Source organism: Scatolibacter rhodanostii, from assembly GCF_900197595.1.
Lineage (GTDB): Bacteria > Bacillota > Clostridia > Oscillospirales > Acutalibacteraceae > Scatolibacter > Scatolibacter rhodanostii.
In genome coordinates this window covers 57672-115342 of the sequence record NZ_FZLO01000007.1, presented here as the reverse complement: position 1 = coordinate 115342, position 57671 = coordinate 57672, and the positions used below count along the sequence as shown (strand labels likewise).

General features: G+C 41.1%; 52 protein-coding genes (2 of these 52 cut by a window edge). 17 read left to right on the top strand and 35 right to left on the bottom strand.

What is annotated here, in order from left to right; all coding sequences use genetic code 11:
* Window positions 1-251: the 5' portion of a pyrophosphatase-like OB fold-containing protein gene (locus tag CS931_RS12220; RefSeq protein WP_306341546.1), read on the bottom strand. 100 nt of this gene lie to the left of the window's left edge; the window shows 251 of its 351 coding nt (coding positions 1-251); it begins with the start codon at window positions 249-251; its stop codon lies off the left edge, out of view.
* A 268-nt stretch (window positions 252-519) separates the two neighbouring features.
* Here CS931_RS12220 and CS931_RS12215 point away from each other — a divergent pair, with 268 nt between their 5' ends.
* The 6 genes from CS931_RS12215 (at window position 520) to nth (ending at window position 7007) form a co-directional block, all read left to right on the top strand.
* Entirely contained in the window at window positions 520-894 is a 375-nt protein-coding gene (locus CS931_RS12215; RefSeq protein ID WP_099206168.1) for a GntR family transcriptional regulator, read from the top strand.
* Complete coding sequence (locus CS931_RS12210) at window positions 891-1790, top strand: ABC transporter ATP-binding protein (RefSeq protein ID WP_099206167.1); 900 nt, start codon at window positions 891-893, stop codon at window positions 1788-1790. The genes CS931_RS12215 and CS931_RS12210 overlap by 4 nt, the downstream gene beginning before the upstream one ends.
* A 14-nt stretch (window positions 1791-1804) precedes the next feature.
* Window positions 1805-3985 (top strand): hypothetical protein, encoded by a 2181-nt coding sequence (locus CS931_RS12205; protein WP_099206166.1) that lies wholly within the window; start codon window positions 1805-1807, stop codon window positions 3983-3985.
* Window positions 3986-4186: 201 nt separating this feature from the next.
* Window positions 4187-5803 (top strand): putative polysaccharide biosynthesis protein, encoded by a 1617-nt coding sequence (locus tag CS931_RS12200; RefSeq protein WP_159459833.1) that lies wholly within the window; start codon window positions 4187-4189, stop codon window positions 5801-5803.
* Complete coding sequence (locus CS931_RS12195) at window positions 5796-6305, top strand: SLOG family protein (RefSeq protein WP_159459832.1); 510 nt, start codon at window positions 5796-5798, stop codon at window positions 6303-6305. Before CS931_RS12200 ends, CS931_RS12195 begins: the two co-directional genes overlap by 8 nt.
* 48 nt (window positions 6306-6353) lie before the next feature.
* Window positions 6354-7007: an endonuclease III gene (gene nth, locus CS931_RS12190; RefSeq protein ID WP_099206163.1), complete on the top strand. Its 654-nt coding sequence runs from the start codon at window positions 6354-6356 to the stop codon at window positions 7005-7007.
* Window positions 7008-7060: 53 nt separating this feature from the next.
* On the opposite strand, the gene CS931_RS12185 is transcribed toward nth, so the two are convergent.
* On the bottom strand, window positions 7061-8320 hold the full coding sequence (locus CS931_RS12185; RefSeq protein WP_099206162.1) for a glycosyltransferase family 39 protein: 1260 nt from the start codon (window positions 8318-8320) through the stop codon (window positions 7061-7063).
* Between the two features lie 18 nt (window positions 8321-8338).
* Entirely contained in the window at window positions 8339-8965 is a 627-nt protein-coding gene (locus tag CS931_RS12180; protein WP_099206161.1) for a ribonuclease H1 domain-containing protein, read from the bottom strand.
* Between the two features lie 189 nt (window positions 8966-9154).
* Here CS931_RS12180 and CS931_RS12175 point away from each other — a divergent pair, with 189 nt between their 5' ends.
* From CS931_RS12175 to CS931_RS12160, 4 genes are read left to right on the top strand one after another with little or no spacing between them, the layout of a single operon-like run.
* Window positions 9155-10597 carry an efflux RND transporter periplasmic adaptor subunit gene (locus tag CS931_RS12175; RefSeq protein WP_099206160.1) on the top strand — a complete coding sequence of 481 codons (1443 nt, stop codon included), beginning with the start codon at window positions 9155-9157 and terminating at the stop codon, window positions 10595-10597.
* On the top strand, window positions 10597-11421 hold the full coding sequence (locus tag CS931_RS12170; protein WP_099206159.1) for an ABC transporter ATP-binding protein: 825 nt from the start codon (window positions 10597-10599) through the stop codon (window positions 11419-11421). Before CS931_RS12175 ends, CS931_RS12170 begins: the two co-directional genes overlap by 1 nt.
* Window positions 11408-13372, top strand: a complete 1965-nt coding sequence (locus tag CS931_RS12165; RefSeq protein WP_099206158.1) for a biotin/lipoyl-binding protein — start codon at window positions 11408-11410, stop codon at window positions 13370-13372. The genes CS931_RS12170 and CS931_RS12165 overlap by 14 nt, the downstream gene beginning before the upstream one ends.
* Window positions 13369-14688, top strand: a complete 1320-nt coding sequence (locus CS931_RS12160) for an ABC transporter permease (protein ID WP_099206157.1) — start codon at window positions 13369-13371, stop codon at window positions 14686-14688. Before CS931_RS12165 ends, CS931_RS12160 begins: the two co-directional genes overlap by 4 nt.
* Window positions 14689-14814: 126 nt before the next feature.
* On the opposite strand, the gene CS931_RS12155 is transcribed toward CS931_RS12160, so the two are convergent.
* The 13 genes from CS931_RS12155 to CS931_RS12095 form a co-directional block, all read right to left on the bottom strand.
* Window positions 14815-15861 (bottom strand): Gfo/Idh/MocA family protein, encoded by a 1047-nt coding sequence (locus CS931_RS12155; RefSeq protein WP_099206156.1) that lies wholly within the window; start codon window positions 15859-15861, stop codon window positions 14815-14817.
* 211 nt (window positions 15862-16072) lie between these two features.
* Window positions 16073-16945, bottom strand: coding sequence for a DegV family protein (locus tag CS931_RS12150; RefSeq protein ID WP_099206155.1), 873 nt, complete (start codon window positions 16943-16945; stop codon window positions 16073-16075).
* Between the two features lie 98 nt (window positions 16946-17043).
* Window positions 17044-17469 (bottom strand): Holliday junction resolvase RuvX, encoded by a 426-nt coding sequence (gene ruvX / locus CS931_RS12145; RefSeq protein WP_099206154.1) that lies wholly within the window; start codon window positions 17467-17469, stop codon window positions 17044-17046.
* On the bottom strand, window positions 17463-18374 hold the full coding sequence (locus tag CS931_RS12140; RefSeq protein WP_099206153.1) for a dihydroorotate dehydrogenase: 912 nt from the start codon (window positions 18372-18374) through the stop codon (window positions 17463-17465). Before CS931_RS12140 ends, ruvX begins: the two co-directional genes overlap by 7 nt.
* Window positions 18367-19206, bottom strand: a complete 840-nt coding sequence (locus CS931_RS12135) for a dihydroorotate dehydrogenase electron transfer subunit (protein WP_099206152.1) — start codon at window positions 19204-19206, stop codon at window positions 18367-18369. Before CS931_RS12135 ends, CS931_RS12140 begins: the two co-directional genes overlap by 8 nt.
* 15 nt (window positions 19207-19221) lie before the next feature.
* Window positions 19222-20160: an orotidine-5'-phosphate decarboxylase gene (pyrF, locus tag CS931_RS12130; protein ID WP_099206151.1), complete on the bottom strand. Its 939-nt coding sequence runs from the start codon at window positions 20158-20160 to the stop codon at window positions 19222-19224.
* A 27-nt stretch (window positions 20161-20187) separates the two neighbouring features.
* Window positions 20188-21468: a dihydroorotase gene (locus CS931_RS12125; RefSeq protein ID WP_099206150.1), complete on the bottom strand. Its 1281-nt coding sequence runs from the start codon at window positions 21466-21468 to the stop codon at window positions 20188-20190.
* Window positions 21465-22262: a YdcF family protein gene (locus CS931_RS12120; RefSeq protein ID WP_099206149.1), complete on the bottom strand. Its 798-nt coding sequence runs from the start codon at window positions 22260-22262 to the stop codon at window positions 21465-21467. The genes CS931_RS12125 and CS931_RS12120 overlap by 4 nt, the downstream gene beginning before the upstream one ends.
* Before the next feature lie 155 nt (window positions 22263-22417).
* Window positions 22418-24154 (bottom strand): NADH-dependent [FeFe] hydrogenase, group A6, encoded by a 1737-nt coding sequence (locus CS931_RS12115; RefSeq protein WP_099206148.1) that lies wholly within the window; start codon window positions 24152-24154, stop codon window positions 22418-22420.
* Window positions 24155-24168: 14 nt separating this feature from the next.
* On the bottom strand, window positions 24169-25959 hold the full coding sequence (gene nuoF, locus CS931_RS12110; protein ID WP_099206147.1) for an NADH-quinone oxidoreductase subunit NuoF: 1791 nt from the start codon (window positions 25957-25959) through the stop codon (window positions 24169-24171).
* A gap of 13 nt (window positions 25960-25972) precedes the next feature.
* Window positions 25973-26344: a (2Fe-2S) ferredoxin domain-containing protein gene (locus tag CS931_RS12105; protein WP_099206189.1), complete on the bottom strand. Its 372-nt coding sequence runs from the start codon at window positions 26342-26344 to the stop codon at window positions 25973-25975.
* 239 nt (window positions 26345-26583) lie between these two features.
* Window positions 26584-27147 carry an ATP-binding protein gene (locus tag CS931_RS12100; protein ID WP_099206146.1) on the bottom strand — a complete coding sequence of 188 codons (564 nt, stop codon included), beginning with the start codon at window positions 27145-27147 and terminating at the stop codon, window positions 26584-26586.
* A complete protein-coding gene (locus tag CS931_RS12095; protein ID WP_099206145.1) occupies window positions 27147-27644 on the bottom strand; it encodes an NADH-quinone oxidoreductase subunit NuoE family protein in 498 nt (165 codons plus the stop codon). Before CS931_RS12095 ends, CS931_RS12100 begins: the two co-directional genes overlap by 1 nt.
* A 547-nt stretch (window positions 27645-28191) precedes the next feature.
* Here CS931_RS12095 and serC point away from each other — a divergent pair.
* Window positions 28192-29277, top strand: coding sequence for a 3-phosphoserine/phosphohydroxythreonine transaminase (gene serC / locus CS931_RS12090; RefSeq protein WP_099206144.1), 1086 nt, complete (start codon window positions 28192-28194; stop codon window positions 29275-29277).
* Window positions 29277-30437, top strand: a complete 1161-nt coding sequence (locus tag CS931_RS12085; protein ID WP_099206143.1) for a phosphoglycerate dehydrogenase — start codon at window positions 29277-29279, stop codon at window positions 30435-30437. Before serC ends, CS931_RS12085 begins: the two co-directional genes overlap by 1 nt.
* Window positions 30438-30520: 83 nt before the next feature.
* Here the strand turns inward: CS931_RS12085 and CS931_RS12080 are convergent, their stop codons facing one another.
* Entirely contained in the window at window positions 30521-31831 is a 1311-nt protein-coding gene (locus CS931_RS12080) for an alpha-L-fucosidase (protein WP_099206142.1), read from the bottom strand.
* Window positions 31832-32119: 288 nt separating this feature from the next.
* The gene (locus CS931_RS12075; protein WP_099206141.1) at window positions 32120-32977 is read right to left on the bottom strand and encodes a hypothetical protein; all 858 of its coding nucleotides are present in this window, start codon (window positions 32975-32977) and stop codon (window positions 32120-32122) included.
* A gap of 484 nt (window positions 32978-33461) precedes the next feature.
* On the opposite strand from CS931_RS12075, the gene ahpC reads away from it, so the two are divergent.
* The 3 genes from ahpC (at window position 33462) to CS931_RS12055 (ending at window position 36375) form a co-directional block, all read left to right on the top strand.
* Window positions 33462-34025: an alkyl hydroperoxide reductase subunit C gene (ahpC, locus tag CS931_RS12065; protein ID WP_099206139.1), complete on the top strand. Its 564-nt coding sequence runs from the start codon at window positions 33462-33464 to the stop codon at window positions 34023-34025.
* 91 nt (window positions 34026-34116) lie between these two features.
* Window positions 34117-35766 (top strand): FAD-dependent oxidoreductase, encoded by a 1650-nt coding sequence (locus tag CS931_RS12060; RefSeq protein ID WP_099206138.1) that lies wholly within the window; start codon window positions 34117-34119, stop codon window positions 35764-35766.
* A gap of 105 nt (window positions 35767-35871) precedes the next feature.
* Complete coding sequence (locus tag CS931_RS12055; RefSeq protein ID WP_242964993.1) at window positions 35872-36375, top strand: superoxide dismutase family protein; 504 nt, start codon at window positions 35872-35874, stop codon at window positions 36373-36375.
* A 169-nt stretch (window positions 36376-36544) separates the two neighbouring features.
* Here the strand turns inward: CS931_RS12055 and CS931_RS12050 are convergent, their stop codons facing one another.
* From CS931_RS12050 to CS931_RS11970, 17 genes are all read right to left on the bottom strand, one after another.
* Window positions 36545-37273 (bottom strand): ThuA domain-containing protein, encoded by a 729-nt coding sequence (locus CS931_RS12050; protein WP_099206137.1) that lies wholly within the window; start codon window positions 37271-37273, stop codon window positions 36545-36547.
* Window positions 37274-37604: 331 nt separating this feature from the next.
* The gene (locus CS931_RS12045; RefSeq protein WP_099206136.1) at window positions 37605-38834 is read right to left on the bottom strand and encodes a Zn-dependent hydrolase; all 1230 of its coding nucleotides are present in this window, start codon (window positions 38832-38834) and stop codon (window positions 37605-37607) included.
* 106 nt (window positions 38835-38940) lie between these two features.
* On the bottom strand, window positions 38941-40461 hold the full coding sequence (gene preA / locus CS931_RS12040) for an NAD-dependent dihydropyrimidine dehydrogenase subunit PreA (protein ID WP_242964992.1): 1521 nt from the start codon (window positions 40459-40461) through the stop codon (window positions 38941-38943).
* A gap of 16 nt (window positions 40462-40477) precedes the next feature.
* Complete coding sequence (gene hydA, locus CS931_RS12035; protein WP_099206134.1) at window positions 40478-41848, bottom strand: dihydropyrimidinase; 1371 nt, start codon at window positions 41846-41848, stop codon at window positions 40478-40480.
* 66 nt (window positions 41849-41914) lie between these two features.
* A complete protein-coding gene (locus tag CS931_RS12030; protein WP_099206133.1) occupies window positions 41915-43111 on the bottom strand; it encodes an ABC transporter substrate-binding protein in 1197 nt (398 codons plus the stop codon).
* A gap of 48 nt (window positions 43112-43159) precedes the next feature.
* Window positions 43160-43966 (bottom strand): ABC transporter permease, encoded by an 807-nt coding sequence (locus tag CS931_RS12025; RefSeq protein ID WP_099206132.1) that lies wholly within the window; start codon window positions 43964-43966, stop codon window positions 43160-43162.
* Complete coding sequence (locus CS931_RS12020; protein ID WP_242964991.1) at window positions 43963-44790, bottom strand: ABC transporter permease; 828 nt, start codon at window positions 44788-44790, stop codon at window positions 43963-43965. The genes CS931_RS12025 and CS931_RS12020 overlap by 4 nt, the downstream gene beginning before the upstream one ends.
* Before the next feature lie 2 nt (window positions 44791-44792).
* On the bottom strand, window positions 44793-45593 hold the full coding sequence (locus CS931_RS12015) for an ABC transporter ATP-binding protein (RefSeq protein ID WP_099206186.1): 801 nt from the start codon (window positions 45591-45593) through the stop codon (window positions 44793-44795).
* A 131-nt stretch (window positions 45594-45724) separates the two neighbouring features.
* Window positions 45725-46879, bottom strand: coding sequence for an iron-containing alcohol dehydrogenase (locus CS931_RS12010; protein ID WP_099206131.1), 1155 nt, complete (start codon window positions 46877-46879; stop codon window positions 45725-45727).
* Between the two features lie 14 nt (window positions 46880-46893).
* Entirely contained in the window at window positions 46894-48219 is a 1326-nt protein-coding gene (locus CS931_RS12005) for an aminotransferase class III-fold pyridoxal phosphate-dependent enzyme (RefSeq protein WP_099206185.1), read from the bottom strand.
* Between the two features lie 160 nt (window positions 48220-48379).
* A complete protein-coding gene (locus CS931_RS12000; RefSeq protein WP_099206130.1) occupies window positions 48380-49537 on the bottom strand; it encodes a PucR family transcriptional regulator in 1158 nt (385 codons plus the stop codon).
* Window positions 49538-49768: 231 nt separating this feature from the next.
* The gene (locus tag CS931_RS11995; protein WP_242964990.1) at window positions 49769-50443 is read right to left on the bottom strand and encodes a response regulator transcription factor; all 675 of its coding nucleotides are present in this window, start codon (window positions 50441-50443) and stop codon (window positions 49769-49771) included.
* Window positions 50444-50477: 34 nt separating this feature from the next.
* Complete coding sequence (phoU, locus tag CS931_RS11990) at window positions 50478-51161, bottom strand: phosphate signaling complex protein PhoU (protein WP_099206128.1); 684 nt, start codon at window positions 51159-51161, stop codon at window positions 50478-50480.
* Entirely contained in the window at window positions 51161-51919 is a 759-nt protein-coding gene (gene pstB / locus CS931_RS11985) for a phosphate ABC transporter ATP-binding protein PstB (protein ID WP_242964989.1), read from the bottom strand. The genes phoU and pstB overlap by 1 nt, the downstream gene beginning before the upstream one ends.
* A 55-nt stretch (window positions 51920-51974) precedes the next feature.
* Window positions 51975-52937, bottom strand: a complete 963-nt coding sequence (pstA, locus tag CS931_RS11980; RefSeq protein WP_099206126.1) for a phosphate ABC transporter permease PstA — start codon at window positions 52935-52937, stop codon at window positions 51975-51977.
* Window positions 52930-53865 (bottom strand): phosphate ABC transporter permease subunit PstC, encoded by a 936-nt coding sequence (pstC, locus tag CS931_RS11975; protein ID WP_099206125.1) that lies wholly within the window; start codon window positions 53863-53865, stop codon window positions 52930-52932. Before pstC ends, pstA begins: the two co-directional genes overlap by 8 nt.
* Window positions 53866-54183: 318 nt before the next feature.
* On the bottom strand, window positions 54184-55089 hold the full coding sequence (locus CS931_RS11970) for a phosphate ABC transporter substrate-binding protein (protein ID WP_370738193.1): 906 nt from the start codon (window positions 55087-55089) through the stop codon (window positions 54184-54186).
* A gap of 288 nt (window positions 55090-55377) precedes the next feature.
* Between CS931_RS11970 and CS931_RS11965 the strand changes: the two genes are divergently transcribed.
* The gene (locus CS931_RS11965; RefSeq protein WP_099206123.1) at window positions 55378-57108 is read left to right on the top strand and encodes an ABC transporter ATP-binding protein; all 1731 of its coding nucleotides are present in this window, start codon (window positions 55378-55380) and stop codon (window positions 57106-57108) included.
* On the top strand, window positions 57105-57671 hold the 5' portion of the coding sequence (locus CS931_RS11960; RefSeq protein ID WP_099206122.1) for an ABC transporter ATP-binding protein. It continues 1290 nt past the right edge of the window; the window shows 567 of its 1857 coding nt (coding positions 1-567); it begins with the start codon at window positions 57105-57107; its stop codon lies off the right edge, out of view. Before CS931_RS11965 ends, CS931_RS11960 begins: the two co-directional genes overlap by 4 nt.

Sequence of the window (57671 nt, the reverse complement as noted above, 5' to 3'; positions counted from 1 at the left end):
TCAGAATCCCTTTTCAGCAAATCCACAATACATAGCACTGCTTTTACCGTCCTTTCTTCATCAGAGCCAACATAAACGTCGATACCGCCACCATCCATTGCCGTGGTATTTTTCAAATAGCCGTAATCAAGCGGATAAATCATATCAGAATATTTAGGGTGTGCTGTTTGTTTAGGTCGGTCTATTACAATCTCTGACTCTGCAACTAATCTTTCCAGTGCTTGCCAAAATAATTCTTGATTTTCCATCATGCTCCCCTTTTTTATATGATTTTAAAATGGCCGTGGCATAATCTTTCTATCGTAATTTTTTTTTGCCATTTATTTTATCATCTTTTTTTGAAAACAACAATTCTTTTCTTCTTGCCTTAATCATTAACTTCTTACAAATTTATAACAAAGATTTACATTTTGCTTTCTATTCAAATTCTTCCCTTGACAGAGTGATATCCGCATGATATAACCGTCTTAAGCGTACTAGGATACTTAATACACTAAACAGAGAGAAAGGAGTTTATGAATGTTTCAGATTGATAATCAATCTCGTTACCCCGTCTATGAGCAAATCGTGCAACAGGTGGAGAAATATATTTTGACGGGCATTTTTTCTCCCGGCGAGAAAATGCCGTCTGTGCGTTCTCTTTCTTTGCAGATGAACCTAAACCCCAACACCGTGCAGCGTTCTTATACCGAACTTGACAGAAAAGGTTTAATCTACAGCAGCTCAGGTGTAGGCACTTTTATTGCTGATTCGGCTCCTGAAATTCTTTATGAAGAACGGCGAAACAGCATGCAAACTCTTAAGCCACTCATCCAAGAACTGGTCATTGCGGGTATTACAAAAGAAGAAATAATTAAGATGATTGAGAAAATCTATGAGGAGGATAACAAATGATTAAAGCGGAGCAAGTCACTAAAAATTTTGGCAGCTTCTGTGCTCTAAAAGAAATGAACTGCCAAATCCCTAAAGGTTGTATTTACGGCTTAATCGGTTCAAATGGTGCTGGAAAATCTACTTTTTTGCGCATGATTACCGGCGTGTATCAAGCCGACAGCGGACAAATTACACTGGAGGGTCAGCCCATTTATGAAAACCCTGCTATGAAGGCAAAAATCGCTTACGTCCCAGATGAGTTGTTCTTCTTGCCTAACGCTTCGATGAAACGCATGGCAACTCTTTATGACTCTTTATTTCCTAATTTTGACATGAAGAGATTCAATGAATTGACAGCAACTTTTCGGCTAAATCCTAAAGTTAGCGTAAACTCTTTTTCAAAAGGTATGAAGCGGCAAGCCGCTATTATTTTAGCTCTATGTCGCAAACCGGAATATATTTTCTTTGACGAAACATTTGACGGACTTGACCCTGTCATGAGAAATCTTGTCAAAAACTTGATTATCAGTGATGTTTTAGAAAACAATGCAACGGCTATTATCACCTCTCACAGCTTACGAGAGTTAGAAGACACCTGTGACCAGTTGGCCCTTCTACATCAGGGCGGTATTGTTTTTGAATCGGATGTGCAAAATCTTAAAACCTCTCTATTTCGTGTGCAGGTTGCTTTTCCTTTTGATTTTGATGAGACTCTTTTCTCAGAACTGGAAATGCTCAATTACAACAAAAAGGGATCAGTTGCTAGCTTTATTGTTCGAGGAAACCGAGAAACTGCACAAGAAGTGCTGAAATCAAAAGCACCCATTCTGCTCGATATCCTTCCGCTTTCTTTAGAAGAAGTCTTTGTACATGAAATGGGCGCTCTGGGTTACGCCTTTGAAAACGAATTAAATTGAGAGGAGATGAGAATATGAAACAGATTATTAATAAAGGTCTTTACAAAGAAGGATTGAAACAAACTGCTTTAGTTGCCGTTATTTATTTTTGTATCGTTGAACTAATCGGCGCAGTCGTCGCTTTCTCTAATGTTTCTTATGCGGCTAATCAAGAACTTAACAACGGTTCTGTTGAGAAAATGCTAATTGATGGCATAGATTTCAATCCTCTCTACATGCTATCTTTTGCCCTATTTGTTCCGCTTATGGGTCTTGTTGCTTTTCATTTTTTAAACGCCAGAAACAAAAGTGATTTTTACCATAGTCTTCCTCATAAAAGGAAAACCATCTTTGTTTCCTATACATTAAGTATTATCACCTGGCTGGTTGTCATTTTAGCGATTACTTCATTAACTTCATTTTGCATTTACTTTTTAAATGCTCGCTATTTTTCAATTGGATTTCAATCTATTTTCACCTATATATTTACTATTTTTTCCGCTTCTATCCTTGTTTTAGGTGCAGGACTTTTAGCGGTCTCTATTACTGGAACCATCTTCACCAATATTATTACTGCCTCACTTGTTTTGTTCTTGCCCCGTACCATTATGACGTTATTTGTTATGACCGTGCAGCGAAATGCCCCTGTCCTCTCAAACGGTGGTCTTGGCTTGATTAGTGATTCGGGCTATAATCTGGTTTTTGGCTTTGCCGCTAGCATACTTGGCATTTCTTCAGGTGATATTTTCACCGAAGTAAACTATGGTATTTATAGCCTTATTTTAGGCGTAATCTATATAATTATCGGTGGCATTTTATTTTCACTGCGTAAAAGTGAAACGGCCGGCAGTCCTGCTTTAAGCAAAAAAGTGCATGCTATCATCCGTATTTCCCTTAGTTTCTTTGTTTCTGTTATTGCTACCACTGTCTTATTTAACAATACAGAATCCACTGTTACCATTATTGCCCTTTATCTTATTTCTTTAGTGGTCTATTTCTCCTATGAAATCATTACTAAAAAAACTTTCAAGACAATTCCTAAAACGGTGCCCGCTCTCGGTATCTTAGCCGCACTCAATGTTGTCTTTGCTTTGGCTGTTGTTGGCGTAAGCAGCACTTTGCTGAATGTGAATTGGGAAGTAGATCGTATTGATTCTATCAGTATCAGTTATCAAGAAGATATGTATCAATCACCTTCATATGAAGATTATTTAATGGATGACACCACTATTAAAAATCCAGAAGTTTTAAACCTGGTATCTGAATTACTCACCCAAAATCAAGAAGCCGCTAAGATAGAAGAAAATAATTTCTATATCTACAATTCTTTTAATCACATTATTGTTCGTATGAAAAACGGAAAAACCTACCATCGCAGCCTTTATCTCTCCGACGAAGACTATCTCCGTTTTCAGCAAGCTATTTTGAAATCAGAAGTAAAAGAATCTGTTTTCTCTGAAATTCCCGAAGAGGTCGGTTCTATCTCCATCAATTCCATGACACAAAACTTTACAGAAGAAGACACCAACAACATTTACAATACCTTTAAAGAAGAAGTAACCGGTTTATCAACTGATCAGTGGGCCTCTTATCTCATTACCAACGGCACTCTGTCTTCTACTTTACCTTATGTGAAAGCTATGGAAATGGCCGAAGACACAACACAAACCATCACTTATAGCTCTCAAAATTTGCCCAGCATTTCTCTTTCAGGTTATTACGGCGTAAAGAAATATCAGAGCATTTATACGATTTCACCAGATTTAACACCAAAAACCTTTAGCCTAATCTGTGAGCTTGGAAACACCAACAGCAAAGAGGAATTCCTTTCCTATTGGAACGCCTACCAAGAAAATGGCATTCAATATCTTGATTATGACCAAGTACCTGACAGTGAAGGCGGTCTTTCTGTCTACGGTATTAACTTCTCTGGATATAACCCCGATACAAACGCTATCTTTGATGAATATTATAACAACAGTAATGCACTGGGTTCTTCTTTTGATCAAATGGAACCTATTCTTACCGCTCTAGACAAAGCTTTGCAAAACAACATCACCACTGTTGATTATAGTAAACCTGTTGTTTATGTAACCATAGATGCAGAAAAATATGTTGTAAGAAATAATGATATCTATATCACCAACAGCGAACGCCTCTGCTATATTGTTAATCTTGACCCCAAGGATTTTCCACAATCTAAATATCAAGGATAATAGGTATCGTAATTCAAGCAAAATGGAGTACATCTTTTTAGATGTACTCCATTTTTAGATTGGTCTTCTGTTTATACAAGCTACTATGGCAAAACTTGACGTTTCTTCTACAAAGTTGTATCATAATTAAACATGAAAATGGGTATTAATAACCTTAATGCGGTTATATAAATGCCAGCTAACCATATTAGGAGAATTGCTATGTCAAATGAAAAAGGCCAAAGTTTTCTCAAAGGTGCCGCTATTCTGTCAGCCTCTACGCTGATTGTTAAATTTGTCAGTTTTTTCTTTAGCATCCCGCTCACGAACATTATCGGTACAGCCGGTCTTGCCCCCTATAATGCTACGTACACCATTTTTGCCGTATTCAATGCCATCGCCACAGCTGGTCTTCCTGTTGCCGTCTCTAAAATGGTTAGCAGTGCTTACTCTTTGGGAAATCCACGTCAAGCCGAAAAAACTTTTTCTATTGCCTTGCGTACTTTTTCTATTTTAGGGCTTGTGCTGAGCATACTAATGTTCCTCTTTTCAGATTTACTTGCTTCCATTGTCCATGTACCCGGTGCTACTTATTCTATCAAGGCATTAGCTCCCACGGTCTTTTTTGCTTCTATTATGTCTGCAACACGAGGTTTTTTTCAAGGCAAGTCGAACATGAAGCCTACTGCCCTTTCGCAGTTAATCGAAGCCATTATTAAGCTTATCTTTGGGCTTTCTTTAGCCCTCTATATTCACACTACTTTTCAAAATGCAGAATATTCTTCTGCGGCTGCTATCATCGGAATTTCTTTCAGTGCCTTTTGCGGTGCTGTTTATCTTACCATTCGCAAACGGAAGGACCGCCGCCAAACGCTTTCCCATCCCTCTAATTCTTCCCGTCGAGTTGACTCAAGCAAAGTCATCTTAAACAATTTAATTCGGATTGCCGTTCCCATTACAATTGGTTCATGTTTGCTCTTTGTGCTTGATCTTTTTGATGCGTCTATCATCAACTCACGCTTGCAGACGTATCTCTCTAAAGAAGCTGCTGAAGATTTATATGGTGCTTGGGGTGCTGCCATTCGACTATTCGATTTGCCGGGCGCAATTACCATTCCTATCGCTACCAGCCTAATCCCTGTCATCTCCGTTGCTTTCACACAGCGTGATGCAAAAAAGGTGGCACGCAGTACAACTTCTGCCATTCGCATGACGCTCTTAATTACCGTGCCCTGTACGGTTGGTTTCTTCCTATTTGGACAACCTATCGCCCATTTAGCTTATTTTAGCAAGAATGTTTCTGCTGACATTATCGGTAGTATTTTGCAGACCGTATCGATTGGTATCGTTTTTAATGGCCTGTTATATACGACAAATTCCTTAATGCAGGCTATGGGACATGTAACTCAGCCCGTCATCAACATGACAATTGGCGGCATAGTCCGCTTAGTCTTAAATTATGTTCTCATCGGAAACCCGGCTATCAATATTCAAGGTGCGGCTATTACTACATCACTGTCTTATCTCATCACCTTAGTTCTTAATCTTATCTCTGTTTATCGCCTCGTACCCAAAGCGGAAAACATTCTCCTATCCTTTCTTCCGGTTGCTTTAGCCTCAGCCGTCATGGGTGCTGCTTCTTATTTCTCTTTCTTGGCTCTTTCTTCTATGATGAGTGAAAAAATAGCAGTTTTGATTGCTATTGCGGTCGCAGTTCTCGTCTATTTTCCTGCCGCCATTTTATTTAAGGCTATCCGTAAAAACGAATTAATGATGTTGCCGATGGGCGGTAAAATAGCTAAGATTTTTCATCTGTATGAGGGGGCTCACTTTGGATAACTTGGCTTGCTGTTTTACCGGACACAGAGCAATTCGTTTCGATATTCTGCCTCGCCTTTATACCACTTTGCTGGAAGAATTAGACGCTTTAACTGTTGAGGGTTATACTGATTTCTACGCCGGTGGGGCGCTAGGGTTTGACACCCTAGCGGCACAAGCTGTTTTGCAAAAGCAAAAATCAAATTCTCAAATTAAGCTGCATTTGATTCTTCCTTGCAAAAATCAACACGCAAACTGGCATAATCATCAGCAAGAAGTCTATCAGCAAATTTTAGAACAAGCGTCTTCTATCAAATATGTATCTGAGACTTATTCCGTTGAAGCTATGCGGCAAAGGAATCGCCTGTTGGTAGAGAAAAGCAATTATTGCCTGTGTTATTTAAATCGCAACAGAAGAAGCGGTACTGCTTTCACAGTACAATACGCCAAGTCTTGTCATGTTCCCGTTAAAAACTTACTCGACAATCTTTCTTTTCCCGATTCCACATTCATGAATTTTTAACCATATAATCATAAAAGAACAATATTACGCTAGTCAAGGAGGCCTCCCATGACGATAAAACAAAAAAAGATTTTGGCTCAAGAATGTGTCGATGCGCTCAAAACAGAATACCCAGATGCCATCTGCTCTTTAAATTATGAGGATCCTCTTCAGCTTTTAATTGCCACCCGACTGTCTGCACAATGCACAGATGCCCGCGTCAATTTAGTGACCCCTGCCCTGTTCGCCAGATTCCCTACGTTAGAAGCTTTTTGTGGGGGAACCGAAGAAGAAGTAGGCGAGTTAATTCACTCTTGCGGCTTTTATAAAGTCAAATCAAAGGATATTATCGCGCTCTCGCGTATGATTCGAGATGATTTTGGCGGACAAGTTCCTGATAACATGGAAGATTTGCTCAAGCTGCCCGGTGTAGGTCGCAAAACAGCCAATCTTATTTTAGGCGATATCTATGGTAAACCTGCCGTGGTTACCGATACCCATTTTATCCGAATCACCGGACGATTAGGGCTGACCAAAAACAAAAACCCGCTCAAAGTAGAAGAAGATTTGCGTGCTGTATTACCACCCGAAGAATCTAACAACTTTTGCCACCGTATTGTTTTGCATGGCAGAGCAGTTTGCACAGCAAGACAAGCAAAATGTGAAATTTGCTGTATGAAAGAATTTTGTGTTTTTTCAACAGCCAAAGAAGAAACGGTTTAAATAATATTTCTTATAAAAAGAAGTCGTGTCCCCAAAAGGAACACGACTTCTTTTTACATAATTTCAGCGCCTGCCACAAAGGCAAACAAATAGATGCCAAACAGAATAGAAAATACAACTGTGATAACTTTATCTAACCACTTCCAACGTTCTGTAAGAACAGCTGCAAAAATAAAGAACACAATACTGCTTGAAAGATATCGACCCGCACTTAACAGCCAAGAAAGCGAATAACTCACGGTTAAATAGGCAAGTCCATATATCGAAATAAAGGACTTATGTTTTTTTTGCATGATGGCCAATATGAGCAGTAAAAGAAATACGACGAATAAAATAAGCTCAGGAATCCATATTGACACACCATGCGATTCGTTTTTATATTCGCCTGCATTACGTACTAATAATCGAATCGTATTGGGAAGCCATTGCCCACCTTGTGCCCAGTGTCCTTGATACTCCAGAAAAGAAAAACAATTTCTTGTAACAGCATAATTTAGAACCAAATACAAAATTGTTCCTAAAAAAGGAATTCCTGCCGCCGGCAGTTTGATGATCCAACGTTTCATCCAGTTGTTGTCAATATTTTGTCTAAACGGCTTTGTATACTCTATGTATTCTACCAAAATAGCAATGGCTGTGAGCATTCCGGTCATGCGGCTCATCGCTGCTAAAGCGCCCCATAGCCCGGCTCTCCACCACTTATGTTCAGCGGTGTAATATAGCGAAGCCGCTGTCGTGAGCAAGAATAAACCTTCAGTCATCATGCCACCAAAAAAGAAAGAGAACGGGAAAATAGACAGATACAAAATACTACGAAGAGCTACTGTTCGGTTATAAAGCTTGTTCACCATACGGTAGACAAAACAACAACCGCCTGCATAACTCAAAAAAGAGACCAAAAGTCCAGCCGCCATCGTGTTTGGAATAAACAGCCTAAAAAAACGCACAACCCAAACATAAAGAGGAAAAAAGACAAGAAATATTGGCCTACCTGCTTCACGATAACCGCTGTATCCTTTTTCTACCAAATTGACATAATGTGTACCATCCCACGCAGAAAATATCTCGGTAAGCGTAGGTAACGCGCTGTCTTGTGAACTCAAAAATCGTACAAGAAATAAGACTAAAAACAGTATGCCAACACGAAAAAGAAGGGCTGCTGCAAAAACAAAGGCGGTCTCTTTTTTAGAGACCGATTCTTTTTCTGTATTTTGCGGTAAAGATGATGCTAATGTGCTGTTCTTGGTAAATCTAAAAATCAAAATAGCCACCAAAGCTACCCAAATAGGCGTCAAAATCACCCAAAATAACATATTTAGCAACCTTTCCTCTTATAAAATTCCTAACGCTTTTTTGGCAAGAATATCTGCCTCATCATTATAGCGATCTCCCGAATGACCTTTTACTTTGACGAAAGAAATATTCACGTGTTCTCTTGCCTGACGACAAAATTCCGCATAGTTTTTTGTTCCTGATTTATTCGCTTTCCAAAGTCCGTTTGCCCATTTCGAAATTCCCTCGTAATCATGATAAATTTCTACTGCTTTAATATCATTTTCAATGCAATATCGAATCACAATCATAGAACCTGTGATTTCTCCGGCAACGTTTCTCATTTCTGCTAATTCAGGGTCATCAAATTTTTCAGAAAATGTTATTTTTTCTTTATTATAGAAAAGTACCGCACCGCTTGCAAATTCTCTTGTTGCCGCCTTGTAACTGCCATCCACATAAGCAATTGCTGTATTTTCTTTGTAGGGAATACCGTCTTCTGTCATCACCGTCTCACCAGTAGTAGTCGGCAAATCTAAACTTAAAAAGGCTTCTGCCCCTTCTTTATTTGGAAAACTTTTATATTCCGCACCGCTGAAACCCGTAACTTGTCTTTTACATTCGTCCCATGTCAAGAATATTCCTGTCTTTTTTCCTTTTCTAACCGCATAAAATTTTTGCGCCATGATAAGTCCTTTCCTTCAACAAAATATAAGCGAAACAGCTTTTATGTTTTCTTTTATTGGTTTTACTAAAAAGCATTTTTCTTAATTCAACTTTTTGAGCTGGCCAACAGTTGCTAATTGTATTCCCATATAGTATAATTATTTTATTAATTTCTGTCAAAACTTTATTTTTCAGGAAGGGTTTTACCTATGAATAAAAAACACTATGACCACCCATCCGCCGACACTACTTCTGACAAAAAAGTCATGAATAAAAAGCAGAAAATCTTTCTCCTTGCCGCCGGTGTTCTCGTGGGCTTAGCCCTCATTTTCACAGGCATTTGGTTCTTTTTCTTGAAAGATTATTGGGCTATGCAAAAGGCTGACCCCATTTTAGTCACGTCGGTTTCTTCTCTCACCGGAACAGACCTGGGCATTACCGGTCGTTATGCCGGAGTTGTTGAACCCCAAAAGACCATTTCTGTCAACAAAGATGATTCTAAAACAGTTTCTGAAATTTTGGTTGTTGAAGGACAGAATGTAAACGCAGGTGACCCACTTTTTTCTTATAACATAGACGAAATGAAATTGACTTTAGAACAAGATAAACTTACGGTAGAAAGCATTAACAATACTATTGGTGAATATAAAAATCAAATTTCTGACTTAGAAACAGAACGAGAAAATGCTTCTGCAGACAATAAACTCTCCTATACCATTAAAATCCAAACGCTTGAGCTAAATATTAGAGAACAAGAATATCAGGCTTCTGTAAAAAATAAAGAAATTGAAAAAATGAATGCTTCTATCCAAAACAATGTGGTAACTGCTCCTGAAGCCGGCATTATAAAGACCATCAATGAAAACACCAACAATGCCAATGGCATGATGTATAACGGTGGCACAACACCTACAGCTTTTATTTCGATTCTTTCAACCGGTGAATATCGCATTAAAGCAACCATTACCGAACTGCAGCGCTATCAAGTCAGTCAAGGACAGCCTGTTATTATCCATTCCCGCATAAACCCCGATGTCACTTGGAGCGGCAGTATCGAATCCATCGATTTTGAAAACCCTGTTTCAAACAGTGATAGCGGCAATTATTCCATGATGTATGCTGCCGGCGATTCCAGCAGTTCGCAAGGCAGTTCTCGTTATAATTTCTTTGTTGCGCTTGATGACCAAAGCGTTATTGCAGACAGTAAAGACGGTCTTGACATAGTCGATAACAGCAAGCTGATTATCGGTCAGCATGTGTACATAGAACCTTCATCAGGAGATAGCTCTGCCCCTAAAACGGGTATTTGGCTTCCTTCCTATTACCTTGTAAAAGGCGATTCTGACAGCTTCGTTTGGGCGCAAGACAAGAATCAAAAGCTTGAAAAACGCAAGATTACATTGGGTGCTTATGACGCTGAAACTGATCTTTACGAAATCACCGATGGAGTTCATAGAGATGACTACTTGGCAATCCCGTCAGACAACCTGAAAAACGGACTTCCTGTTACAACCGACCCCATGCTTGGCACAACAGGTGACATGATGTCGCCTGTTGAAGAACAACCTACGATTGATATGCCTCTTGCGGAGAGTATTACCCCCGAAATGCAAGAAAAACTTCCCACGGTTTCTACTGAGGAGGTATCTTAATGTCCATTCTTGAACTCAAGAACATTTATAAAACCTACCGCCAAGGCAAACTGGAAGTACCCGTTCTCAAAGACATTTCACTGAATGTCGAAGAGGGTGATTACTGTGCAATCATGGGTCCCTCCGGCTCGGGTAAAACGACTCTAATGAACATTATTGGTTGCCTCGATTTGCCATCGAGCGGAGAATATTATCTTGGCGGGCAAGATGTACTGGCCAACAATGATGCTAAATTATCTGATTTGCGTCTGAATAGCATTGGCTTTGTATTTCAAAGTTTTCATCTGCTTTCAAGACAATCTGCTTTAGAAAATGTTGTTTTGCCTCTTTTATATGCGGGTGTCAGCAAGAAAGAGCGACTTGAAATCGGCAGAAAAGCACTTGAACGTGTCGGTTTGGGTGACCGCACTAACTTTAAACCCACCCAGCTTTCTGGTGGTCAATGCCAGCGTGTTGCCATTGCAAGAGCCATGGTCAACAGTCCCAAAATACTTTTGGCAGACGAACCTACCGGCGCATTGGATACTGCTTCTGGCGATCAAATCATGGAAATCTTTCACCAATTGAATGAAGAAGGAGTAACCATTATCATGATTACTCATGAACAGGAAATTGCAGACCATGCACACAAAACCTTTCACATTCGTGACGGGCAGTTTCTTGTTCCGGCAGCCGACAATTTGGCTAATGAAGATATCTCAACCGCAACAAACGATGCCATAACAGAAAATGTCTATTCTTATTCCTATGTTGAACATGAATTTGATTCTGCCGGTGATTTCATCCCCAAAGAAAGCGAGGCGGTAAACAATGAAAGCGAATAAAATTAGAAAAAGACTTATCATTTCTCTCATTGTGCTTACTATCATCGCTGTTTTGATTTTCACTATTTCTTATTTTGTCAAGAAACAACAAGACAAAACCAGTGTTGAAGTAATTCCCGTTTCTAATATCTATACGGAGAATTGGAACGATCAAGTTTACTCCTCTGGTCAAGCCAGCAGCGACTACATTCAGGAGCTCTACCCCGACTCTGAAAAAGTAATTAGTGAAATTTTTGTGCAAGAGGGGCAAACGGTAAAAATCGGCGACCCTATTTTGCAATATGATAAGACCCTGTTAGAGCTTGATTTGCAAAAAAAGGAACTTGAGCTACAGGCAATAGATGAAGATATCCGAATTGCCCAAAATGCGCTAATTAAATTAAATAATACTACCCCTTACGTCCCACCTCTAGTTACCCCCGAACCCCAGCCCACTCCAGAACCCACTCCTACCCCTATCCCTCCTGCTACTGCTACACTTTACAGTGAGCTGACCGCTGACTCTATCCCCTATGCGGGCAGCGGCACCGCAGAAGACCCCTATCTATATCTTTGCACACCAGATTGCACGCTAAGTGAAAGTTTTCTTCGCAAAGCGTTTAATGTTCAAATCAAAGAGGATGAAACACCCCTTCCTGCTACTACCTCTGTTCCTACTACCGCACCTGCTGCGGACGATACTGGTAGTGAATCTCCCTCTGAGGGCAGTGAGTCTTCTTTGCCAGAAGAAGAACCAACCCCTACACCCACAGAAACACCTAAACCACAAAATAGTGCCTTTGTGGCTGTTTTAGAAGTCAGAGAAGAGAATTCCAATTTTGGCAAACTACTTCAATCTTTTAAGATTAACGGTTTTTCCTTTTCGAGTTCGTTTTCGCTGTCTGGCCTATATTCTGAACAACCAAGCGATGAAATTGCTTTGCCTGAATTTTTAGATGGTGGAACTTCTTTGAATGATTTACCACAAGGAGGCATTTCAGATACTGTAGAAATGCAGTATACTGCTGAGGAACTCAAACAAGCCATTTCTCAAAAAGAAGCTGAAATAAAAACCCTTATTCTCTCACGCAAGCAGCTTCAACTAAACTCTCAAAAAGCTGCTCTTTTGGTTGATAACGCAACGGTTACCGCAACAATTGATGGCGTTGTTCGTTCTTTAATCAGCATTGACGATGCAAAAGCCAACTCAACTCCATTTTTAGTGGTTTCTGGCGAAAATACCTTCTATTTGCATGGTACAATCAACGAATCTCTTCTTGGCAACATTCACGTTGGTGACACAGTGACTGTTAATTCGTGGGAAGCCGGCGCTTATGAAGCACAAATCGTCTCAATCGGCAGCTACCCTATCACAAATGAATATGGCTATAGTGGCGGCAGCACTAACCCGAATAGTTCGACTTATGAATTCACAGCCATTTTTACCAATACCGAAGGAATTTACAATGGTATGTACTTTGATATTACCATTAATGCACCTGCTGAAAGCAATGACAGCGGCAGTTTTTACATTGACAAAATGTATGTCCGTGATGATGACAGCGGCAGCTATGTGATGAAAAAAGGCGACGATAATCGCTTAGTAAAACAACCGGTGCAGACCGGAAAAACCATGTCAGGCGGCTACTATATTGAAATCAAATCTGGCTTGACCGTAGATGACAGTATTGCTTTCCCTTATGGCAAAGATCTGCGTGAGGGTATGCGAACTAGGCCGCAAGGCACAGATGAAGATTATCAGGAAGAACCAACTACTGACAGCACAGCACCCTCAGACGACATAACTGCTCCTGATGAAGTCTTGGAGGATTCTCCTGAAGAAAATGCTGTATCTGAAAATGAAGCGGAACCAAGAATTGATGCAGAAGCAGAAAAACAAGATGATGCAGTTACTGCGGCCAATCCCTTATCCGTACACTCCTATACTGCAAGAAAGGTGGTGACGTCATGATTGAGAATATTCGCCTTTCCTTTCAAGGTATTTGGTCACACAAAATGCGTTCATTTTTAACCATGCTGGGTATCATTATTGGCATTGCCTCTATCATTACCATTGTTTCAACAATCAAAGGCACAAATGAGCAAATCAAGCAAAACTTAATTGGTTCTGGCAATAATGTGGTACGATTACAGCTTTATCAGTACGACTCCCCCTATGAAATTAGTTACATGGGGGTACCTGAAGGTATACCACTGATTACCGAAGAAACCAAACAAGAGGTTTTGGAGCTGGATCATGTTCAATCTGCCAGCATCTACAATTACCGCAACGAATACAATGAATCGTTGTATTACCGTAACAACAACCTAAGTGGTGCTCAAGTTTTTGGTGTTGAAAGTGACTATTTTGATGTCACTGGCTTTACGCTAAAAAAAGGGCGTAATTTTATTGAAAGTGATTACACACAATTTCGTCCAGTCATGTTAATTGACGAAACTGTGGCAAAAGCACTTTTCTCAGGAGAAGACCCTATTGGGAAAACCGTTGAATTTAAATCGACACCTTTTATCGTCATTGGCATTGTAGAAGAATCGCAAAAATTCACTCCTGTTATTAATAGCGAAGAAGACTATTACACCTATATGAGCATGAATCAAAGCTCTGGCAAAATTTTTGTTCCTAACAGTTGTTGGCCGGATATTTATATCTTTGATGAACCACAAGCTCTGGCTGTTAAAGCGGCTAACACCGAAGCTATGGCAGCCATCAGCAAAGACGCAGCTACAATTTTGAACCGCAACAATACAAACACGCAAAATAGCAGTGACATGGGTATTGCCGAAACTAAAGAGGCTTCTCCCGAAAGCGAATCCAATACCATTGCTTATAAAGCTGGAGACATGCTGCAACGGGCAAAAGAGCTGCAAGACCTTAATAATTCAGCCAACCAACAGCTTATTTGGATTGCCAGTATCTCTCTTTTGGTAGGCGGTATTGGAGTTATGAATATTATGCTAGTCTCTGTTACAGAGCGTACCAGAGAAATTGGTCTAAAAAAAGCAATCGGTGCTAAAAAGAAACGCATACTTTGGCAATTCTTGACAGAAGCCGCTGTTTTGACAAGTCTTGGCGGTATTTTTGGTGTGGCGGCCGGCATCTTGCTCTCCACAATTATGTCTTCCGTCAACAACGTTCCACCTTCCATCAGTGTACCCTCCATTTTCTTGGCCGTTGCTTTTTCCATGGTCATTGGTATCGTCTTCGGGCTCATCCCTTCTATTAAAGCTTCGAATTTGAACCCAATAGACGCTTTGAGACATGAATAACAATGATCATAATCTGGTTATTTGGATGGTTAGATTTGAATCTCATTTTTCAGGTAGACTAAAAGAGAGCCTTACGTTTAATACGTAAGGCTCTCTTTTTATCTTATTGCTATCAAATGCTATTAATTAAAAGAAAACTACTTCATTCTTTTCAGCAGATTCAAAGATGGCTTCCATCAGTTTCATCAAATCTCTTTGCTGATCATGTGTTACGATTTGCTCTGCTTCTCCGTTGACAACAGCAGCAATGTTGCGATAGTAATCTTTGATATCGCAATGTACTTTCTCAATCGGCAAAGTCTCAATGGTTTCAGGAGTTCTGGGAGCCATTGTTTTAGTAAGACCGGCAGCTGTCACAATCGGAACTGCGTCATGACCCTCTTTGCAAGTTGCGATTACAGTTCTGCCACTTACATCCCAATCTTCAATTACAGATGTACCGTTCAAACCTAGAATATACCAACGAGGCAAATTGATAAAGTTGCTGGTGCCTACTTCTACTGTAAAGACCAATCCATCATCGAATTTAAAGGTAGCTGTAAATCCATCATCTACTTCTTCATTGGTGACGTTAGAAAGCACAGCATAAACAGACACAGGCATTTTGCCCATCATCATGTTCATTTGATCGAGCAAGTGAACGCCCCAATCCAGAACCATACCGCCGCCTTGTGCTTTGGTATTACGCCAGTCACCAGGAATTCCTCTTGAGCCGTGCACGCGAGATTGAATCTCGAAAACTCTGCCCAAATCACCTGATTTATAGATTTTTTCAGCAGTTCTGAAATCTTCATCCCAACGACGATTCTGATGTACGGTAAAGAGAGAACCAGTTCTATTGGAAGCAGCAATCATGTTCTCTAAAACAGCTGTTGACATGGTAACCGGTTTCTCAGAGATAGCAGCCTTACCGGCCTCCATCACTTTGATACAAACTTCTTCATGCAAATCATTGGGGATAGCCACGGTAACTACGTCGATGGTTTCATCGGCAAGCAATGCTTCTAGACTGTCATAGGCTTTAATTCCTGCTTCTTCAGCAGCCTTATTGCGCTCTGGCAGAATATCATAAACCCCTGCCAATTCTACTTCGGGGATTTCCTGCAAAAGACGGGTATGCCAACCGCCCATGCCACCGTAACCTACTACTGCCACTCTAACTACTCGACTCATTTCGAACTCCTCCTTAATTTTGCGGGCTTACCGCTAAACAATTTCAGAGTCAGCGACTGACTCTTCTTTATTTGTGTATCAAACATTTAGTTTGTACACTTACTCTAGACTAATGTAACCCTTTCTAAGGGTTTTGTCAATAAGAAATCAGGCTAAAAGCCTGATTTCTGTGAATCAATATTTTGAAAAATAAATACAGCAAAAGCAATTTTTATCTTTCTGTTGCCAAAAAGAAAAGTGCTATTGTTCCAGGGCCTGCATGTGCGCCGACAACCGGACCAATTACATTTATTTTAAATTCTTTTACACCCATTTTTTCTTCAATCTGTGTTTTAACATATTCCGCATCTTCAAGACAATTACCATGGCTAATGAAAACGATTTGTTCAGCAGGATTAATCGCTGTGTCTTCCATCTGTTTCACCAAGGCATCTAAAGAAGCTTTTCTTCCTCTAACTTTTTTTACCGGAATCAAATGTCCTTCATTGTCTACGTGCAAAACAGGTTTAATGCTGAGCATGGTACCAATAAAAGCTGCTCCGGCAGAAACCCTGCCACCTCTTTTGAGATGATTTAGGTCATCCACGGTAAACCAATGGGCCATTTTCATGAAGTTTTCTTTCAGCCAGTCATAAGTTTCTTCAATTGAAAAGCCTTGCTCTTTCTTTTGGTTGGCTAAATACACTAAAAGTCCCTCACCCATTGAGGCACAAAGCGAATCAAAAACCACTATTTTTTGTTCGGGGTATTTTTCTGCCAGTTCTTTTTGCGCAATGAGAGCACTTTGGCAAGTACCGCTAAGTCCTGAAGAAAAAGCTATGTAAAGAATATCTATTCCTTTTTTTAGAACCGGCTCAAAGTGATCGACAAATTCCTCTGAATTCACCTGTGCTGTGCTAACTTTATCCCCATTTTTTAACTTCGTATAAAAATCTTCTGTTGAAATTGTCTTTTGATTCAGAGAGCCAAAATAAGTTTTGCCGTCCATAATAAATGACAGCGGAACGACGTTGATACCCAGTTCGGTCGCTAGCTCTTGCGTCAAATCGCAAGTTGAGTCTGTCATAATTACATAATCGCTCACTTCTGTTCTCCTTTTCTATATTAATAATTGTCTGACTACTCTCATTATACATGAGTCTGTTTTCAATGTAAATTGTATTTTAATCTATAATTGCACACTCATTTTTGCCTATTATGTCTGCGCTTATCCAAATGGTTTTGCAAAATAACCGTCGCCGCCACAGCGTCTACCGCCGCTTTACGCTTCTTGCCTCTGGTATTGGTTTCATTCAAATAATTGTGAGCGGTGATCGTCGTTCCCCGTTCATCACAAAGTTCAATTGGTAATTTTGTTTTTTCTGCAAGCAAAGCAGCTGTTTCTCTAGCCGATACAGCACTTTCTCCCTCACTGCCATCCATATTTTTGGGCAAACCCACGACAAGCAATTCTGCTTTACTTTCTGCCGCTTTCTCAGCAATCTTATCAATCAACCGCTCTCGGTTGTGTTCTTCTACTACACACAGCGGTACGGCCAGCATTTCAGCTCTATCACAAATGGCAAGCCCTGTTCTGGCTTTTCCAAGGTCTACTCCCATAATTACCATGGACATATGCCCCCTGTCAGCTCGGTCACAGATTTTATGCCATTTTTATCAAGATATTGATTCAGTCCCTCTGTGATTTTTTCAGCAATATAAGGGTCTGTGAAAATCGCGGTCCCAATTTGCAGCGCCGTTGCGCCCGCCAAAAGCATTTCAACAGCATCTTGCCAAGAAGCAATGCCCCCCAGACCAATGACAGGGATTTTCACTCGCTGTGCTGCCTGCCATACCATGCGAACAGCAACAGGGAATACAGCTGGACCTGAAAGTCCACCTGTATTATTGCGAATAATCGGTCGGCGAGAATTAATATCAATGCGCATACCAGTCAGTGTATTAATCAGCGACACCGCATCTGCACCGGCGTGTTCAGCGGCAGAAGCCACCTCACCAATATCACTAACGTTAGGTGAAAGCTTGACGATGAGCGGTTTTTTGCAGACCTCTCTCACAGCCTTTGTAATGCCGAATACGCCCTCGGCGCTTGTACCAAACTGTACACCGCCTTTTTTCACGTTTGGACAAGAAATATTTAGCTCGACCATATCCACAGCAGTGCTGTTTAGCATTTCGGCGACCGCACAGTAATCTTCATATTCATTACCGGCAATGTTGGCAATAATGCGGATATTCTGCTGCTCGAGCCACGGCAAGTCCTCTCGGATAAAATGCTCGATACCCGGATTTTGCAGTCCTACTGCATTAAGCATACCACTTGGTGTTTCTGTAATTCTAGGGGCAGGATTGCCTTGTCTTGGCTCTCGAGTTGTACCCTTGCAAGCAATACCGCCAAAAGCGGAAATCGGGTACATTTCACCATATTCACGTCCAAAGCCAAATGCACCTGAGGCGGCAATTAGCGGATTGTTAAATTCAACACCTGCTACCTTTACTTTTAAATCAGCCATGACAAACCTCCTTGGTGCCACATTCGCAACCTTTTTGATTCAAAACGGCTGATGTTTCGCCACCTGCAAACTGCACAACGCGTTTATAGTCAAATATCGGACCACTCTTACAAACGTGTCCGTTATATACATTTCCGCTTTCATCTTGCAAGGCAACTGCACAGCCTAAACAAGCGCCCACAGCGCAAGCCATGCGTTCCTCTAACGAAACATAGCAAGGCACTTTCCACTCATCTGCCAAACGGCATACTGCATTCAGCATGGGAGTAGGACCACAAGTATAGATAACATCAGGGCGGCTGTCTTTCAGCATTTCTGTCACTAACCCATGAAAGCCAGCAGAACCATCATCTGTGGCAATCAAAACTTTTGCGCCAGCGGCGGCGAAATCTTTCTCTAAAATGACAGAATCAGCATTCCGAAATCCCAATCCTACCGTGCTGTTTGCTCCGTAATATTGCGCTAAACCCAATAGCGGCGGTGTGCCTATTCCTCCGCCGACAAGTAATGCTTTCTTTTCTTTATCAAACAAAGGAAAGCTTGTCCCAAGCGGTGCCAATACATCCAGATTTTCACCCTCTTGTACTTTGGCAAGCTCTGCTGTCCCCTCGCCTCTAATTTGAAAGACAAAACGTAGAGTTTCTTTTTCTTTGTCAATCTCACAAATAGAAATAGGTCGGCGCAAGGTTTTACCTGTCACTTTAATATGCCCAAATTGACCTACTTGTGCCGTTTGTGCCAACTCGCCCGCCTCTACCAAAAAATCAAAGAAGCCATCTGCAATCTCCGTTTTTTTGATGATCTTACACAGTCTTACATCATATCGCTTCATGTTGTTCGCCTTTCTTTATAGCGGCAGTAAAATTCTGCCAACTTCTGCCATGATTTCATCTCTCATACGGATTGCTTCACGACGAGCCGCGGCAGCATAATCGGTTTCTGCACATTTTTCTTTCTGCCAAGCACACATAATCCCTCTTGAAGAATTCACAATCGCACCCAGTCCGTTTTCATCAAAAGCAGGTTTCACGTCACCGGCTCCCCCGCCCTGCGCCCCGTATCCTGGCACTAAAAAGAATGTATGCGGCATTTTGACACGCAGTTCATCAAGCTGCTCAGGGTAAGTGGCGCCGATAACCGCACCCACACCAGAGTAGCCGTATTTTCCCTCTAGCTCTTTGCCCCAGTTTTCGCACATTTCGCCCATTAGCTCATAAACTGCTTTTCCGCTTTCAAGTTTCTTATCTTGCAACTCACCTGATGAAGGGTTCGATGTTTTAACTAGCACAAAAATCCCTTTATCTTCTTTTTGGCAGACTTCTATCAGAGGCTTGATACCGTCTGTTCCCAAATAGCCGTTCACGGTCAGGGTATCACCGTCAAAAGCAGCAAACGAGTTTTCAGCAACTTCCGTTTTGCCAAGGTGCGCTGTTGCATAAGCAGTCATGGTCGGCCCAATATCATTACGCTTACCGTCTGTGATGACGTACATTCCCTTTTCTTTGGCATAGGCAATGGTTTCGGTCAACGCTTTCATGCCCTGCCAACCATACATTTCATAATAAGCCGCCTGCGGTTTAATTGCCGGAACAATATCACATAGTGCGTCAATCAAACCTTTATTAAACTGTAAAAGAGCATCTGCCGCTCCCTCCAGTGTTTCACCATATTTTGCAAAACTAGCTTGTTTGAGATAAGGCGGAATATACTCAAGTTTTGGGTCAAGCCCCGCTACACTGGGGTTTTGGGTTTCCATAATGGCTTCTATCATTTTATCCATAGACATATTCAAGTTTCCTTTCTTGAGACGGCTTTATTCTGCTGTGTCTTGATAGACTTTTCTTCCTTTAAAAAAGGTATATTTCACTTTGCCTTTTAGCTTCATGCCTTTAAAAGGTGTATTTTTGCTCTTGCCATGTAATTTATTTTCATCGACAATCCATTGCTCATTCGGGTCAAACAGCACAAGGTTGGCAAGTCCTCCCACCTTGATTTCTCCTGCGTCTATATTCATGATTTTAGCAGGATTCACACTCATTTTGCGAATAATATCAGGAATTTTCAGCACACCGTCCATCGCAGTAATGGTAGCGGCGAGCGAAGTTTCCATGCCGATTGAACCGTTAGGAGAATGCATAAAGTCTGCTTTTTCTTCTGGCGTATGAGGGGCATGGTCGGTGGCGATTGCATCAATCGTACCGTCTTTTAAAGCAGCAATCAGTGCTTTTCTGTCTTCCTCTGTTCGCAGCGGCGGATTCATTTTATAATCCGCATCTTTTTTGAGGATTTCTTCTTCTGTCAGCAGCAAGTAATGCGGTGCCGTTTCTGCTGTAATGGGCAAACCTCTGCGCTTTGCATCACGAATAATATCGACTGAGCCTTTCGTACTAACATGGCAAATATGAAGCGGTGCTTCAATGGCAGCGGCAGCGGCGATTTCTCTGGCTGTTCCACAGTCTTCAACAGCACGGTGATTGCCCAAAAGCCCCAGCTCTTTTGAAACGGTTCCCTCGTTGATACAAATGTCACCGATAGCTGTTAAATCTTCGCAGTGAGAAACGACAATCATGCCAAGCTCTTGTGCTTCTTGCAAGGCTTGCATGAGGTGACGAGTACTCAGCACAGGACGCCCATCGTCGCTCAGCGCAACTGCTCCGGCTTTTTTCAGTGCCTGAAAATCACAAATTTTCTGACCCTTGATTCCTTTTGTAATGCAGGCTGTCGTGTAGACTTCTGCATCTGCATTTTTAGCCTGATTTAAGATATATTTCACAGTTTTAGCAGAATCAACAGCGGGATTGGTATTTGGCATGGCGAGCAGTGCTGTTACCCCACCTGCTGCCGCTGCACGGCAACCGGACTGAATATCTTCTTTGTCTGTATAACCGGGATCACGCAAATGAACATGCATATCAACAAGCCCAGGTGCGGCAATAAAATGATTGGCATCGATAATGAAATCTGCTTTTGTAACATACGAAAACAAATCGTCTCCGATGGCCTCAATTCTTTCGCCGTCTATAAAGATGTCGCCCACAAAATCCTCATTTTTAATTGGATTCACAATGCGTGCTCTTTTGATTAATACGCTCATTTGCTTGTCCCTCCTAAGAATAATTCTTCTAATTTCCATTTGGTTAAGGATAACAGTTCTCTGCCATAATATGTCGGTAGCATTCTTGGGTCTGTCTTTGACGGCAAACTATAAGCCGTGAAGCCTGCACTTTCTGCCAGTTTAAGAGAACGATACATATGAAAGCCTTGGGTCACAACGGCAATTTCGTTGCCCAACTCATTCTCTCTTGCAATTTCTGCTGATAAATCCATATTTTGGCGAGTGTTGTGCGATTGGTCTTCCATAAAGATTCTTGTTTCATCAACACCCATTTTTATAAGAGCTTTTTTCTCAGCCAAAGCTTCGGCAAAGGGTTCGTTGTCGCCTTGTCCGCCTGTTGTGATACAGTTGGCTTCGGCGTTTTCTTCTAAGTATTGATAGGCTCTATCTACACGCTGTTTCAGGCTCAAGCTCATCTTGCCGTCTTCATAAATGCGTGCACCTAGAATGATGACATTGGTGTTTTCAGGGGGTTTTCGATTGGCGGCAGAAAGCATTAAAAAGGTAAGATATCCCGCCCAAAGCATTCCCGATACAAAGAAAAAGGCAAGCAGCCTAATTAACACCGTTTTCCACCCTCCTATTTTGTTTATTGGGGGATAAACCCACAGAAGAACAATTCCCAATACGCACACAAATACCCCAAAAACTGTCCCCGAACCCAAAAATCCTGTTGTGAGAAGGGGAATCATAAACCAAATCATAATGGCAGACAATATACCCCCTGCTATTACACGCAGAATACTTCCCACTTTCTTCTTTTGCAATTCCATCTCTTACTGTCCCTTTAATTCTTTTATTGTGTCCCATTGCGTTTTGACTATTATACAATAAAGTGGCTCTATAAGACAACCGTTAATGCCCAATCCCGCAAAAAATCCCCTATCAGCCTAAAAAAGAACGGCCAATAAGGGATTTTACATTGATATTACTTGCTTCTCTTTACATAAGTGGTGTGCAGAACTTCATGTGCCACATGTCCACCAGGTTCACCCAAAAATTCTTCATAACATTGTTTGAGAACAGGATTGTGATGACTCTTGCGAACTGTTTGCACCTTATCATGCTCATAAAGAGCTTTTGCTCTCAGTGCTTTGAGGTCATATTCAGCATGAACAGATGCAGGCTGAATAGGCATTCCACCGCCATTAACACAACCACCCGGACAACACATCACTTCAATAAAGTGATACTCTTTTTCACCGCTTCTCACTTTTTCAAGCAGTGCATTGGCATTTTCAAGACCACTGACAACGGCGACTTTGACTTCTATGCCTGCTACATTATAAGTGGCTTCTTTCAGTGCTTTTGTGCCGCGAATTTCATTATATTCAATGGCTTCAAGCTCTTTGCCTTCAAGAATATCAGCAGCTGTGCGAAGTGCTGCTTCCATAACACCGCCGGTTGCACCAAAAATCATGCCAGCACCTGTTGAAACGCCCATAGCATGGTCAAACTCTTCTTTAGGCAGTCTATTAAAGCTCAGCTGTGTCATTTTTATCATGTCAGCAAGCTCACGAGTGGTAATGGAATAGTCCACATCGGGAACCCCTGCGGCACTCTGATTGTCACGGGCTATTTCAAACTTTTTAGCCGTACAAGGCATGACAGAAACAGAAACAATCTTTTCAGGGTCGATTCCCTCTTTTTGTGCATACCATGTTTTAATGAGCGCCCCTGTCATTTGCTGAGGTGATTTACAGCTTGACAGGTTCTCCACCATATCAGGGAAATAGTGCTCACAAAATTTAACCCAACCGGGAGAGCAAGACGTAATCATCGGCAGTTTTCCACCAGTTTTTACTCTATGAATAAATTCGCTGGCTTCTTCCATAATGGTCATATCCGCACCAAAGGTAGTGTCAAACACTTTGTCAAAACCTAGCCTGCGCAGAGCAGCAACCATTTGGCCTTCTACATTCGTGCCGATGGGCAAGCCAAATTCTTCTCCCAAACCGGCACGAACAGACGGAGCAACCTGTACAACCACATGCTTATCAGGGTCATTGATGGCGTCGATTACCGGCTGAATATTACTCTTTTCAGTCAGCGCACCTGTTGGGCAGCTGATAATACACTGACCGCACGCCACACAGGCAACCTCATTGAGTTTCATTTCAAAGGCACAGCCAATTTGGGTGTCAAAGCCACGATTGTTCGTGCCAATGACAGCAACCGCTTGATTTTGGCAAGCCGAAACGCAGCGACGGCAAAGAATACATTTTGAATTGTTTCTTTCCAGATAAGCAGTCGAAGCATCATATTTGGCTGGGGGCATATCGCCGGCAAAGCGATTTTCATTGTCGATTCCCATATCACTGCAAAGCTTTTGCAATTCACAATTTCCGCTTCTTTTGCAAGAAAGACATTTTTTATTGTGAATGGAGAGCAATAGCTCAAGGGTCATCTTACGAGATTGCTGTACCTTAGGTGTGTTGGTGAATACTTCCATGCCTTCGTTTACAGGGTAAACACAGGCAGCCATCAAAGAACGGGCTCCCTTGATTTCGACCATACACATACGACAAGCGCCAATTTCGTTGATTTCTTTTAAATAGCAAAGGGTAGGAATGTCAATACCGGCTTCTCTAGCTGCTTCAAGCACAGTCGATTTTGCCGGAACTCGATAAGACAACCCATTGATTTTTATCGTTACCATATCCATTTTCATTACCTCACTTATCTCTTCACAACTGCGCTGAACTTACATTTATCCATGCAAACGCCGCATTTAATACACTTATCTTTGTCAATTTCATGCGGTTTTTTGACTGATCCGGCAATGGCATCCACCGGGCAGTTTCTGGCACAAAGTGTACAGCCAATACACTTGTCAACCATAATATAATAGGTTGTAAGAGATTTACACTGACCTGCCGGGCAGCGTTTCTCTTTGACGTGTGCTTCATATTCATCACGGAAGTATTTGAGCGTAGAAAGAACAGGGTTAGGGGCAGTCTGTCCCAAACCGCAAAGTGAGTTCTCTTTAATGTAATAGCAAAGCTCTTCCAGTCGGTCAAGGTCACGCATTGTGGCTTTGCCTTCTGTAATTTTTTCAAGTATCTCAAGCATTCTTTTGGTGCCAACACGACAGGGCGTACATTTGCCGCAAGATTCTTCGACTGTAAACTCAAGAAAGAACTTGGCAATGTCGACCATACAGGTCGTTTCGTCCATGACAATCAGACCGCCTGAACCCATCATAGAACCAATGGCAAGCAGATTATCAAAATCAATCTTTGTGTCAATTAAAGAGGCCGGTATACAGCCGCCGGAAGGGCCGCCTGTCTGTGCCGCTTTAAAGGTATGTCCGTCCGGAACACCACCGCCGATTTCATCCACGACTTCACGTAGAGTAGTTCCCATAGGTACTTCTACCAGTCCTGTATTGGTAATTTTTCCGCCCAAAGCAAACACTTTTGTGCCGGAAGATTTTTCTGTTCCGATCGATTTAAACCAATCTGCACCTTTTAAAATAATCTGTGGGATATTCGAATAGGTTTCCACATTGTTCAGAACGGTTGGTTTACCAAACAGACCTTTTACAGCTGGATAGGGAGGGCGATATCTCGGCTCACCGCGTTTGCCCTCAATGGAAGTCATCAACGCTGTTTCTTCACCGCAGACAAACGCACCTGCTCCCAAACGGATATCCAAATCAAAATCAAAACCTGAATCAAATATGTTTTTGCCCAAAAGGCCATATTCTCTCGCTTGATCAATCGCAATTTGCAGTCTGTGAACAGCAATTGGATATTCGGCTCTTATGTAAACAAAGCCCTGTGTCGCACCAATGGCATAACCCGCAATCGCCATGGCCTCAATGACACTGTGCGGATCGCCCTCCAAAACGGAACGATCCATAAAAGCACCTGGGTCACCCTCGTCAGCGTTACAGCAAACATATTTCTGATCCGCTTCATTGACAGCAGCCAGTGCCCATTTTCTGCCTGTTGGGAAACCCGCGCCGCCCCGGCCCCTCAGGCCTGAAGCCAGCATTTCGTCAATAACTTCTTGTGAAGTCATTTCTGTGAGTGCCTTGCCCAATGCAGCATAACCATCCAGTGCAATGTATTCTTCAATATCTTCAGGGTTAATGACACCGCAGTTGCGTAGAGAAATACGCATTTGTTTCTTATAAAAATTCGTTTCATTCAGTGATTTAATCTCACCGTTTTCTGACACTGTTTCCTGATATAAAAGTCGAGTTACAATTCTACCTTTAACCAAATGCTCTGAAACAATTTCAGAGATATCTTCAGGGGTAACACGGCTGTAAAAAGCCCCTTCGGGATAAACAATCATAATTGGGCCTAGTGCACAAAGGCCGAAACAACCTGTTCTGATTACACCAACTTCTTCAGAAAGCCCTTGAGCGGCAATTTCACTCTTTAATTTTTCAATAATTACCTCGCTGTTAGAGGACGTGCAACCGGTTCCTCCGCAAACGAGTACATTAGAACGATACATACACATTTCCTCCTTATTGTCTGGCTGCGCCGATGGTGTATTCTGTCACTATATTTCCACCGATAATATGGTCTTCTACAATTTTCTTTGCCATTTCGGGGGTTACTTTGACATAAGTGACTTTTTCTTTGCCTGCTGATATGACCTCAACCACGGGTTCATATTGACAGTCTCCCATACAACCTGTTTGCGTTGCCATTACATTTTGAATCTCACGCTTTGCCAGCTCTTCAACAAAAACAGTGAGTACCGGTCTGGCCCCTGCGGCTATCCCACATGTTGCCATTCCTACGAGGATTTTTGTTTCTGCTTCTGCATGCTCACGAATCTCCACACTCCGGCGGACCTTGTCTTTGATTGCTTTTAGTTCAGCTAAAGTCTTCACAATGATCACCATGCTCTCCTAGCGGTCATTTTTGCCGCTAACATATTTCCTTTTCGAGAACGATTCATACATTTTGGCAGAACAATAGAATTTTAATTTCTGCACCGTTTTCTCTCATTTTCAACCACGAAACAAGAGCAAATGCTTTTAAAACCAAAAAATATGCCTTGCCAACATTTTTTATTTTCAGTTTTTGCGCACCTCTTCGGAGCATTTCTTAAAATCAAAATATTCAGTTTTCAAGTTTCCAAGTCATTTTCCATTTCCTTCAGTTCATTTTTGAGCCATAAAACAACATCCGGATAGGAGAGCGAAATTTCTTCTCCCAAAACTTGTTTCAGTTCCCTTGTATCCACGAGGGATTTTTTATTTTCTATTTCATTTTCCTTGCAAACTCTTCTTTCAAACACAAAATCTAATGCAGGGTTTGCTGTAATTAAAAGAAGAATGACGGCATTTATATCTCCTAACGAAAGCATATTCATACTTTCCGTATGAAATAAAGCCGATACTGTTGTACCCTTTCCCAGTGCTGAATCAACCCTTATCTTTCCGCCCGTGTTTTCTGCTTGTTTTTTTAAAAGCGGAACACCTAAGCCTATGTTACGTGTTGTTCGAGTTGTATAAAAAGGGTCTGTCACGAGCTGTACTTGCTGCGCTGTCATTCCTATTCCGTCATCACAAACTTCAACCAATAGTGTGTGATAATGAATATTTTCTTCTATCGTTATGTACATCAAGTTTGCTTTTGCAGCAATTGAATTCTGCACGATATCCATAATATGCAGCGCCAATTCCTGCATTATCCTGCGTACTTGGCAAGAATGCCCTCAATATCTTCAGGAACCAATCTGCCGTAAACATCCTCATTTACTGTGAGAACAGGTGCTAGGCCGCAAGCCCCGATACAGCGACACGCTGTGAGTGAAAACTTGCCGTCTTGTGTGCACTCCTCAGGTTTAATCCCCAATTTTTCAATCAGTTTCTCAATCAATTTGTCTGCGCCTTTGACATAACAGGCTGTTCCCAAACATACTGAAACATGATATTGTCCTTTGGGTGTGAGCGAAAACTGAGAATAAAAAGTAGAAACACTATACACTTCTTCTAGTGGTACATCCAATCCATTCGCAATTTTCCGCTGTACTTCAAGGGGCAGATAGCCATAAATATCCTGCGCATGATGAAGCGCAGGCATTACAGCACCATCTTGTCCTTTTAGCCCCTGAATTACGGCGTCTAGTTTTTCTGCTTGTTCAGGTGTGTCATTGAACGGCAAAGTACTAATACGCTTTTGCATCATTCTTCCTCCTATACATATAGTCTCCCTGTCATTTGCCATGCTATATATCTACCATTCAAAATGATATTTAGCGAATGACGGTTTGTTATAAATATAACAAAAAATATAACAAAAATAATTCTAATAAATAATTATAAAGTGATACTTTTGACAAAATAAGCAAAAAAATTTAGTGATTTATAATAGTTTTTACTTTATTTTTTCTAAACAAACACTTTTCATTGTTTTACTTCCTATTTTTGTCAATTCTAACTCTTTTTAGAATACTTTGTATTTTCTAATTATTTCTAAATTATTTTTTATTTCTTAAAACTTAAAGCAATTTAATCCAATCTTTATATATTCATTATGCAAATAATCTATAATTATTAAACTTATTTTCAGATTCATGTGAGTATTATCTTTTTAATAAGTTAATGTGTTAATCTTATAAATTTAAGCGCGCATTTTGTCAATTATAACTTGCTTTTCGCCGGGGCTGGGGCTATAATAAATTTTATGAATTGATAGTTATTTATCAAAATCTTTATCTGGAGGTACCACTATGAAACGTGTCTATAACTTCTCTGCCGGCCCATCTATGCTGCCGGAAACCGTTCTTGAAAAAGCTGCTGCTGAAATGCTTGACTATGAAGGCAGCGGACAATCGGTGATGGAGATGTCACATCGATCTAAGGTGTATGACGCCATTATCAAGGACGCAGAAAAACTACTTAGAGAAGTCATGCAAATTCCCGACAACTATAAAGTTCTGTTTATGCAGGGTGGTGCTTCCTCCCAATTCGCTATGATTCCCATGAATTTGATGACAAAATCAGGCAAAGCAGACTATATTCTTTCTGGCCAATTCTCAACTAAAGCTTATCAAGAAGCTTGTAAATATGGTGATTGCAAGGTGATTGCCACCTCAAAGCCTGACAACTTTTCTCATATTCCTACATGGGATAAAAATGAATTTAGAGCAGATGCTGACTATTTTCACATCTGCATGAATAATACAATCTATGGCACACTGTTCCATGAACTACCCGACACTGGTGATGTGCCTCTAGTGGCCGATATTTCTTCCTGCATTTTAAGCCAACCGATTGATGTTTCTAAATTCGGCCTTCTCTATGCCGGTGCACAAAAAAATGTCGCTCCTGCCGGTTTAACCATTGTCATTATTCGAGAAGATTTAATCGGTGAACCTTTAGACAAAACCCCTTCCATGTTTAACTACAAAATCATTGCTGACAATGATTCTATGTACAACACTCCGCCCTGCTATCCGATTTATATCTGCAAGCTGGTGCTTGAATGGATTCAGAATGAAATTGGCGGACTTGCAAAAATGGGAGAGCGCAATATCAAAAAAGCCAATGTTCTCTATGATTTCTTAGACAACTCCAAACTCTTTAAGGGTTGTGCAGAAAAAGGCAGCCGATCCATTATGAATGCTACTTTTGTAACTGGCGATGCCGATTTAGACGCTAAATTTGTAAAAGCAGCAACAGATGCCGGTTTTGTAAATCTCAAGGGTCACAGAAGCGTCGGCGGAATGAGAGCTTCTATTTATAATGCTATGCCACCTGAGGGCATTGATAAACTAGTCGCCTTAATGAAGCAGTTTGAGGAGGAAAATATCTGATGTATAAAATTCTTTGCTTGAACCAAATCAGCAAAACCGGAACAGATCGTTTCGGCAATGCTTATGAATATTCTACCGAGATGAAAAATGCAGACGGCATTTTAGTGCGCTCTGCTTCTATGCACGACATGGCGTTTAACAGTGAACTCAAAGCAATTGCCCGTGCAGGCGCAGGGGTGAATAATATTCCGATTGACAAATGCACTGAACAGGGTATTGTTGTCTTTAACACCCCGGGTGCCAATGCCAATGCGGTTAAAGAACTCGTAATTGCTTCTTTGTTTTTAACTTCTCGTCGTGTTGCCGCTGCTATGGACTGGGTAAAAACCCTAAAAGGGCAAGGCGCAGAAGTTGGCAAACTGGTGGAAAAAGGAAAAGGCAACTTTGGCGGTCCTGAAATCAAAGGCAAAACACTTGGTGTTATCGGACTGGGCGCAATCGGTATTTTGGTTGCCAATGCCGCCAGAAATCTGGGCATGACCGTCTATGGTTTTGACCCTTATCTCTCTGTTGATGCTGCTTGGAGCCTCTCACATGGTGTTCTCAAAGCAGATTCTATGGATGATATCTTTGCAAAATCTGACTACATCACCTTGCACGTGCCGCTAACCGATGACACCAAAGGCTTAGTTGGCGATGAAAACTTTGCCAAGATGAAAGATGGCGTGCGCATTCTCAATTTTGCCCGAGGTGAGTTGGTTGACTCTAGCGATATGATTAAAGCTTTAGCAACGGGTAAAGTTTCAGCTTATGCTACCGATTTCCCCACGGATGATTTAATTGGTGTGGAAAACGTAATTGCTATCCCCCACTTGGGCGCTTCTACGCCTGAAAGCGAAGATAATTGCGCTGAAATGGCTGTCGATGAAATCAAGGATTACTTAGAAAACGGTAATATTACTCATTCTGTTAACTTGCCTGCTCTTTCTATGCCCCGCATTGAGGGAACACGAATCAGTATTATTCATAAAAACATCCCCAGCACAATCGCTAATCTGACCACCATCTGCGGAAAGGCCAACATTAACATCGAGCATATGCTCAGTAAATCTAAAAAAAGCTATGCTTATACCATTTTGGATGTTAGCGGCGAGGTTTCTGATTCAGCAATTGAAACCATCTCTGCCTTAGATGAAGTCATCCGTATTCGCGTACTTTAATAGAACTTAATTGCATTTTAATAAAAGAACCGCTTTCATTGTATTGAAAGCGGTTCTTTTTCTCTATCTGCCTATAAACTTTTTTATTTTAATGTAATTTCAACAACTGTGTCTTTTTCTTCTGGCAGTGGGTAGCTATCTGCTGTTTTACTGTTCAAAAAGAAGAAGGCATGGTCTGGATATTCTTTTAAGTTCCAATACTCTGCCGAACGAATTTCGCTGCCGTCTTTCAAGAAACGCATTTTATCAATTTGGTTGGCAAGATTGGATAAGCACACAGCGCCTGTTTGCTCCTCAAAAACATGAGCATAAAGCTTTTTGCCATTTTGGGTATATCTTCCCCACTCAGGTTTCTCAAATTCAGCCATACCGCAGCCATAAATGCTGTTAGCATTTTCGCTCATCCACTTTCCGACTTCTTCTAAAATTACAACTGATTCTTCGGGGATTCTACCTTTGGCGTCAGGACCCACATTTAAAAGTAGGTTTCCGTTTTTGCTGACGCAATCCACCAACATATGAACAATCATTTTTGCTGATTTATAATGCTTATCTTCTGCTGCATAACCCCAGTTGTTATTGAGTGTTACACAAGCCTCCCACGGGACAGGATCACCCAGCTCATTGACAATTCCCTTGGGGGGAATCATTTGCTCTGGTGAAGCAAAATCGCCTGCATAAATGGTTGGATTGGCTGTTAAAATAGAGCCGGATTCCTCTCCACTGCCTTCTAAGCGATTATCGGTAATAATATGTGGCTGAAGCTCACGCACCATTTGCATAAATTCAGTGGCTCTCCATTTTTCACCTTGCATATCATTATAAGAGAAGTCAAACCACATAACATCGAGCTTTCCGTAATTGGTCAAAAGTTCTCTTGCCTGTGCGTGCATATAAGTGAGATAGTTGTCAAAATTGTGTTCTTTGCCTTTGAACTCCTCGTTGTCTCGCATAGGATGTTGTTTGTCCCCATAATGAGGAAAATCCGGATGATGCCAATCGATAATCGAAAAATACAGTCCGACTTTGATACCTTCTGCACGGAAAGCTTCTAAGAACTCGGCTACCAAATCTCGACCACAAGGTGTGTTCGTAGATTTAAAATCAGTATATTGAGAATCGAACAGACAAAAACCATCGTGATGTTTGGCTGTTAGCACCGCATATTTCATCCCTGCTTGTTTAGCAAGCTTAGCCCACTTCTTAGGGTCATATTCTTCCGCGGAAAACTCGTGCTGCAACTTGTCATATTCTTCTACCGGTATTCTTTCTACGCTGCGAACCCATTCACCTCTTGCTGGAATCGCATATAGTCCCCAATGGATAAACATACCAAAACGTGACTCTTGATACCACTTTGTTCTTTGGTTTCTTTCTTCTATTCTTTGATTCATAAACAATCCTCCCTTTTGCATTTTCATTATTCATGCACTATTGTTAATAAGAGCATAAACCGTTCTATCTGTCAATGCTTTTTCAGTATTTTGATACCCAAATGAACCAAAATCTTGCATATCCATCTTTTTGTTCATTTCGGTTTTAAGTTAGGTTCGCTTAGTTAGACTTTTCAAAAAAAATTAGCAAAAAAACACCTGAGCGTTCTTCATGATGTTTCACAAAGAGGCTCAGGCATTTTCTAATTGAAAAGTTTTCAATTGGGTGGAACTATTTTTCTTGCTATCTTACTTTTTGCAGTTTAAATTGGGTGAGTTGTTTATATTGCTGTTGTTACCGTTGGGAACGCAGCAATCTTGCTTGCAGGGATAGAAAGCTTCTGTGGGGAAATCAATCGTATCAAAGACTTCGCAAGGGCTGCTTGCAACGGTTGAATTTGTGCTTTCTTTTGTTGGGATGCAGAAATCATATGCCGGAATCAACATTTGTACTTTTCTTGACAGTTGAATGATTGAGAACAAACCGATTGATGCATAGATGGCTTTGCAAGATTCTCCCCATTCAAAGGGACCATACTGGTTGGTGATAATGTCAGGGATGGGGCTGTCATAATCACACCCGCAATGGCAGTGAGGACGGTAGCCGGGATAGACCGGGCAAACTTTAACATGTAGTCCGATCGGGTCGGCAACCTGAACTGTCGCAATCGGTGCATCCGTTCTGTTTAGAGATTCGAGACTCAAGCAATTTTCATCTGAACTAAATGCTTTAGAGCCTGTGCTGACACCGCCGTGCATAATACTTGTTTTATTGAAAATTGCTACGCCGGTAATCGCCGCTACACCTTGGGGGGTGTATACATCTACGCTTACTTCAAGGAAATATGTCATTTCAACTGTGTAGCATCCGGGCTTGAAAGGAACATCTGATACATCGCAGCAAACCGTGATGACTTCTACGCTTCTGATTTTTGCGTCCTTTGCACACTCAAGATATTGCTGTTGTCCGGCAGGGATGAGTACTCTGACGTCTTCCAGGCAGTCTTTATCCGCACACGAATCATATACTCTCATCGTATCAATACAGACAGCCTCTTTGAAATAGTCACCGCCACCGCACACGGGGCCACATCTATTTTCGGCCATGGGAAAATCTCCTCCTTTAGATGAATATTCAAGGAATCCGGGTCGAGCTAATCCGCCCTGATTTTTTCGTGAAAGCAGCAAATCAAAGCTCGCCTTAAGGTTTCTCTTTCATATTCTATGGAAAAATCCAAATTTTGTGCTAAATTACTACCTACAAAACCAAACATTCTTATTCCAAAAAATCAGATGTCTCTTCAATTCTCCTAACTTTTTGAGAATTACCCCTTGCATTTTGATTTGGTCTTGTTTTCTAGTATATGCAACACAGGTTTGTTTGTATATTTTCTGGACATGCGTTTTACAAGAAAATCCTAATTCTATTTTTATTTTACCTTGTCTCTTCTTTAATTCATGAAAATTTAATAAATTAGACATATTTTATTCATCAATAAAATAGAAAAATTAGTATAATAATAATAGTTCTTATTTTTGAGATAAATATTACATTTATATATAACTTTTAAAATTTTAGGAGGAAAAAATTATGTCACTCATTAAAAAACAAGTCAGTCCTTTTAACGTCCAAGCTTATCAGAATGGTGATTTTAGCCCCGTCACCGAAAAAGATTTACAGGGTCACTGGTCGGTGTTTGTTTTCTACCCCGCTGATTTTACCTTTGTTTGTCCTACAGAGCTAGGCGATCTTGCTGATCACTATGATGAATTTAAAAATGTAAATTGTGAAGTCTACTCCATTTCAACTGATTCTCATTTTGTGCATAAACAATGGCATGAGCAATCCGATACTATTGCAAAAATTAAATATCCTATGCTTGCTGACCCCGCTGCAAAGCTAGCACAAGATTTTGAAGTTCTTGTTGAAGCCGATTGGCAGGCACTCCGCGGTAGCTTCATCATCAACCCCGAAGGCGTGATTGTTGCTTATGAAGTCAACGATATGGGCATTGGCCGTAACGCTACTGAACTCTTAAGAAAAGTAAAAGCTGCTCAATTTGTCGCTGAGCATGGTGATCAGGTTTGCCCTGCCAACTGGCAACCAGGTGCTGAAACACTTAAACCTAGCTTTGATTTAATCGGCAAAATCTAAATTCTAAATTTCAGCAGCGGTGTCAGTGAGGCATCGCTGCGTTTCTATACGCTACACGGCTCAATTATTTTTTGAAAAGAGGAGGTTTTTTATGACTGGGAACAATTTATATGATTTAGTGATTATTGGTTCAGGCCCTGCTGGAATTAGTGCCGCTATCTATGCCGGACGTGCCACACTGCGTACTTTGATTATTGATGCAGGCGATTCAGGCGGACAAATTACGATTACTTCTGAGGTTGTTAATTATCCGGGCATTTTATCTGTTTCGGGAGAAGAACTCGGCAAGACTTTTCGTCAGCAAGCTAAAAATTTTGGCGCAGAGTTTTTATCCGCCGAAGTCAAAACACTCGACCTTGACGGTGACATTAAAAAAGTTGTTACCGACAAAGGTGATATCGAAGCGCTCTCTGTCATCGTTGCGACGGGCGCACGCCCCAGAAAATTAGGTTTTCCGGGCGAAAAAGAATATCAAGGCAGAGGAATCGGCTATTGTGCCACCTGTGACGGAGAATTTTTCACTGGTAAGGATATCTTTGTCATCGGTGCCGGATTTGCCGCCGCAGAAGAGGCTATTTTCCTAACACGTTATGCTAAAAAAGTCTATGTAATTGCCCGTGAACCTGCCTTTACCTGTTCACAATCTATTGCAGAAGAAGTATTGCATCACCCAAAAATTGAAGTTCATTTTGAATCTGAAATTCTGTCTGCCTCTGGTGACAGTGTTTTGCGCTCGGCAGAGTTTATTAACAATAAAACCGGTGAAAAATGGTCTTATCAAGTAGAAAACCCAAAAGACACTTTTGGTATCTTTGTCTTCATCGGTTATGAACCTATGAGTGAACTACTCAAAGGCAAGGTCGAGTTGGACCGCTATGGCTATGTGCCAACCAATGATAAATTAGAAACCTCTGCCGCCGGTGTTTATGCGGCTGGCGATTTGCGCCCGAAACAGCTTCGTCAATTGGTCACTGCCGTTTCTGACGGCGCTGTTGCTGCGACCAATGCGGAAATTTACTGTCGTGAGAAAAAGCAGAGCTTAGGAATCACCATTGAAAAAAGCGAGCCGCAAAGTGAAGAAAACACATCGGCTAGTGAATCTTTCTTCTCTGCTGATATTGTAGAAGGTCTTAAACCGGTTTTTGACCGTCTGACCGACAAAGTGACGCTCGTTCAAATTGATGGCGGTGACAGTGCCATTTCTGCCGAGCAAAAGTCATTTGTACAGGATATCGCTAAGCTGACTGACAAAATTGATATCAAGCTTTTGCAAGCCGGTGAGAATGTTGAACTAGAAAAACAAGTCCACGCTGATATTTTCCCGCTTATTACACTTCTCAAATCAGATGGCACGCCTGTTGGTATTACCTACCATGCCGTGCCCGGTGGACACGAATTTAATTCCTTTATTTTGGCTCTCTATAATACAGGTAGTGCCGGACAGCCAATGGAAGACTCAATGAAAGAGAAAATTCTTTCTATTGCCAACCCTGTGCATGTACAAGTTGGCGTTACCCTTTCTTGTACCATGTGCCCTGATGTTGTGCAGGCTCTACAGCAAATTGCCGCCAAGAACAGCAACGTGGTAATGAATATTGTTGATGTGAGCAAATTTGCCGACTTTAAAGATGAATATAACATCATGAGTGTGCCGGCTGTGGTTATTAACCAATCTGATGTTGTGTTCGGTAAAAAAGACATGTCCGAACTAACCTCTATCCTTTTACAGCATACAAGATAAACAATTGTTTTTCCTCTTATAGGGGACCTGTTTTGAACAGGTCCTTTTCTCTTTTCACTCCTTTTCGAAAACAGAATATAATAGTGAAAAGGCAGGTGACGAGCTTTGAACTTTATCTTTGGTTCTAAAAGCCGCAAATATTTAGAAATTATGCTGCGTCAAAAACCCAATGCAGTTGCTGACGTATCCGGTATTCCTTCTCATCGCAAAATCAAGGGGACTGTCGCCTTTTTTCAAACAGATGAAGGTGTATTAGTACGTGCCGAATTTTCAGGACTTCCTAGTCGCTCCGGAAAGTGCGGCGGTGAATTTTTGGGATTTCATATTCACGAAGGCAAAACTTGTACAGGAAATAGGGAAGACCCTTTAGCGGACACAAAAAGGCACTATAACCCCAATCACTGTGAACACCCTTACCACGCTGGTGACTTACCGCCCTTGCTCTCAAATGGTGGTCACGCTTTTATGACTGTTCTAACCAATCGTTTTACCGTAAAAGATGTTCTTGGACGCACGGTTGTCGTACACAGTCATGCTGATGATTTCCACACACAGCCCTCTGGAGATTCTGGCGCAAAAATTGCTTGCGGTGTAATTCGGTGCAGTTAAAGCACTTCTATTTGCTGCAATATGATTCGAATTCATAGCCTAAACCAAATTGCAAAAAATTATTTGGCAGCTTTACAAAACAAAAACTGGCCTATCGTAAATTTAAAACGATAAACCAGTTTTTACTTTTATAAGACAAGAAATAGATGTTAGATTTTTTCCTTACTTTTTACATATCTTTTGTGGGTGTTGTGTAATGACCGTAGACAATCTCAGGGCTGGCAACTGGTTTTGCCCAGTTCACAGCATTCACAATGACCTGCTGAATCTGCGGATTATAATAAATAGGATAGGCTTCATGTCCCGGCTTAAAATAGAAAATTCTACCTTTACCGCGGTTGAAGCAGCAACCGCTTCTAAAAACTTCGCCGCCTGAAAACCAGCTGATAAAAATAAGTTCATCTGGTTGTGGAATCAAAAAGTGCTCGCCATATGTTTCTTCTTGCTCTAAAATAATTTTTTCAGGTAACCCGTTCATAATGGGATGAGAAGGATTAACGCCCCAAAGAATTTCTTTTTCTCCGTTTTCACGCCACTTTAAGCACTCTGAATCCGTGCCGCAGATTTTTTTAAATATCTTGGAGGCATGACCTGAATGTAGCACAATCAAGCCCATTCCTCTTTTTGTCACATGGTCATGCACACGCTGAACGATTTCATCATCAACCTTATCATGCGCAATATGTCCCCACCAAATTAATACATCTGTGTCCGCCAAAACTTCTTCAGTAAGCCCATGTTCAGGCATACGCAAAGTTGCTGTTTTGGTAGACATACCCGCTTCCTCCAAAAATTCTGCGATGCAATTATGAATTCCTTTGGGATAAATGGCAGCAATTTCCTCACTCAATACTTCGTGCAAATATTCGTTCCATACGGTTACCTTTGTCTGTTGCATTTTAATCCTCCTTAAAAGAACTTCTAATAAATTCTCATTGTTCTATTTGCACACCTAAAACAAATGTATATCTTCAAAGTTTGAGATATGCCAATATGACTTAACATCAGTTTATAACAGGCAGACATTTTTGTCCAGTGGAGAATTACAATTTACAAGTTGATTTTTTGTGTTTCTATTTTTGTTTTATAAACACCTTAATTTTACTACTAAAACCCTACTCTTTATTTTTGCTTAATAAAGACAAAAAATAAGCGAGAATGTTTCTTTTCATACAAACATTTTCGCTTATCGGTCCATGACAAAAAGATTTTATTTCATTGAGAAAAGCTTACATCTCGCGGTCAATTGTCAGAAGTGTTTCTAAAAGGACATTAACCCCTTTTAAACAACTCTCTACAGGTGTATATTCAAGCTCACAATGACTGTGTCCTTTTTCGCTGGGAACAAAAATCATGGTAGTTGGAATAACATCTGCCACATACTGTGCATCGTGTCCGGGGCCGCTGTACATGCGCTTGCTAGTATAACCGTATTGCTCTGCCCCATTTTCTACATAGTTGACCAATTCAGAATTAAAGGCAACCGATCTTCTTGTCCAGGCTTCTTCATATTTCACTTGACAGCGTTCTACTTCTGCAGGGATTTTCTGAATAATCTCTAAGACTTCTGCAATCACAGCCGGATTTTGATGTCTGGCATCTAATGTAAATTTGACTTCATCAGGAATAATGGTATGGATATTGGGATGAGCCGAAATTTTACCCGTAGTATAAACCAGTTTTTCGTCTAGCTTATCAAATTCATCATGCAGATACTGAATGGTTTTAGCGGCAGCATAAAGCGCATCATGGCGATATTTCATTGGTGTTGTTCCTGCATGATCAGCTTGACCGGTAAATGTAAATTCATAGTTAATCATGCCGCATACACCTTCTACAATACCGATGTCATAGTTCTCTGCTTCAAGAACAGGACCTTGCTCGATATGAAGTTCTACCAGTGCCGCATATTTCTCGGGTGTTAATCGATTTTTCACTTCTCCCTCAAAACCGCTTTCTTTAAGCGCCTGACCAAAGGTATATCCGGGTATATCTTTAGCTTCAGAAGCCAGCATCGTTTCTTTTTCAAACTTACCGCAGATTACGCCAGACGACATCATGGCAGGCTCAAATCTTGCTCCCTCTTCGTTTGTCCACACGACTACCGTAATGGGATGTCTATGCGGAATCTTTTCTGTGACAATGGTTTCGGCAACTTCCATCGCAGAAAGCACCCCTAAAATTCCGTCATAGTTTCCACCTTGCTTGACAGAATCCATATGAGAACCCGTGATAATAGAGGGGAGATTCTCTGAACCTGCGATGGTTGCATACATATTGGCCATATCGTCGGTAACAATGACAGCACCCAGCGCAGACATTCTTTTTTCAAATTCTTTGCGGGCAACCAGTGCTTCTGGCGACAATGAAAATCTTGTGATACCGCCCCTGCCTGTATCACCAAATTTTGAAAATGTTTTAATCTTATCTTCTAAGCGTTCTGCACTACATGATACCATGATTCTTACCTCTTTCCTTATATATCGCTTGCTTTATCTACTTGAGCAAGTTGCCGATCCAGTTTTCAGCCGCTTGCTCCCTCTATTCTCCTAAAGCCGTTTTGCATTAAGAAGCCGCTTCGTTTCGCTTTTTCTTAACACGTGTTCCTGGCAATATTGCCTTGACAGGACAGACCACCGCACATAGATGACAGCCCACACATTTTGAAGCATTCATCACAGGTTTTCCATCATTATCATTCTGTGTCAATGCTTGATGACCGCCATCATAACAGGAAAGTACACATCTGCCGCACCCAACGCAAGCAGTCCTGTTAAAGCGAGGATAGCATATGCTGTCCCTCTCCAATTTTTCTGTTGACACAATCTGCGGTAACGCCTTACCGACCAATTCCCCAACGGACGAAAAACCGCTTTCTGCCAGATAGATTTTCATTCCCTCTATTAAATCATCAATAATACGATAGCCATACTGCATAACCGAAGTCGTGATTTGGATATTCTCGCAGCCCATAGCGATAAATTCTGCAGCGTCACGCCATGTTTCTATTCCACCCATACCACTGACAGGAACGTTTGCAATCGGCTCACAAGCCTTTAGGTTTTGAATAAATCGCAAAGCAATTGGTTTAACTGCTTTTCCTGAATAACCACCTACACTAGTTACTCCATTGACATCAGGGCCTGATGAAAAGCTGGAAAGATTAACATTCATAATACTCTTAATTGTATTGATAGCTGCAATTCCATCTGCTCCTGCTTTCACCGCTGCCATAGCCGGAATTTCCATGTTGCCGATATTGGGTGTCATTTTGGCTAGAATCGGAAGCGACGTTCCTTTTCGAACCGCTGCTGTATATTCTGCCACTAGCTCTGGGTTTTGCCCTACATCTGACCCCAGACCGTCCTCAGCCATATGCGGACAAGAGAAATTACACTCAATGATGTCTGCGCCTGCCTCTGTCACGGCACGGGCAAGCATCTCCCATTCGCCCAAATTCCTGCCCATAATCGAAGCGACAATAATTTTTGCAGGATAATTTTGTTTCAATTTTTTTAAGTAACCCAAATTGTCATGCAGCGAAGAATCTGATATCTGTTCTATATTTTTGAATCCAACAAACGGGACAGATTCCTTGTGCATAGCATCAAAACGTGGTGAAACCTCATCCGGTACAAAAGCGCCAATTGTTTTAAATGCAACCCCACTCCAACCCATGTCAAATGCCTTGGCGACCATTTCATAATTACTGCCCACAACGGAGGACGACAGGAAAAATGGATTTTCACAAGAAACGCCGCAAAAGTCAATTGACAAATCAATATCTGTCAAAACAGGTGCTTCATTCATAGAAATGGCTTCTAACAGATTGGGAATATCCACAGGATTTCCAATTTTACCTTTTAGGCAAGACGATAGACACTCCTGTGTTTCGCAGGTCAGACAAGAAAGCTCTTGCGGCAGTTTAGCCGCAGCTCCCTTTGTATTTTCAAATCGAGCCGAACGAATTACGCTGTCTACCGCTAATCCATACGGACAAGCTTTCGTACAGGGTGCATTCTCACATAAAAAACAACCTGCTGATTCTTGCGGAATAATTAATTCCTGATAGGCTGTAGACTTCAATTCAGTCCCCTCCTTTTTATACTTGATTGGGTATGCGCTTGATAAAGTTTCCGTATCCGGGTTCTCCGACAAATTCACCTTGATCATAGACCAATCTACCCCTGACAAATGTCTGCACAGGGTAGCCATGAACGGTAATACCCTCCCAAATGGTATGGTCATAATCAGAATGCATCGCTTCTGTCGTGATGGTAAAGTCAAGATCAGGGTCATAGATGACAATATCGCCGTCTTTACCTACCGCTAAAGAGCCTTTACTCTCACAACCAAAGATTTTGGCTGGATTGGCAGCGCACAATTCTACCGCGCGGTTAAACGAAATCTTGCCCTCATTGGCAGCGGAAAGCATATAGGGGTACAAATTCTCTACACCGGCACAGCCATTGGGGATTTTGGTGAAGTCGTCTTTTCCCCAGTCTTTTTCATAACTTTGGAACGGACAATGGTCGGTTGCAACAGTATCAATATCACCATTTTGAATGGCTTTCCACAGTGCCTCTTTGCTTTCTTCGCCTTTCATGGGCGGAGAACAGACAAAATTTCTACCATCTTCTCTTTTGTATACATCACTGGTAAATTCCAAATATTGGGGACAAGTTTCGATAAAAATTTTGTGTCCCTGCCGTTTGGCTTCTGCGGCAGCTTCAAGCCCTTCTTTATCTGCCATATGCACGATATACAGCGGCGCATCGACTGATTTAGCCCAATGCACAGCTCGCTTGTCAGCCTCTGCCTCGACAAATTCAGGTCGAGAAAGGTAGTGATACCAAGCTGAAGTTTTTCCCTCTTTTAAGAACTTTTCAATATTCATGTCAATTAAATCAGGGTTTTCAGCATGAATATTGGTGAGTGCCCCCACTTCTTTTGCTTTTAAAAGAATTTTGACCAATGTGCCGTCATCCACCATCATGCCCTCTTTTTTATAGACCAGAAAGCACTTAAAGCTTGTAATTCCCTCATCAACAGCTGCTTGAAATTCGTCTAAAATTGTGTTGTCATTCAAATCGGTGATAATACAGTGAAAAGCATAATCGACACAAGCTTCGGGGTCACACATTGCTTTTCTCTCACGAATCGTTTCCAAAATCCCCTTGCCTTTGCGCTGCATGGGATAATCAAACACGGTAGTCACACCACCGCAAGCGGCTGCACGGGTTCCGGCCAGATAGCCGTCTGCTGACTGCGTGCCTCCAAAAGGCATCGCCAAATGTGTATGTGCATCAATTGCACCGGGTAACACTAGCTTGCCTGACGCATCAACCACTTTATCCGCTTTTATATCAAGATTCTGACCAATGGCAGAAATCACTCCGTCTTTTACAGCAATATCGGCTTGAAAACTTTCTGAAACCGTAACAATTGTTCCATTCTTAATTAATAAAGTCATACTATACCTCCTTTTGAACGATATCGGAATGTGTTAAAAACACACTCCGTATTCATTCTTTTTTTATTAGCCACCAATTTTATAAGCTAAAACCAAACCTGAGCGCTGGTAGACCTGTGCTATTTCTAATAGATTCATGCCGCCGGCATTGGCAGCAATTAAGTTTGAAACCCATGTGACACCAAAATCAACTTGACCCGTATAAACAGCGGTTGTTTCGCTGATATCTCCGCCGCCCGGAACAATCGTGACATCCAAGCCTACTTCAGAATAATACCCTTTGTTCAGTGCTACATAATATCCCATAAACTGAGCCTGTGGTAACCATTTGATTTGAATAGAAACCTCTTTTTTCTCTGGTGTACCCAGTGCTTCTTCTGAAAGCATAGCAGCTTCCCAATAAGACTTGTCATAAACATCGTCAGCTGTCATGGCTGCCAATTTTTCGGCTGCAGCAGAGTCAGAAAGTTGAATATATTTTTGCGCCAGCTCTAATGTCGAAAACATGGCTTCTTCATCAATGACACCATAATCTGTAACTGTTTTGCCGTTAGTATCGGTCTCTACCAATTTTTTAACTTCAGAGGCCATATAGCTTTGGTGTTCACTAGAAACCGATGAACCATATTGATAAACAATTTCGGCTGCTTCTTCCGGATTTTCAACAGCATATTTCCAGCCCTTCATAGAAGCGGCAATAAAGGCTTTGACCGTGTTAGGGTTTTCTTCTGCAAAGGTGCGCGTGGTGAAAATATTGTCCTCCAACATCGCTACACCTTCGTCATTCATATCAATGTATTTAACGGAATCTCCGTAGCTATATCCACCGTCATAATCATTTTTGATAAGACCTAATTCGTTATACGTCATGGCAGATGCTAAGAGAATTGAATCGTCATCAAAACCATCCATGTCAAAATTCTGGCTTAAATATTGAATTGGTAAATCATATTTTGCGAGCAGTGCCTGCACTTCATATTCATTGCCAAGGCCCCAGTTGCCTACCTTGCCTTGATCAGCAGCATCTTTGATGATACTCTCTACCGTTGCATCGGCACTATAGTATTTGCCTTCTTTCAAGACTGCTTCTGATTCTTGAGAGACAGTTGAAGCCACTGATGATGAGGCAGCAGATTCTGCCTTGGAAGATACACTGGATGACGGAGTCTCTTCTCCTGCACAAGCAGCTAAGCCAAGCGTGAGTGTTAGCGCTGTAAAGAGAGAGACAAAACGGTAAGCTTTCTTTTTGAATACTGATTTCATAATTCTTCCTCCTAAATTAAGTGATTACGGTTTTTATGATGAATTGGTTTATCGGCGTTTTTTCAGAACAGCATGTTCAGCAATTAATAATAGTACATAGAGTATAATTCCTACTAAACAAGCTACGGTAATGTATGACCATGCTGTGGCATATTGTGCCAAAACAATATTCTCTCGAATTTGCCGTCCCACTCCAATAATAAATTCTGCAAAATATTCGCTGACCAATGCACTGATGACAGCACCCGGTACACTGATTCGCAGCGCGGTAAAGATATATTCCACACTATTGGGCAGTCTCAGTTTAGAAAAAATTTCCCAGTTGCTGGCTGCCAATGATTTCATTAAATCTTCAGAAAATGGTTTGACGTTGGTTAAGCCTCTATACGCATTCACACTCATGGGAATCATCGAAGTTAAGGTTACAACAAGAATTTTTGCTACCATACTTCTAATTTGAGGCTCATCACTAATACTCTTTGTCAGATTGTTTAAAATGGGTGCAATGGCGATAATTGGAACAGCATTAAAGGCCGAAACAATGGTTAGACCTCCTGAACCCCACTTTGGAAAAATCGCTGCTAACACACCAAGCAAATATCCTAACAATGAACCAAATAACAATCCACCTAAAGCAGCGATTAAGGTTGCCCCGGTATTTTGCAAGATAGTGGGAGAGTTGTCTAAAATGATACGAACAATTCTGCCCGGCAGCGGCAACGTGAAAACATCTGTGCCAATCAATTTATGTAACAATTGAGTCTGCCATAGAATCATAATGAAAACACCAAAGAGAACCGGAGCAAGAATAGCAGAAAAATCAAATTTAGAGAGTTTTTCTCTTATATTTTTCATTTTATCTCCCCCTTCTTCTTGTTTTTGGCGTAAGGTGAAGTTATCTTTTCTAACAAGGACATTAGGTTATAACTTAGAATGCCAATGGCTGCACTAACAAAAACAATTTGCCAAAATACATAAATACTCATCGCATGCTTGAGTGACTGCGAAAGAAGTGTTCCCAAACCGCCGCTTCCTTGTAGGGTATCTACCAATATGGAAGCAGTAATCGCCATAGGAGCGGCAATTTTAAGACCCGAAAATAAATAAGGTAGGCTGGTCGGCAACAGCAATTTTTTATAGATCTGATAACGACTTGCTGCCAGAGAATACATTAAATCTTGCTTCTCTTTTTCTACCGACTTAAAGCCCGCCAATGTATTGGTTGCTACCGGGTAGAAAGTCAGGATAGCGGCGATAATAATTCGGCTTTGGTCAATATCTTTGGTAATCGCCAAAATAATCGGTGCCATACCCAAAATAGGAATCATCTGAATAATCATTAGATACGGAAAAATGGTTTTCTCAACAATTTTGAATCGGCTCATCAAAACTGCCAGCAAAAATCCAATAGCTGCTCCAATCACAAGACCAATTCCGGCTCTGAGCAGTGTAACACCGGCATTTGAGAGAACCAACTGCAATGCTGTTTGCGAACCATTTATCAGTTTTGTGCTGAACATAGAACCAAAAATTTGATAAATGTGTGGTAAGACATTTTCCGGAGTTCTTTTCGTGAATCCCACTATTGTGGCACCTATCTCCCACACAGCGATAAAACCAAGAACCCAGACAACGGTTACCATTTTGGAGGATGACAAGACTTTTTTGATTTTCCCCACGCTTACACCCCCTCGAAACTGCTTCTCACCTTTGCCACTAAAGCGCCGAATTCGGCTTCATTTTTAATGTCGAGTGTACGGGGACGAGGTAAGTCAATGTCAACCACAGCTGATACACGGCCCGGATGCGGAGAGAGTACCACCACTTTATCTGATAGAAATACAGCCTCTGAAATGTTATGCGTTACAAAAACAATGGTGGTTTTTGTCTTTGACCAAATCTCCAAGAGATCTTCATTTAGTTTTTCTTTGGTGAATTCATCTAAAGCGGAAAATGGCTCATCCATCAGAAGAATCTCAGGGCGAATCGCAAGTGCTCTGGCAATTCCCACTCTCTGCTGCATACCGCCACTGAGTTCTTTGGGGTATTTGGAACCAAAATCGAGCAAGCCGACCAAATCCAACATTTCTGTTACCATTTTGGTTCTGTGCTTCTTGGGCAATCCCATCAATTCCATTGGCATACAGACATTGCGTCTGACTGAGCGCCAGTCATACAGCACGGGGCTTTGAAACACAATGCCGTATTTTTTTTGCAATCTTACATCCCGTGGATTTTGCCCTCTCACAGAAATCTCTCCTGACGTTGGCTGCTGCAAATCAGCAATGGCACGCAGTAGTGTTGTCTTGCCACAACCAGAGGGACCCACTAGTGAAATAAACTGCCCACGTTCTATGGTTAAATCGACATTTCTAAGTGCTTCAATAATTTCTCCGTTTGCCGTATTGGGGAATGAAATGGAAACGTTCTCTACTTTGATTTCTGCCCCAACAGCAGCTTCATTATTTTTTTCCCAAGTCATGCGCGGTTCAACCGCCGTTTTTCTTCCAAACATGTGAATACCTCCAAATAAAAAAAGCGCAAGGTTATTAAGATAACCTCACGCCATTGTAAGAGCTGTACTATTTAATTCGTAATGATTTTTGCCTTATCTTACTGCCACAATTTTTTGTAAATAATAAGTATATCTTCTACTTGAATTTCTTTCCTAGTGTTGCCTGGGCTTCCGCTTTTCACGGCGTCCTGCGCCATTTTCTCAGCTGCCTGCATAAATTCACCTTCATCTATGCCATATTCAGCTAACGTCGGAATTTCTAACAGTTTCATTAATTCTCCCAGTGCGGTAAAAAATGCATTGATGGCAGTTTCTGTGCTGTCAGACTCTTTGGCAACGCCAATTGTTTTCGCCATTGTCGCAAAACGCTCTGGGCAGCCATCTACGGCATATGAAAGACATTCTTTAATAAGCATGGCATTTGAAATACCGTGCGGAACATGAAACAGAGCACCAATCGGCCTGCTCATGCCATGTACCAAAGTAACCGATGAATTGTTGATACAAATACCGGCTTCATAAGCCGCCACGGCCATTTCTTCTCTGGCTGTTTTATCTTCAGTCTGTTTATAAGAAATCGGTAAAAAGGTGAAAATTCTTTTAATCGCATCCAAAGCCCATAAGTCGGTTAATGTACTGGCTTTCTTTGATGTATACGCTTCTACTGCGTGGGTAAGGGCATCCATACCCGTTGCGGCAATAACACTCTTAGGTGCTGTCAGCGCATAAAGCGGGTCAATGATTGCTAGCTTTGGCAACATATCATCGCCTCTTAGCAACATCTTTACTTGCGTCTTTAAATCGGTAATGACAGAAAATTTTGTAGATTCAGAACCCGTACCTGCTGTGGTAGGAATCAGCACCATCGGCGGAAAATCACCCTGTATCTCTTTGCCTACATAATCCGCGATTGCTCCGGGTAACACCGACATGGCGGCAATTGCTTTGGCACTGTCTAACGGGCTGCCGCCGCCGATTCCAATAATAAAATCGCTGGCCGACTGTCTATAAGCCGATACACCTTCTTCAATCATCACATTTGTTGGCTCTCCTGTGATTTCGTCAAATACACACGATTCAATTCCCCAATTGGACAAGGCTTCTTTCAGCTGTGAAACAGCTCCTGAAGCACCAACGTGTTTACCGGTCACAATAAAAGCTTTTTTACCCATCTCTTCTATTGAATCTTTGGCAGAAAAAATTGCCCCTTCACCCACCAGTGTTCGTACAGGCATTGTAAACGAATAAGTCATTTTTGGCCTCCTGTTTATAGAATCATCTGGTCTACATCATACAGAACTTCATTTAATTTTTCAAGTTCTTCTTTTAATTGTGCTTCTGTGATGATAAGCGGCGGTGCCACCAAAATCATATTTTCATGTGTGTAAGTCATAAAGCCCTTGGCAATCAGCTTTCCGTTGATTTTCTTCATTAAGCCTTCTGTGTCCTTGCCGTACGGCACAAGCGGTTCTTTAGTTCCTTTGTCACGAACCAGCTCCACAGCTGAGAAAAGTCCAATATAGCGAACATCACCCACACACGCATGTGTTTCTTTGAGTTTTTCAAGCGTGTCACCCAGCACTTTGCCAACTTTGTTGACATGTTCTAAAATGTTATTCTCCTCATAATACTTGATACAAGCGTTTCCAGCTGCACAAGCTAAGGGGTGACCGCTGTAAGTAAGCCCACAAGAGAGAACGTGATCATCAAAGTAACCGGCAATTTCTTTTGATACTGCCACGCCGCCAAGAGGGACATAGCCACAGGTAACACCTTTTGCAAAGGTCACCATATCAGGCTTAATATCAAAATGCTCGAAAGCAAACATTTTGCCGGTACGACACCAGCCTGTCATGACTTCGTCACAAATTAGAAGTATGCCGTATTGATCACATAGTGCTCGCACTCCGGGTAAATATCCTTTAGGGGGAATCAGTACACCGTTAGATCCGGTAATTGTTTCTAAAACAATAGCGGCGATGTCATTCGGGTTTTCATATTGAATCTGTTCTTCTAATTTGGCAAGATAAAAAGCAGAGGCTGCTTCTTCTGATTCAAACTGAACCGCTTCACGGTAAAGGTAGGGGTCAAAGAACTTGACAAACCCCGGCACACCTGGCTCAAGCGGATAACGTCTTGGCTCCCCTGTCAAATTGCCTGCTCCAAAAGAAGAGCCATGATAACTTCTGTAACGGCTAAACACCTTTTTGCGACCTGTAAACATACGAGCCATCTTAACTGCGTTCTCATTCGCATCAGCACCCGCATTGGTGAAAAAAACTTTTCCCATCGTATCAGGCATTAAGCTGACAATTTTTTCTGCAAGCAGTGCTCTGGGTTCTGCCGCATAAGACGGTGCTATAAAACAATATTCATCTGCCTGTTTTTTGATGGCCTCCACAATTTCACGGTTGGCAAATCCTAAATTCATATTCACAAGCTGTGAGGACATATCGGTATAGCGATTGTCATCAAAATCCCAGAAATAAATGCCTTCTCCTTTTTGAACAGGAAGCGGGTTGGTTGCTGCCTGCGCACTCCAAGATTGCAAGTTGTATGTCTTAGAAATTCTTTTTATGTTTTCACCTGTCATCATTATTCACACTCCCAAAATAGCGAAAAGCAACAGCACACAAGCGCCATTGCTTTGTTTTAACCGTTATTTTTCTATGTGCTCTAGTATATGTGATTCTTCTTTAAAATGCAAGTGTCATATAGCCAATCTTTCATGTGCATTTGCACAATATCGTTTTTTAAATCATCTCTTTTAAATATAAACCGATAGAAAGCATGGTTTTTCCATCCACCTCAAATGGATTTTGCCCCGTTATAGCGGCTATCTTTTTCAGTTGATTCGTCACTGTATTTCGATGAATATACAGTTCCTTAGAAACCTCATTTAAATTCGTATTGTTTTTGAAATACACCTGTAACAGTTCTATTAAGTTGGTATCATTCTCCAAATCGAACTGCACGAGCTTTCCAATTGTTTCTTGATAAAAACTGCGCAAAACGCTCTTATCTTTAATTGCATAAAAAAGTTTGTAGATTCCCAAATCTTCATAATAAAGAAAGGTCTCTTTTCTTCGATAAGCAGTATCAACAGCAGACAACATTTTTTCAAAGTTCCCATTCTGCTTGCCAATTCCTATTTGACTAGGGCTAATTCCTATAGAATATCGTAAAGACGGAAATTTATTTTGCACCGCCTTTGCAAATTCCGAGATAAACCATTCAATGTCTGTTGGTTCATGATTGGTCAGCACAAATACAACTTGCTCTTGATAGAGAAACGACACAAAAGTTTCATGACGGGATTTTGCAATTTTCTCTCCCATCATTCGAATTGCCTTTTCTTGGTTATCATCTGCCGATTCCAAACTCTCTATGCGAACCCCCACAAAACAGTATTGATCATCTCTTAAATAGCCATAGCGCTCCATTTGTGCAATTTGACTCTCGCGGTCGCCCACATTGAAAATAATGTTTTTGAGTGTTGTTGCCATCGTTTGCACAGCCTGTTCTTCTTTCATAATCTGAGAACAAAAGTCGCGTGTCATATCAACCATTCTGGTTTTCCACGGAATTGTAAAAAGCGGCAAATTCACTTCGTTGCAATAGTTTAGCACTTCTTTAGGAACTTCATGGGTATGCGGGCCAATATTCACCACAAATGCACTGGCGTGTGCCTGATGTAAGCTCTGTGTAAATTTTAAAAGCCATTCGGAATTTTGCCCCATAATGCCAGCAGTAAACACCAACTCATTGCCGTGCAAGAAAGAAATAACGTCGGCATCTTCTACAATGTGAACCCACTGCACCAGATTGCTGACCCCTTTTTCTCCCGCCACCAATTTCATGTCATATAAAAATTTTCCGCTGTTATATAGCTTTTTTACGATAACTGCCATGAAGCTCCCTTTCTTGCAAAAGCATTTTGAATGAATTGTTTTTTCTTATCATGACCACTTACTGGCTATTTATCTCATTTTCTTGGAATTAATCATAACAAGAATGCAACTAAAATAATTACAACATAGAAATAATAATAAGTTATTCTAATAAAAATACCTCGAAAAGTCAAACAGTATTGCCTACTGTTATGTTTCGAGGTCTATATTGCTGTTATTCTATTTATCAATTTATGCTTCAGAAAGTTTATATCCCACTCCTCGCACGGTCTCAATTAGTTTTCCGCAATCACCCAGTTTTTGCCGCAGTGTGCGCACGTGTACATCTAACGTGCGATTTTCTCCGTCAAAACCATAGCCCCAAATTTCACTAAAAATTTTATCTCTTGTCAGTACAGAGGTCATGTTTTCCAGTAAAATGCAGAGCAAGTCAAATTCTTTTAATGTCAGGGAAACCATCTCGCCCTTTACCGTCACCAAATGCTTGGATGGACACACATAAAGATCTTGAATACGATATTCTTTATGCTCTTCTTTTCCTGTCCGTCGCAGCAAAGCTTTCATCCTAGAAATTAACTCCATCACACTAAATGGTTTGACAACGTAATCATCTGCTCCACTATCTAACCCAATAATTTTGTCATATTCTGTTCCCTTGGCCGTCAGTAAAATGACAGGCAGACTTTTGCTTTCTTGTTTGGCTCTTATTTTTTTCAGCACGGCAAGCCCATCCTCTTCCGGAAGCATAATATCAAGCAATATCAAGCTTGGCTGCTGCTGTGCCATAGCCCCCCAAAACTGAGAAGGCAGCGCAAATCCCTCTGCCTCCATGCCTGAATTCCTCAGTGCATAAAGCACAAATTCCCTGATACTTTCCTCGTCTTCCAATAAATAAATTAGGCCCATTGTACCCTCCATAATTCGCCAATACTACTCATTTCTACTCTTGCTGACCTGTGATGGAATAAATTACACGCTCACAAATGTTAACAGCATGATCCCCAATTCTCTCTAAGTATTTTGCAATCATAATCAAATCAATTGCTTTTTCACCGTTTTCTATGTCGGTTCTGATAAACTTAGTCAAATCCTTTTTGACGATGTCAAAATAACCGTCTACCACGTCATCTTGTGCGATAACTTCTCTCGCCAGTACTAAATCTTTTTTGACAAATGAATCAATGCTGCTCGTGACCATGTGAATGACTTCTGTTGCCATATCTTTGATATGCACCTTACTCATCACGCTGTCTTCTGCCACAAACTGTGAAATTTCTGCAATGTCTGTTGCTTGGTCACCAATACGTTCCATATCAATAATCATTTTTAGTGTGGCTGAAATCATGCGCAAATCACTTGCTACGGGCTGTTGCTGTAAAATCATCTTCATGCATTGCGCTTCAATGTCCCGCTCTTTTTGATTAATTTCGATTTCAATTTCTGCAACTTTTCCCATAAAGGCTGTTTTATTTTTGACAACCTCTGGTTCTATTGTTCCCGAAAAACTGCTGTCATATTTTAAAAGTCCCTGTATCGCTAGCGCAATGGATTCTTCACACAATGAACCCATTTGAATCAGCTCCGTGTGTATCAATTCCAACTGTTGATTAAATCTGGTTCTCATTAGCCAAACCTCCCCGTAATGTAATCCTCGGTTCTCTTGTCTGTCGGCATTGAGAAGACCGTTTCGGTCTCTCCCATTTCAACCAGCTCTCCCAAAAGAAAAAATGCCGTCTTATCAGAAATACGTGCTGCCTGCTGCATATTGTGGGTTACAATTAAAATGGTATAATCTTTCTTTAGCTGCGTAACCAAATCTTCAATTTTAGAGGTTGAGATTGGGTCAAGTGCGCTGGTCGGTTCATCCATCAGCAAAACATCGGGCTGAATAGCCAAGGCTCTTGCCATACAAAGTCTTTGCTGCTGTCCACCCGAAAGTCCGAGTGCACTCTTTTTCAAGCGGTCTTTGACTTCGTCCCAAATAGCAGCATCACGAAGTGCTTTTTCTACAATTTCATCTAACTGCGCTTTATTTTTCAATCCATGTGTACGAGGTCCATAAGCAACATTATCGTAGACGCTCATAGGGAACGGATTGGGCTGCTGAAATACCATGCCAATTTTTTTTCGTAAAATCGTAGTGTCTACCCTGTTATCATAAATATTTTCATCATCTAACAAAACCTCACCATCAATACGCACACCATCTACCAAGTCATTCATGCGGTTCAACGTTTTTAAAAAAGTGGATTTTCCGCAACCAGATGGTCCAATAAAAGCGCTGATTTCTTTTTCAGGTAAAAACACATTAATATCTTTCAGTGCATGATTCTGACTGTAATGTAGATTTAAATTCCTAACTTCAATCTTATTCTTTACCATATATTTTATCCTTTCAAAAAGGTGATTATTTGTCTTTACATTCTTCTTTTCATCTCTATTTTTTCTTGGCGCTACGGGCGACATTGGCGCTACGAGCGACATTGGCGCTACGAGCGACATTAAAACGATTTGTCAAAAGCTTCGTGATTAGATTTATAATAAGAACAATAGCAATTAGAATAACGGCTATGCCAAAAGCGGTGTCATATTGACCTTTTGACATACTCAAATAAAGCTGCACAGATAGCGTTCCGCCTGATTCCAAAACTTTTGAAAGCCATTGCCCGTTCTTTGGCAAAAAATACCCGCTTCCGGCGGTAAACAGGAGCGCTGCCGATTCTCCTACAATTCTGCCGATTGCCAAAATAACGCCAGTGATAATCCCCGGCATAGCAGAGGGCAGCAAAACAGTGCGAATCATATACCATTTTGTAGTTCCTAGCCCCAGTGCCGCACTGCGATAATTGAGTGGTACTGTCTTCAGTGCTTCTTGCGTATTACGGGTAATCAGCGGCAAAATCATTAAAGTAAGTGTTAATGAGCCAGTCAAAATTGAGTATCCCATTCCCAGTGTAATTCCAAAAAGCACCATGCCAAAAAGTCCGTATAAAATTGAGGGAATACCCGCCAAAATTTCAGTGGTCATTTCAATCAACCTGACAAATCGCCCTGGCTTTGCGTATTCGTTTAAGTAGATTGCTGAACCGATTCCAATAGGGGTGGCCAAGACCAAAGTAATCACAATAATATATAAGGTGTTGACGATATTACCCGCAATGCCCGTTGTGCCTTTCACGGCACTTGTGACGGTGGTGACAAATTCAGGTGTTACCGCACTAATGCCTTTGACAAGAACATAGCCAATAATACCAATCAACAACAGTACAGATACCGATGCAGAAAGATAGATGAGGACATAGACCGCTTTATCAATCATTCTATTGTTTTTCTTCATAATGCTGTTATTTTCTGTCGTGCTCACTTTAAGGCCTCCTATTGCCAAAGATTGATCAGACATCTACTCCACTCCCTTTTTTCAGTAATTTGGTCAGCAAGATATTAATGACCATGATGAATACAAAGAGTACCAATCCAATGGTGAACAGTACTTCTCTATGCGTGTCAGCTGCATATCCCATTTCGCTGACAATGGCTGTGGTTAAGAATCGAACCGAATTGAACGGAAGAGGAAAATTCACCGAGCTGCCTGTCACTAAGCTGATTGCCATTGCTTCGCCAATAGCACGACCCACTCCCAGCACAATCGCTGTAATAATCCCCGATTTTGCCGCTGGAATCTGTACCTTGAAAATGGTCTGAATTTTTGAAGCGCCTACAGCCAAAGAAGCCGCTTTCAACTCTTGTGGAACAGCTCTTAGAGCCGATTCACTGATATTAATCACCGTGGGCAAAATCATAACTGCCAAAACCAAAATAGCTGAAATCAAGTTAGCACCACCAGTAAATTGATGGGTTGTTGAACCTTTGAAAATAGCCAACTCAATTTGATACATAAAAGGATTCAGAATCATCAGACCCAAAAGTCCATAAATGACAGAAGGAATGCCTGCGAGCAATTCTACTGCGGGTTTTACGATAGCTGCCAACGGCTTGGGTGCAACCTCTGATAGAAAAACAGCTGTCAGCACCCCAATCGGAACGCCAATTAATACGGCAAATGCTGTGCCGATAATAGAGGTGAGAATCACATATAAAATACCATAATGCGGTTGTGCCGCTGTCGGACTCCAATCACTGCTGAAAAGAATCTCTAAAATACCAACCTTTGTTAGTGCTGGTGTGCCATTCATAATCATATAGGCTGTAATGGAAGCGACTCCTAAAACAGCAAAAAAAGCACAGACCAAAAAAATGGTTTTGGCTACCGTTTCACTAAGACGTCGATTTTTCCAATTCCCTATAATAGAAGTTGTTTTATTTTCCAAGTGTTATGACCGTCCTTCCCGAAATTCTGATACCTCTTATTTTCCTTAATACGCTTGATAAATTGATTTTAAGTAATCCTATCCGCATGTCTGCAAAATTCGTATTGATTTCATCCTAAAACACATTTTAATTATTTTTATTTTCAAAATCTTTCTCTTTGTTTTTATTATATCGTCTGATTGTAAAATCTAAAATCAAACTTGTGTTAAATCTAATTAAAATTGGAACCGCCGAACAAATCATAAATTTCGGTAATAAAAAAGCAAGCAGGGGTTTTTTACTTTACCCTCCTGCTTGCTTTGCTATTTTATAAATTCTTATTCTGTAGCGATAAGACCAACCGACTCAATCAGCTGTGAACCAGCATCAGAATAGATATATGCAAACAGGGCTTGCACCAATTCATTCTGTTCTGTCACTTCACCTGATGTTGCCATAACAAACGGTCTTGAGAGAAAATAATCGCCTGCTTTAATTTTTTCCGCCGTTGCTTCTACGCCATTTAGTTTTACGGCTTTCACTGTTTCATCGACCATATCCAGCGAAACATATCCAATTGCACCGCTTGTTGAAGCGACTTTAGCAACCACTGTACCTGTGCTGTCTAATTCAAGTGCATATTTGCAAGCATCTTCTACATCTAAGATTTCTTCAAAAGCACCTCTTGTACCAGAGCCAGCTTCACGACCAACTACTACGATTGGATCATCTTTGCCGCCAACTTCAGACCAGTTTGTGATTTCGCCTTTATAAATGGCTGTCAAATTTTCTTTTGTTAAATCGGCTGTTGCATTGTCGGGATGAACCACAATCGCGATTCCATCAATTGCTACCACATTTTCTACTGCCCCAGCGGATATTTCGCTTTCTTTCAGTTCTCTAGAGGCGTTACCAATATCAACACTGCCGGCTAAAAGTGATTCAATACCAGCTGAAGATCCTGTGAATTCAGCCGTTACGCTCACGCCATTATTTTCTTCCATAAATGATTCTGCCACTGCATTAGCCAATTTTTCCATAGATGTACTGCCGGCCAAAGTGATTTTCCCGCTAAGCTCTTTTGCTGCTTCACTGGCGGGTGCGCTTTCTTTCTTAGATTCAACTGTCGCTGAAGATTCCTTTGCTGAACTCGCTGAACTTTCAGAAGCTTGTGCCTGATTACCGCAAGCTGCCAATGTAAGTGCTAAAACGGCTGTGATAGCAAAAACTGCAATCTTTCTCATATGTTTCCTCATTCTATTGTTCTCCTTCATACTCATAATATTTCTTTTTTTAACAAGCTCAGTATATCGTGTGCAGCGTTAAATCAGAAATCTTATTTGTGTAAAAAGTTGATGAAGATTGTAAAAAGAATTTTTTGTTCATTGCTTATTTTATAAATCTCACAATAAAATTTTATTACATTATAAATGTTGTTCTATTGACATTCGTTCAAAATGGAATATAATAATTTCATGTGCAATTGTTGCTATTGCAACTATTACATCAGTAAATAACACGGAGAGCTTTGGATGAAGAATTTTTTGTTATACGCCAAAAAATATAAAAAAGAATTTATTTTAGCGATTATCTGTATCGAAGCAGAAACAATTTTTGAATTGATTATTCCTATGGTCATGGCTGATATCGTTGACGTTGGTATTGTAAACGGAGACAAACGATATATTCTGCTCAAAGGTGTGCAAATGGTTGTTTTTGCTCTTATTTCCCTTGTTTTAGGCCATATTTGCGCTCGATATACCGCCATTTGCGGTAGCGGAATAGCCGCTGAAATCCGAACGGCAGAATTTGAAAAAATGCAGTCTTATTCTTTTGCAAATACTGATAAATTCAGCACTCCATCACTCGTCACACGCCTAACAAGTGATGTCTCTGTCATTCAAAATTTTGTTTCTAACGGTATGCGACCAGGCTTTCGCTCCCCTGTGATGATGCTGACGGCCATTATTGTTTCTTTTAAGCTAAATGCCGAGTTGGCTTTCATTTTCTTGATTGCAGCTCCTATACTGGGCTTTTTCCTGTTCTTTATTATTAAGAACGTCAGACCTCTCTATTCTAGAATGCAAGAAGCTATTGACTCTGTGAACCGTGTGATTCAAGAAAATTTGGTTGCTGTCCGTGTAGTCAAAGCGTATGTAAGAGGCGACCATGAAATTGATAAATTCGATGATGTAAATGGAAATTTACAGCGTACCTCCAGCAAAGCTTTTACTATTGCTACATTAAACACGACTTCTTTCCAATTTGTCATGTATGGCACTATATTGGCTATTCTATGGTTCGGCGGCGATTTGGTCATGGCCGGCAATATGAAAGTGGGTGCTTTAACCAGCTTTCTAAGCTATGTTTTACAGGTATTAAATTCTCTCATGATGTTCTCCAATGTCTTTCTGCTCTTCACGCGTTCCCTCACTTCTATGAATCGAATTTCACAGGTATTGGACGAAAAACCAACCATTAATGATGACCGTGCCAAGGACATTTCCATTAAAAAAGGGAATATTCGATTTGAAAACGTATCTTTCAAGTATAAAGAAAAAGCGAAAGAATATGTTTTGTCTGATATTTCTTTTGAAATAGAAGCTGGTCAAACCATTGGTATTATCGGACAAACAGGTGCAGCAAAAAGCACACTTGTCCAGCTGATTCCCAGACTGTATGAAGCAACCTCCGGCAATATTTACATAGACGACCACCCCATCTATGAATATTCACAGGCTCATTTAAGAGAAGCAATCGGTATGGTACTGCAGCAAAATACTCTTTTTTCAGGTACGATAAAAGAAAATCTCTATTGGGGAAAAGAAAAGGCTACTGACGAAGAAATTGAAGCTGTTTGTCGCATTGCTTGCGTCGATGAATTTATCGACCGATTGGATAACGGCTACGACACCATGCTTGGACAAGGAGGCGTTAATGTTTCCGGTGGTCAAAAGCAGCGGCTTTGTATCGCCAGAGCCATTCTAAAATCACCTCAAATTCTGATTTTAGATGATTCTACCAGCGCTGTTGATACCGCAACCGAAACCAAAATTAATGAAGCCTTAGAAGAGGTCTTGCCAGACATGACAAAAATTATTATCAGCCAGCGAATTTCTTCTATTCAGCATGCCGACCAAATTATTATTTTGGATGACGGCAAAATTCATGCTACAGGAACACACGAACAGCTTTTGGCAGAAAATGAAATTTATCAAGATATATTCTTTTCACAGCAAAAGGGGGTGCTTGTTGCGCCATGAAAAAAGGAGTTTATGCCAGACCCAAAGATACAAAAAAAGCAATCACCTTTCTTCTAAAATACATTGGGAACCACAAACTGCCTATGATTACCATTGCTGTTTTGGTTTTAATCAATGCTTTTGCCGGTATTATCGGCACCTATATGCTAAAACCCGTTATCAACACTTATATTTTGCCTGGTGATGTTCCAGGGCTAATTCGTGTTCTTTTGGTTATGGGCGGCATTTATCTTGCCGGTGTTCTCTCTTGCTTCACCTACAATAAGATGATGATTCATGTATCGCAGCAGATTGTCAGCGAAATCCGTATGGATCTATTTCGCCACACGCAAAAACTTCCCTTAAGCTTTTTTGACACACACACGCATGGTGACTTAATGAGCCATTTCACCAACGATGTCGATACCATTTCAGAAGCACTTAACAATAGTTTTACGTTATTGATTCAAAGCTTTGTCACTTCTGTCGGAACTGTCGCCATGCTGATTTTATTGGACTGGCAGCTTTCTTTAATTGTTGTCTTCTTTCTGGCCATTATGTTATTATATATTCGTCGTAACAGC

What these genes read in the sequence shown, in the direction of transcription:
- CS931_RS12155 (WP_099206156.1), bottom strand. Translation starts at nt 15,861, where the DNA reads ATGAGTCGAGTAGTTAGAGTGGCAGTAGTAGGTTACGGTGGCATGGGC.
- CS931_RS11970 (WP_370738193.1), bottom strand. Translation starts at nt 55,089, where the DNA reads ATGAGAAAGATTGCAGTTTTTGCTATCACAGCCGTTTTAGCACTTACA.
- CS931_RS12215 (WP_099206168.1), top strand. Translation starts at nt 520, where the DNA reads ATGTTTCAGATTGATAATCAATCTCGTTACCCCGTCTATGAGCAAATC.
- CS931_RS12045 (WP_099206136.1), bottom strand. Translation starts at nt 38,834, where the DNA reads ATGGTATCATGTAGTGCAGAACGCTTAGAAGATAAGATTAAAACATTT.
- nuoF (WP_099206147.1), bottom strand. Translation starts at nt 25,959, where the DNA reads ATGTATCGTTCTAATGTACTCGTTTGCGGAGGAACCGGTTGCACGTCC.
- serC (WP_099206144.1), top strand. Translation starts at nt 28,192, where the DNA reads ATGAAACGTGTCTATAACTTCTCTGCCGGCCCATCTATGCTGCCGGAA.
- CS931_RS12135 (WP_099206152.1), bottom strand. Translation starts at nt 19,206, where the DNA reads ATGAAGCGATATGATGTAAGACTGTGTAAGATCATCAAAAAAACGGAG.
- CS931_RS12085 (WP_099206143.1), top strand. Translation starts at nt 29,277, where the DNA reads ATGTATAAAATTCTTTGCTTGAACCAAATCAGCAAAACCGGAACAGAT.
- nth (WP_099206163.1), top strand. Translation starts at nt 6,354, where the DNA reads ATGACGATAAAACAAAAAAAGATTTTGGCTCAAGAATGTGTCGATGCG.
- CS931_RS12160 (WP_099206157.1), top strand. Translation starts at nt 13,369, where the DNA reads ATGATTGAGAATATTCGCCTTTCCTTTCAAGGTATTTGGTCACACAAA.
- CS931_RS12165 (WP_099206158.1), top strand. Translation starts at nt 11,408, where the DNA reads ATGAAAGCGAATAAAATTAGAAAAAGACTTATCATTTCTCTCATTGTG.
- CS931_RS12005 (WP_099206185.1), bottom strand. Translation starts at nt 48,219, where the DNA reads ATGACAGGTGAAAACATAAAAAGAATTTCTAAGACATACAACTTGCAA.
- CS931_RS12075 (WP_099206141.1), bottom strand. Translation starts at nt 32,977, where the DNA reads ATGGCCGAAAATAGATGTGGCCCCGTGTGCGGTGGCGGTGACTATTTC.
- CS931_RS12100 (WP_099206146.1), bottom strand. Translation starts at nt 27,147, where the DNA reads ATGCAGGAATTGGCGCTGCATATTATGGATATCGTGCAGAATTCAATT.
- CS931_RS12210 (WP_099206167.1), top strand. Translation starts at nt 891, where the DNA reads ATGATTAAAGCGGAGCAAGTCACTAAAAATTTTGGCAGCTTCTGTGCT.
- CS931_RS12015 (WP_099206186.1), bottom strand. Translation starts at nt 45,593, where the DNA reads ATGACTTGGGAAAAAAATAATGAAGCTGCTGTTGGGGCAGAAATCAAA.
- CS931_RS12125 (WP_099206150.1), bottom strand. Translation starts at nt 21,468, where the DNA reads ATGAGCGTATTAATCAAAAGAGCACGCATTGTGAATCCAATTAAAAAT.
- CS931_RS12205 (WP_099206166.1), top strand. Translation starts at nt 1,805, where the DNA reads ATGAAACAGATTATTAATAAAGGTCTTTACAAAGAAGGATTGAAACAA.
- CS931_RS12080 (WP_099206142.1), bottom strand. Translation starts at nt 31,831, where the DNA reads ATGAATCAAAGAATAGAAGAAAGAAACCAAAGAACAAAGTGGTATCAA.
- CS931_RS12180 (WP_099206161.1), bottom strand. Translation starts at nt 8,965, where the DNA reads ATGGCGCAAAAATTTTATGCGGTTAGAAAAGGAAAAAAGACAGGAATA.
- CS931_RS11965 (WP_099206123.1), top strand. Translation starts at nt 55,378, where the DNA reads ATGAAGAATTTTTTGTTATACGCCAAAAAATATAAAAAAGAATTTATT.
- CS931_RS12140 (WP_099206153.1), bottom strand. Translation starts at nt 18,374, where the DNA reads ATGGCTGATTTAAAAGTAAAGGTAGCAGGTGTTGAATTTAACAATCCG.
- CS931_RS12200 (WP_159459833.1), top strand. Translation starts at nt 4,187, where the DNA reads ATGTCAAATGAAAAAGGCCAAAGTTTTCTCAAAGGTGCCGCTATTCTG.
- pyrF (WP_099206151.1), bottom strand. Translation starts at nt 20,160, where the DNA reads ATGTCTATGGATAAAATGATAGAAGCCATTATGGAAACCCAAAACCCC.
- CS931_RS12185 (WP_099206162.1), bottom strand. Translation starts at nt 8,320, where the DNA reads ATGTTATTTTGGGTGATTTTGACGCCTATTTGGGTAGCTTTGGTGGCT.
- ruvX (WP_099206154.1), bottom strand. Translation starts at nt 17,469, where the DNA reads ATGGTAATTATGGGAGTAGACCTTGGAAAAGCCAGAACAGGGCTTGCC.
- CS931_RS12010 (WP_099206131.1), bottom strand. Translation starts at nt 46,879, where the DNA reads ATGACTTATTCGTTTACAATGCCTGTACGAACACTGGTGGGTGAAGGG.
- CS931_RS12170 (WP_099206159.1), top strand. Translation starts at nt 10,597, where the DNA reads ATGTCCATTCTTGAACTCAAGAACATTTATAAAACCTACCGCCAAGGC.
- CS931_RS12060 (WP_099206138.1), top strand. Translation starts at nt 34,117, where the DNA reads ATGACTGGGAACAATTTATATGATTTAGTGATTATTGGTTCAGGCCCT.
- phoU (WP_099206128.1), bottom strand. Translation starts at nt 51,161, where the DNA reads ATGAGAACCAGATTTAATCAACAGTTGGAATTGATACACACGGAGCTG.
- pstB (WP_242964989.1), bottom strand. Translation starts at nt 51,919, where the DNA reads ATGGTAAAGAATAAGATTGAAGTTAGGAATTTAAATCTACATTACAGT.
- CS931_RS12050 (WP_099206137.1), bottom strand. Translation starts at nt 37,273, where the DNA reads ATGCAACAGACAAAGGTAACCGTATGGAACGAATATTTGCACGAAGTA.
- ahpC (WP_099206139.1), top strand. Translation starts at nt 33,462, where the DNA reads ATGTCACTCATTAAAAAACAAGTCAGTCCTTTTAACGTCCAAGCTTAT.
- CS931_RS12115 (WP_099206148.1), bottom strand. Translation starts at nt 24,154, where the DNA reads ATGGATATGGTAACGATAAAAATCAATGGGTTGTCTTATCGAGTTCCG.
- CS931_RS12120 (WP_099206149.1), bottom strand. Translation starts at nt 22,262, where the DNA reads ATGGAATTGCAAAAGAAGAAAGTGGGAAGTATTCTGCGTGTAATAGCA.
- CS931_RS12095 (WP_099206145.1), bottom strand. Translation starts at nt 27,644, where the DNA reads ATGCAAAAGCGTATTAGTACTTTGCCGTTCAATGACACACCTGAACAA.
- hydA (WP_099206134.1), bottom strand. Translation starts at nt 41,848, where the DNA reads ATGACTTTATTAATTAAGAATGGAACAATTGTTACGGTTTCAGAAAGT.
- CS931_RS12175 (WP_099206160.1), top strand. Translation starts at nt 9,155, where the DNA reads ATGAATAAAAAACACTATGACCACCCATCCGCCGACACTACTTCTGAC.
- CS931_RS12000 (WP_099206130.1), bottom strand. Translation starts at nt 49,537, where the DNA reads ATGGCAGTTATCGTAAAAAAGCTATATAACAGCGGAAAATTTTTATAT.
- CS931_RS12025 (WP_099206132.1), bottom strand. Translation starts at nt 43,966, where the DNA reads ATGAAAAATATAAGAGAAAAACTCTCTAAATTTGATTTTTCTGCTATT.
- CS931_RS11995 (WP_242964990.1), bottom strand. Translation starts at nt 50,443, where the DNA reads ATGGGCCTAATTTATTTATTGGAAGACGAGGAAAGTATCAGGGAATTT.
- CS931_RS12030 (WP_099206133.1), bottom strand. Translation starts at nt 43,111, where the DNA reads ATGAAATCAGTATTCAAAAAGAAAGCTTACCGTTTTGTCTCTCTCTTT.
- pstA (WP_099206126.1), bottom strand. Translation starts at nt 52,937, where the DNA reads ATGTCTGATCAATCTTTGGCAATAGGAGGCCTTAAAGTGAGCACGACA.